The 44,761-nt window shown below is 59.7% G+C and carries 50 protein-coding genes and 1 other RNA gene (1 of these 51 cut by a window edge); 24 read left to right on the top strand and 27 right to left on the bottom strand.

Annotated elements, in window-relative coordinates:
- Positions 1-557 precede the first annotated feature (557 nt).
- From NW826_RS12440 to NW826_RS12415, 6 genes are all read left to right on the top strand, one after another.
- On the top strand, positions 558-665 hold the full coding sequence (locus NW826_RS12440) for a PetM family cytochrome b6-f complex subunit 7 (protein WP_414334413.1): 108 nt from the start codon (positions 558-560) through the stop codon (positions 663-665).
- A gap of 22 nt (positions 666-687) precedes the next feature.
- Complete coding sequence (locus NW826_RS12435; protein ID WP_414510273.1) at positions 688-1,701, top strand: ketopantoate reductase family protein; 1,014 nt, start codon at positions 688-690, stop codon at positions 1,699-1,701.
- A gap of 23 nt (positions 1,702-1,724) precedes the next feature.
- A complete protein-coding gene (locus NW826_RS12430; protein WP_414415165.1) occupies positions 1,725-2,489 on the top strand; it encodes an SDR family oxidoreductase in 765 nt (254 codons plus the stop codon).
- A gap of 84 nt (positions 2,490-2,573) precedes the next feature.
- Positions 2,574-3,833: a sensor histidine kinase gene (locus NW826_RS12425; protein WP_414510272.1), complete on the top strand. Its 1,260-nt coding sequence runs from the start codon at positions 2,574-2,576 to the stop codon at positions 3,831-3,833.
- Between the two features lie 150 nt (positions 3,834-3,983).
- Positions 3,984-4,247, top strand: a complete 264-nt coding sequence (locus NW826_RS12420; protein ID WP_414334421.1) for a helix-turn-helix domain-containing protein — start codon at positions 3,984-3,986, stop codon at positions 4,245-4,247.
- Positions 4,248-4,440: 193 nt separating this feature from the next.
- Positions 4,441-4,701 (top strand): hypothetical protein, encoded by a 261-nt coding sequence (locus NW826_RS12415; RefSeq protein ID WP_414334448.1) that lies wholly within the window; start codon positions 4,441-4,443, stop codon positions 4,699-4,701.
- 85 nt (positions 4,702-4,786) lie between these two features.
- On the opposite strand, the gene NW826_RS12410 is transcribed toward NW826_RS12415, so the two are convergent.
- Entirely contained in the window at positions 4,787-5,680 is an 894-nt protein-coding gene (locus NW826_RS12410; RefSeq protein ID WP_414334423.1) for an acyl-CoA desaturase, read from the bottom strand.
- Between the two features lie 320 nt (positions 5,681-6,000).
- Here NW826_RS12410 and NW826_RS12405 point away from each other — a divergent pair, with 320 nt between their 5' ends.
- Positions 6,001-6,666: a TetR/AcrR family transcriptional regulator gene (locus tag NW826_RS12405; RefSeq protein WP_414510271.1), complete on the top strand. Its 666-nt coding sequence runs from the start codon at positions 6,001-6,003 to the stop codon at positions 6,664-6,666.
- A gap of 83 nt (positions 6,667-6,749) precedes the next feature.
- On the opposite strand, the gene rnpB is transcribed toward NW826_RS12405, so the two are convergent.
- Positions 6,750-7,211, bottom strand: an RNA gene (gene rnpB, locus NW826_RS12400) — RNase P RNA component class A.
- Between the two features lie 216 nt (positions 7,212-7,427).
- Positions 7,428-8,780, bottom strand: a complete 1,353-nt coding sequence (locus NW826_RS12395) for an FAD/NAD(P)-binding oxidoreductase (protein ID WP_414510270.1) — start codon at positions 8,778-8,780, stop codon at positions 7,428-7,430.
- 360 nt (positions 8,781-9,140) lie between these two features.
- Here NW826_RS12395 and NW826_RS12390 point away from each other — a divergent pair, with 360 nt between their 5' ends.
- From NW826_RS12390 to NW826_RS12375, 4 genes are all read left to right on the top strand, one after another.
- Positions 9,141-11,906, top strand: a complete 2,766-nt coding sequence (locus tag NW826_RS12390; protein WP_414510269.1) for an HAD-IC family P-type ATPase — start codon at positions 9,141-9,143, stop codon at positions 11,904-11,906.
- Positions 11,907-12,283: 377 nt separating this feature from the next.
- Positions 12,284-12,736 (top strand): AbrB family transcriptional regulator, encoded by a 453-nt coding sequence (locus tag NW826_RS12385; protein ID WP_414510268.1) that lies wholly within the window; start codon positions 12,284-12,286, stop codon positions 12,734-12,736.
- A 137-nt stretch (positions 12,737-12,873) separates the two neighbouring features.
- Positions 12,874-14,274, top strand: a complete 1,401-nt coding sequence (locus NW826_RS12380; RefSeq protein ID WP_414510267.1) for a 1-acyl-sn-glycerol-3-phosphate acyltransferase — start codon at positions 12,874-12,876, stop codon at positions 14,272-14,274.
- Between the two features lie 230 nt (positions 14,275-14,504).
- Complete coding sequence (locus NW826_RS12375; RefSeq protein WP_414334434.1) at positions 14,505-14,711, top strand: hypothetical protein; 207 nt, start codon at positions 14,505-14,507, stop codon at positions 14,709-14,711.
- A gap of 23 nt (positions 14,712-14,734) precedes the next feature.
- Here the strand turns inward: NW826_RS12375 and NW826_RS12370 are convergent, their stop codons facing one another.
- The gene (locus NW826_RS12370) at positions 14,735-14,980 is read right to left on the bottom strand and encodes a hypothetical protein (RefSeq protein ID WP_414334435.1); all 246 of its coding nucleotides are present in this window, start codon (positions 14,978-14,980) and stop codon (positions 14,735-14,737) included.
- Positions 14,981-15,068: 88 nt separating this feature from the next.
- Positions 15,069-15,752 carry a hypothetical protein gene (locus NW826_RS12365; RefSeq protein WP_414337052.1) on the bottom strand — a complete coding sequence of 228 codons (684 nt, stop codon included), beginning with the start codon at positions 15,750-15,752 and terminating at the stop codon, positions 15,069-15,071.
- A gap of 176 nt (positions 15,753-15,928) precedes the next feature.
- On the opposite strand from NW826_RS12365, the gene NW826_RS12360 reads away from it, so the two are divergent.
- Positions 15,929-16,993 carry an OmpA family protein gene (locus tag NW826_RS12360; RefSeq protein ID WP_414337053.1) on the top strand — a complete coding sequence of 355 codons (1,065 nt, stop codon included), beginning with the start codon at positions 15,929-15,931 and terminating at the stop codon, positions 16,991-16,993.
- 118 nt (positions 16,994-17,111) lie between these two features.
- The gene (locus tag NW826_RS12355) at positions 17,112-18,005 is read left to right on the top strand and encodes a hypothetical protein (RefSeq protein WP_414368457.1); all 894 of its coding nucleotides are present in this window, start codon (positions 17,112-17,114) and stop codon (positions 18,003-18,005) included.
- Positions 18,006-18,065: 60 nt separating this feature from the next.
- On the opposite strand, the gene NW826_RS12350 is transcribed toward NW826_RS12355, so the two are convergent.
- Together NW826_RS12350 and rnc are read right to left on the bottom strand one after the other, a co-directional pair.
- On the bottom strand, positions 18,066-18,293 hold the full coding sequence (locus NW826_RS12350) for a hypothetical protein (protein WP_414510266.1): 228 nt from the start codon (positions 18,291-18,293) through the stop codon (positions 18,066-18,068).
- Positions 18,290-19,012 (bottom strand): ribonuclease III, encoded by a 723-nt coding sequence (gene rnc / locus NW826_RS12345; RefSeq protein WP_414334440.1) that lies wholly within the window; start codon positions 19,010-19,012, stop codon positions 18,290-18,292. Before rnc ends, NW826_RS12350 begins: the two co-directional genes overlap by 4 nt.
- Before the next feature lie 94 nt (positions 19,013-19,106).
- Here rnc and NW826_RS12340 point away from each other — a divergent pair, with 94 nt between their 5' ends.
- Positions 19,107-19,439: a hypothetical protein gene (locus tag NW826_RS12340; protein WP_414334441.1), complete on the top strand. Its 333-nt coding sequence runs from the start codon at positions 19,107-19,109 to the stop codon at positions 19,437-19,439.
- A gap of 46 nt (positions 19,440-19,485) precedes the next feature.
- Here NW826_RS12340 and NW826_RS12335 read toward each other — a convergent pair whose 3' ends face one another.
- The 6 genes from NW826_RS12335 to NW826_RS12310 all read right to left on the bottom strand — a co-directional run bounded on the left by NW826_RS12335 (position 19,486) and on the right by NW826_RS12310 (position 23,799).
- Positions 19,486-19,761, bottom strand: a complete 276-nt coding sequence (locus tag NW826_RS12335; RefSeq protein WP_414334442.1) for a hypothetical protein — start codon at positions 19,759-19,761, stop codon at positions 19,486-19,488.
- Positions 19,762-19,848: 87 nt separating this feature from the next.
- Positions 19,849-20,934, bottom strand: coding sequence for an A/G-specific adenine glycosylase (gene mutY / locus NW826_RS12330; protein WP_414334444.1), 1,086 nt, complete (start codon positions 20,932-20,934; stop codon positions 19,849-19,851).
- 86 nt (positions 20,935-21,020) lie between these two features.
- Positions 21,021-21,158, bottom strand: coding sequence for a hypothetical protein (locus NW826_RS12325; RefSeq protein ID WP_414334446.1), 138 nt, complete (start codon positions 21,156-21,158; stop codon positions 21,021-21,023).
- A 243-nt stretch (positions 21,159-21,401) separates the two neighbouring features.
- Positions 21,402-21,659, bottom strand: coding sequence for a hypothetical protein (locus NW826_RS12320; protein WP_414348278.1), 258 nt, complete (start codon positions 21,657-21,659; stop codon positions 21,402-21,404).
- Positions 21,660-21,775: 116 nt separating this feature from the next.
- Entirely contained in the window at positions 21,776-22,786 is a 1,011-nt protein-coding gene (locus NW826_RS12315; protein ID WP_414369173.1) for a heme o synthase, read from the bottom strand.
- 5 nt (positions 22,787-22,791) lie between these two features.
- The gene (locus NW826_RS12310) at positions 22,792-23,799 is read right to left on the bottom strand and encodes a COX15/CtaA family protein (RefSeq protein WP_414336147.1); all 1,008 of its coding nucleotides are present in this window, start codon (positions 23,797-23,799) and stop codon (positions 22,792-22,794) included.
- Positions 23,800-24,160: 361 nt separating this feature from the next.
- Here NW826_RS12310 and NW826_RS12305 point away from each other — a divergent pair, with 361 nt between their 5' ends.
- From NW826_RS12305 to gatB, 3 genes are read left to right on the top strand one after another with little or no spacing between them, the layout of a single operon-like run.
- The gene (locus NW826_RS12305) at positions 24,161-24,352 is read left to right on the top strand and encodes a hypothetical protein (protein WP_414336008.1); all 192 of its coding nucleotides are present in this window, start codon (positions 24,161-24,163) and stop codon (positions 24,350-24,352) included.
- Positions 24,349-24,633, top strand: coding sequence for an acylphosphatase (locus NW826_RS12300; protein ID WP_414336007.1), 285 nt, complete (start codon positions 24,349-24,351; stop codon positions 24,631-24,633). The genes NW826_RS12305 and NW826_RS12300 overlap by 4 nt, the downstream gene beginning before the upstream one ends.
- Before the next feature lie 57 nt (positions 24,634-24,690).
- Entirely contained in the window at positions 24,691-26,163 is a 1,473-nt protein-coding gene (gene gatB, locus NW826_RS12295) for an Asp-tRNA(Asn)/Glu-tRNA(Gln) amidotransferase subunit GatB (RefSeq protein ID WP_414510265.1), read from the top strand.
- Here gatB and NW826_RS12290 read toward each other — a convergent pair.
- The gene (locus tag NW826_RS12290) at positions 26,160-26,753 is read right to left on the bottom strand and encodes a Maf family protein (RefSeq protein ID WP_414336004.1); all 594 of its coding nucleotides are present in this window, start codon (positions 26,751-26,753) and stop codon (positions 26,160-26,162) included. The two genes, gatB and NW826_RS12290, sit on opposite strands and share 4 nt — an antisense overlap.
- Before the next feature lie 140 nt (positions 26,754-26,893).
- Here NW826_RS12290 and NW826_RS12285 point away from each other — a divergent pair, with 140 nt between their 5' ends.
- Complete coding sequence (locus tag NW826_RS12285) at positions 26,894-27,715, top strand: ion transporter (protein ID WP_414510264.1); 822 nt, start codon at positions 26,894-26,896, stop codon at positions 27,713-27,715.
- 63 nt (positions 27,716-27,778) lie between these two features.
- Entirely contained in the window at positions 27,779-28,285 is a 507-nt protein-coding gene (locus NW826_RS12280; RefSeq protein ID WP_414336002.1) for a hypothetical protein, read from the top strand.
- Between the two features lie 56 nt (positions 28,286-28,341).
- Here the strand turns inward: NW826_RS12280 and NW826_RS12275 are convergent, their stop codons facing one another.
- Both NW826_RS12275 and NW826_RS12270 read right to left on the bottom strand, forming a co-directional pair.
- Entirely contained in the window at positions 28,342-28,824 is a 483-nt protein-coding gene (locus tag NW826_RS12275; RefSeq protein ID WP_414332457.1) for an ABA4-like family protein, read from the bottom strand.
- Positions 28,825-29,007: 183 nt separating this feature from the next.
- Positions 29,008-29,397: a hypothetical protein gene (locus tag NW826_RS12270; protein ID WP_414369070.1), complete on the bottom strand. Its 390-nt coding sequence runs from the start codon at positions 29,395-29,397 to the stop codon at positions 29,008-29,010.
- 148 nt (positions 29,398-29,545) lie between these two features.
- Between NW826_RS12270 and NW826_RS12265 the strand changes: the two genes are divergently transcribed.
- Positions 29,546-29,809: a ParB N-terminal domain-containing protein gene (locus tag NW826_RS12265; protein ID WP_414332461.1), complete on the top strand. Its 264-nt coding sequence runs from the start codon at positions 29,546-29,548 to the stop codon at positions 29,807-29,809.
- Here the strand turns inward: NW826_RS12265 and NW826_RS12260 are convergent.
- From NW826_RS12260 to NW826_RS12245, 4 genes are all read right to left on the bottom strand, one after another.
- Entirely contained in the window at positions 29,795-30,475 is a 681-nt protein-coding gene (locus NW826_RS12260) for a response regulator transcription factor (protein ID WP_414332463.1), read from the bottom strand. The genes NW826_RS12265 and NW826_RS12260 overlap by 15 nt on opposite strands.
- Positions 30,476-30,655: 180 nt before the next feature.
- Positions 30,656-31,444, bottom strand: coding sequence for an ABC transporter permease (locus NW826_RS12255; RefSeq protein ID WP_414337067.1), 789 nt, complete (start codon positions 31,442-31,444; stop codon positions 30,656-30,658).
- Complete coding sequence (gene cobA / locus NW826_RS12250; protein WP_414332467.1) at positions 31,441-32,199, bottom strand: uroporphyrinogen-III C-methyltransferase; 759 nt, start codon at positions 32,197-32,199, stop codon at positions 31,441-31,443. Before cobA ends, NW826_RS12255 begins: the two co-directional genes overlap by 4 nt.
- A gap of 67 nt (positions 32,200-32,266) precedes the next feature.
- Complete coding sequence (locus NW826_RS12245) at positions 32,267-33,031, bottom strand: sirohydrochlorin chelatase (protein ID WP_414426636.1); 765 nt, start codon at positions 33,029-33,031, stop codon at positions 32,267-32,269.
- A gap of 143 nt (positions 33,032-33,174) precedes the next feature.
- Here NW826_RS12245 and NW826_RS12240 point away from each other — a divergent pair, with 143 nt between their 5' ends.
- On the top strand, positions 33,175-34,128 hold the full coding sequence (locus NW826_RS12240; protein WP_414510263.1) for an asparaginase: 954 nt from the start codon (positions 33,175-33,177) through the stop codon (positions 34,126-34,128).
- Positions 34,129-34,132: 4 nt separating this feature from the next.
- Here NW826_RS12240 and NW826_RS12235 read toward each other — a convergent pair whose 3' ends face one another.
- From NW826_RS12235 to NW826_RS12215, 5 genes are all read right to left on the bottom strand, one after another.
- On the bottom strand, positions 34,133-34,807 hold the full coding sequence (locus NW826_RS12235; RefSeq protein WP_414510262.1) for a DUF3318 domain-containing protein: 675 nt from the start codon (positions 34,805-34,807) through the stop codon (positions 34,133-34,135).
- Between the two features lie 127 nt (positions 34,808-34,934).
- Positions 34,935-35,693, bottom strand: a complete 759-nt coding sequence (locus tag NW826_RS12230; RefSeq protein ID WP_414510261.1) for a hypothetical protein — start codon at positions 35,691-35,693, stop codon at positions 34,935-34,937.
- Between the two features lie 90 nt (positions 35,694-35,783).
- Positions 35,784-36,323, bottom strand: a complete 540-nt coding sequence (purE, locus tag NW826_RS12225; protein ID WP_414332477.1) for a 5-(carboxyamino)imidazole ribonucleotide mutase — start codon at positions 36,321-36,323, stop codon at positions 35,784-35,786.
- Positions 36,293-37,390, bottom strand: coding sequence for an L-threonylcarbamoyladenylate synthase (locus NW826_RS12220; RefSeq protein ID WP_414332479.1), 1,098 nt, complete (start codon positions 37,388-37,390; stop codon positions 36,293-36,295). Before NW826_RS12220 ends, purE begins: the two co-directional genes overlap by 31 nt.
- A gap of 203 nt (positions 37,391-37,593) precedes the next feature.
- Positions 37,594-38,226 carry a chromophore lyase CpcT/CpeT gene (locus tag NW826_RS12215; RefSeq protein WP_414332481.1) on the bottom strand — a complete coding sequence of 211 codons (633 nt, stop codon included), beginning with the start codon at positions 38,224-38,226 and terminating at the stop codon, positions 37,594-37,596.
- A gap of 241 nt (positions 38,227-38,467) precedes the next feature.
- On the opposite strand from NW826_RS12215, the gene rlmN reads away from it, so the two are divergent.
- Positions 38,468-39,574 carry a 23S rRNA (adenine(2503)-C(2))-methyltransferase RlmN gene (rlmN, locus tag NW826_RS12210; protein WP_414332483.1) on the top strand — a complete coding sequence of 369 codons (1,107 nt, stop codon included), beginning with the start codon at positions 38,468-38,470 and terminating at the stop codon, positions 39,572-39,574.
- Here rlmN and NW826_RS12205 read toward each other — a convergent pair.
- Entirely contained in the window at positions 39,548-41,347 is a 1,800-nt protein-coding gene (locus NW826_RS12205) for an aminopeptidase P family protein (RefSeq protein WP_414510260.1), read from the bottom strand. The genes rlmN and NW826_RS12205 overlap by 27 nt on opposite strands.
- A 323-nt stretch (positions 41,348-41,670) precedes the next feature.
- A complete protein-coding gene (locus tag NW826_RS12200; RefSeq protein ID WP_414510259.1) occupies positions 41,671-42,114 on the bottom strand; it encodes a rhodanese-like domain-containing protein in 444 nt (147 codons plus the stop codon).
- A gap of 200 nt (positions 42,115-42,314) precedes the next feature.
- On the opposite strand from NW826_RS12200, the gene NW826_RS12195 reads away from it, so the two are divergent.
- Together NW826_RS12195 and ileS are read left to right on the top strand one after the other, a co-directional pair.
- A complete protein-coding gene (locus tag NW826_RS12195; protein WP_414332489.1) occupies positions 42,315-43,055 on the top strand; it encodes a hypothetical protein in 741 nt (246 codons plus the stop codon).
- Positions 43,056-43,581: 526 nt separating this feature from the next.
- Positions 43,582-44,761 carry the beginning of an isoleucine--tRNA ligase gene (ileS, locus tag NW826_RS12190; protein ID WP_414510276.1) on the top strand. The gene runs 1,586 nt beyond the window's last position, so only the first 1,180 of its 2,766 coding nucleotides appear in the window; its start codon is at positions 43,582-43,584; the stop codon falls past the right edge of the window.

Here is a 44,761-nt window from a genome sequence, read left to right as displayed (position 1 = left end):
CGACGATGTCGAACCATCCTCGCTCCTGGCGTACGCGCCCTACCGCGATGGTCATCTCAACTTCTCCCAAAAAAGATCTAAATGAATGAGAACGCTAATGAAACTACAAAGTTTGCTTCCTTGAAGCAAGAGAAGAGCCTAGGTATAAAGACTCAACTCGCGGGTCTTTTGCCTCACCTTCTTTTAACGGCTCTTTGGCCAGAGCTACTCAGGAGCTCTTACAGGTAGGACTCCCAGTGCTCCAAGACCCTGTCCAGAACCGTTTCCAGTACTCAACAACGGCCCAATGAGCCATCTGAGAGCTACCGGACAAGCTTTACGGCTGTAGGCATTACAATCTAGCCTATGCCGGTAAAGACTTGTAAATTGCTTTCATTATAGAGGCGGGTGACGCGCCTCCATCAAGTCCGAGGTGGCCGGGATCTTCACAGACTGTAATCTTTGCGGTTTTTCTCTCCTGAGATATTGAGCGTGAGGGGCCGCCTCACCTCAGGGAAGGCCGAAGGCCCAAGATCCGATATCCTTGAAGGGCGAGGCAATCCACCTGAGAGGAATCTATGGCTAGTGAGATCTTCACCATTGCTGGGCTCTCCATTGTCCTGACCCTAGTGGGCGTGGCGCTCGGATACGGGATCCTGCGCGTCACCCAGGGCGGGGCCGAGTAGGGATTTCCTCGCTTGGTGAAACATGAAAATCGGCATCGTTGGCGCCGGGGCAGTCGGGGGGCATTTGGCCGTCCGCCTGGCCCGAGCCGGTTTTCCAGTGAGTGTGGTGGCACGGGGATCCCACTTGCAGGCCATCCGCAGCCGAGGGTTGAAGCTGATCCGGCAGGGGGATCCTTCCCAGGCTTGGGTGGAGCGGCTGACAGCCAGCGACGACTTGGCTGAGCTGGGGCGGCAAGATGTGGTGATCGTTGCTGTCAAGGCCTACAGCTTGCCCCTGCTTGCCCCACAGTTGGGATCCCTGTGTGGCCCGGACACCCCCGTTGTGGTTGTTCAGAATGGCGTTCCCTGGTGGTACTTTTACCGGCATGGCGGCGAGTTTGAGGGGCGCTCCTTGACTTCGGTGGATCCGGGCGGGGTGATCGCCGCCCATCTGCCGATCGAGCGGGTGATCGGCTGTGTGGTGTACATCGCTGTGCAGTTGGCAGAGCCGGGGGTAGTTTTGCACACCGGCGGCGGGCGCTATATTCTGGGGGAGCCAGATGGATCGTTGTCGGAGCGGCTGCGCTCTCTGGCGGCCATCTTTGAGCAGGCGCAGCTTGCTGTAACCCTCACCTCCCAAATTCGGGTCGAGATCTGGCAAAAACTGTGGGGCAACGCCGCTTTCAACCCCATCAGCGCCCTCACCCGCGCGGCCCAAGACGAAATTGCCCAGTACCCGCCCACCCATGCTTTGGTTGAGTCGGTGATGCAGGAAACCGAGGCTGTGGCCCAAGCGCTGGGGATCCGGCTGCCGGTCTCTCTGGAAGAGCGGCTCAAGGATGCAGCCCGCGTGGGATCCCATCGCACCTCGATGCTGCAGGATATTGAGCGGGGGCGACCGACGGAGATCGAGAGCATTGTCGGCGCCATCGCGGAGCTGGGGCGTTGGGCAGGGATCCCGACTCCCCATTTGGATACACTCTATGCTTGCGTTAAGCTGCTGGAGCGCTCGCTTCAAGCAGGGAAAGCGGCCCGTTCCCAGCCGCAGATCCCCTAGTAGCCCCTCAACTCTTGCGGACTATGCTGGAAAACGCCATTGTGCTCATCACCGGTGCCAGCAGCGGCATCGGGGCAGCCTGTGCCACGCTTTTTGCCCGTTCTGGGGCCAAGCTGATCCTGGTGGCCCGCCGTCAGGAGCGTCTGCAGGAGCTGGCTATGGAGTTGCAGCAGGCTTACGGCGCTTCCTCATACTTGCTGACTTTGGATGTGCGGGACAGGGCAGCCGTACAACAGGCGCTCCAGTCTTTGCCGCCGGTCTGGGCTGAGATCGACATCTTGATCAACAACGCCGGCCTCAGTCGCGGCTTGGACAAGCTCCACACCGGTGCTCTGCAAGATTGGGAGGAGATGATCGATACCAACATCAAGGGCTTGCTGTATGTTACTCGCGCAGTCTTGCCCGGCATGGTGGAGCGGGGCCGCGGCCATGTGGTCAACATCGGCTCCATTGCCGGTCGGCAGACCTATCCCGGCGGCGCCGTCTATTGTGCTTCCAAAGCCGCCGTGCGGGCCATCTCCGAGGGCCTGAAGCTGGATCTGCTGGGCACCCCCATTCGCGTCACCGAGATCCAGCCCGGCTTGGTGGAAACCGAGTTCAGCCAGGTGCGCTTCCACGGCGATCGCGAGCGGGCGGCAGCGGTCTATTGGGGCCTCACCCCCCTGACGGCGATGGATGTGGCCGAGGTGGTGCTGTTTGCCGTCACCCGTCCCCCCCACGTCAACCTCAGTGAGGTCTTGCTGGTGCCCACCGACCAGGCCAGCACGACAATGGTGCATCGCCGATAAGGATGCGAAGATCCCGATCCCTTCGCTTGTTCGGTATTCACCCCCCCATCCCTGGGCGACAATGGCGGCAAAGGGGATGGGCCCATGGGAGTGGAAAGCGGGATCCTCATTGGGTTGGGCATCGGCCTACTCGGCACGCTGATTTTGCTCTGGCAGAGTCGGCGCCGCTTCGTCCGCCAATTGCAACAGTTGGGATCCCTGCTGCACGTGCCCCTGCCTCTGAGTTCGCCAGAACAGATGCTCAGCCGGCTCAGCCGCCACCTGCGCCAACAAGAACTGGAGTGGGCCAGCCAAAAACGACACCTGCAAGACTGGCAGTATCTCAGCCACCACCTGCCCTGGGGATATCTGCGGGTGGACGAGAACAACGTGGTCCTGGAGTGTAACCCTGCCGCTCAACGCCTGCTGCACATTGGCCAGTGGCAGCCGGGCGTCAAGCTCCTGCTGGAGTGGGTGCGCTCCTATGAGTTGGATCAGCTCATCGAAGCCACCCGCCGCCAGGGGGCCAACACGCCCATCCAGAGCCGCGAATGGATCTTCTACCCTTCCGGCGGCGAGAATAAACCGGTTCCGCTGCGGGCTTGGGGGCTTCCACTGCCGCAGGGGCAGGTTGCCATCTTTTTGGAAGACCGGCTGGAAGCTACCCTGCTAGCCCAACAACGGGATCGCTGGGCCTCGGATGTGGCCCACGAGCTGAAAACCCCCCTCACCTCGATTCGCCTGCTGGCCGAAACTTTACAAAGCCGGGTCGACACCGCACAAGCGGTTTGGGTGGAACGATTGCTCAACGAGACGCTGCGCCTCAGCCAGTTGGTACAAGACTTGTTGGAACTGAGCGCCCTTAACTTGGGGGCCGGATCCCGCTCCCAATGGCGCTGGGTGGATCTGGCAGCCTTAGTGCGCGAAGCCTGGCAGAGCTTAGAACCGCTGGCCAAGCCCCGTCACCAGGAACTGCACCTGAGCAGCCCCTCCCAGCTCTATCTCTGGGGAGATGAACAGCGCCTCTACCGCCTCATCCTCAACCTCTTGGACAACGCCGTCAAATATGGCGCGCCCGACTCCCCTGTCCACGTGCTGCTCTTGGAACAGGGATCCCAGGTGCGGCTGGAGGTGTACGACCACGGCCCTGGCCTGCCGGAGGATCAATTTGAGCTGGTCTTTCAACCCTTTTACCGCACCGATGCGGCGCGGGCCCGCAGCAAAGGCGGCACCGGCCTGGGGCTGGCGATCGTGCGGCAAATTGTGGAACTTCACGGGGGCACGATCCGTCTGCGCAATCACCCACAAGCAGGTGGACTGTGGGTTCAGTTGGAACTGCCCCGGAAACGCGCCGATGCCCTGTGAAAGCTGCCCAGAAGCGCTCCCGTCAACATCGCCAAACCCTTCGGCCTGAGAATTGCCGCAGATTTTCCTGCGGCGGGACTATCCATCTTGGAGGGGATCCCCTACAATTGGGGTAGGTAATCTTTACAGTTCATCCTACAGGCATTCGGAATGGGCGCCGACTATCATTCCGCTGATTTGTTGTCGGAGCGGGAACTGCAGGTCATCGAGTTGATTGCTGCAGGGCTGACCAATCAGGACATTGCGGAGCGCTTAGAGATTAGCAAACGTACCGTTGACAATCACATCAGCAACATTTTGAGTAAAACCCGAACTGCAAATCGGGTGGCTTTGGTACGCTGGGCTCTGCAATGGGGAAAGATTTGCCTGGATCAGGTCAATTGCTGCACCCTAGTGGATGACAAAATTGCCTAGCCCCATCTTGCTTTACCAGTAGCCAAACGCCCAACGTAGAGTCTTAATCAGGGGATTTTTTTGCGTTTTGCACCGCGATTGCTTCTGGGAGCGGGGGTGAGGGGAAGAAAGAGGCTGCCGAGAGCCCTTGGGAAGTCTTCCAGTTTGGCTAGAGGTAGCTACATTTTGAGTTGTGTAGGTTGAGTTGTCATCCGTGAGCATCCCTGAGCTGAAACGTTACGCTGTTCGCTACGATTCCATGCCCCTGATGGTTTATCGGGAAGTGGCTGCCCATTTGGCCTGTGTTTCAGGGGTAGAAACGGAGCTGGAGTGGAAAAAAGACTCCAGCTTTCGCTACCAAGACAGCCAAGTAGAGGCGTTGCATATTTGTCAAAAACCCGGTGCCGACCCAGAGCAAATTAAGCGCATTCTCGACCACTACGGAACGTGGCAGTATAGCCCCTTAGAAGAATAGCCCTTTCTGCAATTAAATAAAAAAGAGATCCCCAGGGGTGGGGATCCCTTGACGATTCCTCTGCAAGTTCTGGGACAGAAGCCGTTCAGCCAGTAGCCTGGCTTTGGTCAGACAGATGCAATCTACGGGCCAAACCCAGTCTTGCCAGCACCCAAATGGCCCAGTAGGTCATGTCGATCTCCCACCAACGCAAGCCTGCTTTCACGCGCTTCGGGTCGGCGTGATGGTTGTTGTGCCAGCCTTCACCGTAGGTTAAGATGGCCGCCCACCAAAGGTTACGGGCATTGTCGTCGCTCTCGAAAGTTCGGTAACCCCAGAGGTGGCTGGCAGAGTTGATCAACCAGGTGCAGTGCAGCAGCAACACCGTCCGCACAAAGATGCCATAGATGACGAACGACCAACCCCCCAGCAAGTAGAGCACGGCAGCCAGCGGCAATTGCAGCAGCAGCCCATACTTGTCCAGCCAACGATAAAAAGGATCCCGAGCCAAATCCGGCGCAAAAGCAGAATACTTCTCACGGTTAAAAAACTCTTCCCGTTGGTAAATGAGCCAGAGCATGTGGCTCCACCAAAAGCCTTTGCGAGCAGAGTAGGGATCCCGCTCTTCGTCTTCAGTAAAAGCGTGATGCTGACGATGGCCGCCCACCCAGAAAATCGGCCCCCCTTGGATGGCGAGAGCGCCGAAGGTAGCAAAGACATATTCCAGCCACTTGGGCACTTGGAAACTGCGATGGCTAAGAAGACGATGATACCCTAGGCAGATGCCCAAGCTGCCGAAGCACCAGTGAAGCAATAGAGCCACTCCCAGGGCCGGCCAGGAAAAGTAAAAAATGCCGCCCACCAAAGCGAGGGCGTGAAAAACAATGAAAAAGAGAACAAATTCCCAGGCAAACCGGAAAGACTTTTGGGGCTCAGGCTGAGTGAGCGAAGCAGAACGGTCAGGATTATCCAGCGATTGGGAAGGAAGGGAAACGGCCATGAACCAGCAAAACCTCAGAAAAAGAGAAAGGGCAGCGCAGAATCAAATACCTCCTCACAAAGTTGCTTCTCATGCAAAGGCCACTGAATCCCTGACTCAGCTCACAAGGAGCTCACAACCCTGAAAGGCAAACCGGGATCCCTGAAGGCCCGCCCAAGCAAGCCCCAGCAGTGAAAGCGGCTACAAGAGAGCAGAAAAGCAGCAGGTTTGATCTCGCCTGAGGCTAAGCTTAACGATATTTCACCTCGAATGCAAGCGCTACTTGCAGGCTGCTGCCGTTCTCTAGGGTTTTCTCCTAACTCCTTACCCCATCACCCACCATGGCACGTTCTTCCTCTCGGCAAAGGCTGCTAGACGCGGCTCGGGAGCTGTTTGTTCGTCAGGGCATTACCCAGACCACCACCCGTCAAATCGCAGACCTAGCCGGCGTTAATGAAGTCACCCTATTTCGGCACTTTGGCAGCAAGCAGGGGCTGCTCTTGGCCGTGTTTGGTGAGCTGGGGGTCTTTTCCGGCATTGCCGATCTTCCTCTCCAGGGGGATCCCGCCTCATTCCAAGGCTCTGGGCTGCAGGCCATTCTGCTGCGCTATGTCCACACCTGTTTTCGGGCGCTGGCCGATAATCCTGAGCTGGTGCGCTCTTTGGTTGGAGAAGCAGGCTTTTATTCCGAGGAGCATCGCCGCGCTCTGAGGCTCGGCTTTTCTCAGGCGCAGGAACAGCTAACACAATACTTGCAACAGTTCCCCAGCTCTGAGTTCCAATCGGTCGAGCCCGAGCGCCTTCACCGAGCCGCTGGGGTTTTACACCTGATGATTTTGGGGGCAGCCGTGTTGGCCGTCACCGCCGGCCTGCCCTCGAGCGGCGAGGAGAAGTTGTCCCATGGCCGCTCATCAAACGCTGAAAGCGAACCAATCCCAGACCTACTCCAAGCCTGCGTAGAGCTGTGGATGGCAGGCTTGACCGACGTGAAAAAGGCAGAGAGCTAGCCTCCTCTCATGCGGCTTTAGGACTCCGTCCCGCTATCGCGAGTGGCGGGACGAAAACAGGCGATGGGCACCAAAAAGAGGGGAAAAGAGAGGAGGTTGTAAGCCGGGTTCTGTAGTGGGGCGTTCTTTCAAAACTTTCAAGAACTAACCCGCACTGGCGATCATCCATCTGGGAGTGATGTTGCCATCACCCTCTAGCGGCTCACCACCATCGAGAGCACCCTTCCCCAGCGTCTACTGGGTACCGTGATCTCGATGCAGCCGACAGGGGCGAAGAACAGCCATGATCCTGCGGCTGCGGCCTTGCTTTCCACCGGGGTTTACCGAGCCAACGCCTCTCGACGTTGCTGGTGGGCTCTTACCCCACCTTTGCACCCTTACCTGTGCTGGGATCCCAGCCATCGGCGGTATGTTTCTGTGGCACTGTCCTCGCGGTTACCCGCACTGGGAGTTTCCCCAGCGGTGTGTTCTTCTGAAAGCCCGGACTTTCCTCATCCCGCTGTCTGGTGGCGACAGCAAAGACGCGATCGCCTGCCCCTCCTCTCTCTTCACCTCGATCCTACTGCATTTCCCAAACCCGGAGATCACCTCCATCACCACAGCCGCCGCGCTTTCGGTGCCATGCCAAACAAGCAGATTGAGGATCTGGATGGCAGCAGCTCTCATACCTGAGGTAACACAGCGGCAGAGCGAGCAAGCTCTGTAAAAGAACTCCCCTCTCCCTTGGGGAGAGGGGCTGGGGGTGAGGGGGGTGGAGAGCCTTAGTAGCGATGCACCAGCCTGTTGAGGGGCTTGAAGATATCTGCCTCAAATTTCTTGCCCTTGAGCATGCGGTTCCAGTACAGCCAGGGCAACAGGTGCACCTTGGCCAGGTACATGGAGTAGCGCTCTCGTGTTGGATCCAGGGGGAAAGAGGGAGCTAGCTTTGCGTCATAGGCAAACTCCGCCATGATCAGGGAGTTGTAGCCGGTGATCAGGGGGCAGCAGGTGTAGCCGTCGTAGCGGGCCAGCAGCGGCTTGGACTGCATGGCCGCCAAGAGGTTTTCCGCCAGCACCGGCGCCTGCTTGCGGGCTGCGGCTGCCGTCTTGGAAGTCGGCAGGGAAGAGGCATCCCCCAGAGCAAACACGTTGGGGTAGCGGGGGTGTTGCAGCGTCCACTTGTCCACCTCCACCCAGCCACCAGGTCCCGCGAGGGGGCTGCGCTTGACAAAGTCCGGGGCGCTCATGGGCGGAGCCACGTGGATCATGTCGTAGTGCAGGCTTACCTCTTCCTTGCCCTTGTCGGTGGTTACCTCAAAGATGGCCTCTTGCGCCTCGGGCCGGATGGCCTTGAGGTTGTGCCTGAACTTTACCTGGATCCCGCGGCGCTCCACCACTTTCTCCAGGGCGGCGCTGTATTCTGGCACCGCGAAGAGGGTGGGAGTGGCAGTACAAAAGATAACTTTGGTGTTGACCCCAACGCCGCTTTTGCTCTTGAAAACGTCGTCGGCCATGTACATGATTTTCTGGGGCGCGCCGCCGCACTTGATGGGAGTGGCGGGGTAGGTGAAGATGGCCGTGCCCCCCTGGAAGTTGCGGATGGTCTCCCAGGTGTAGGGGGCATAGTCTTTGGAGTAGTTGCTGGTCACGCCGCCCTTGCCCAACGCTTCCGGCAGGCCTTCGATCAGGTGCCAGTCAATTTGGATCCCGGGGGCCATGATGAGGTAGTCGTATTCGATAACTTGGCCGGCCTCGGTGATGACGCGGTTGTGATCCGGATCCAGCTCGGCCACCCGCGCTTGAATCCACTTGGCTCCCCTGGGGATGACGGTTTTTTCATCGCGAACAAACTTGGCCAGCGGCGCAATGCCCCCGCCCACCAGCGTCCAGCCGGGCTGGTAGTAGTGCTTGTCGGAGGGCTCGATGATGGCAATGTCGAGGTTGCGCTGGCGCTCCAGCAACTGGGCTGCTGCACTGATGCCGGCTGCCCCTCCCCCGACGACGACAATCTGATGGTGAATAACTGTAGGAGAACTCCCAGAAGCAGCCCCCTGCACCTCGGAGCGCGCGCCGTTTTGCGGCACTGCTGCTGACTGGGCTTGCAACTCCCTTGGCTTTGTAGTCGGTACTACCATAACTCCCTCAAAACAGAAACAAAAAAAGCTACCGCTAGACTCAATTGGCCATATTAAAAAACAGCAAAAGAGCCAGCTCACCTGTCCAGGAGCCCGGACAGTTCAGCCGAAGCCCTTTGGCTCCCTACAAGCTCTAGCTAATCATTCTACCTAATAAGAATATGTTCATCCTTTCTATCTATTGAGAATTTTAAGCAAATCTTAGCCGGCTGCCTAAACGTTGTTGACGCTTGTCTTGGTAAGGAGCCGCTCGAAGGACACCTTGCCGGGAAGGGCCCATGGCATTGGTTAGGCTATCAGAGATAAGGAGGGCAGGCAGCCCATCCAACCCTCGCGGTGTTGTAACTCAAGATTCCGAACATGGCCGAATCTTCATCCCCTGAGCTGCTCCCGGCCCTTGCCTGGCATGCCCTGCCGGAGGAGCAAGCCATCCAGGAACTCCTCGGAGAGGAGATGTCTTTGGCGGGGCTGTTGGAAAAGGGCCTCTCTCAAGCTGAAGTGGAGAAGAGGCAGCAGCAATACGGCCCCAATGAGCTGAAAGCCAAAGCTGCAACGCCGGCCTGGGTCAAATTTCTGCAGCAGTTTAACCAGTCGCTGCTCTATATCCTGATGGTGGCTGGGGCGGTCAAGGCGTTCCTGGGATCCTGGCGCAACGCCATCGTGATCTGGGCGGTGGTGGTGATCAACGCCCTCATCAGCTACATCCAAGAGGCCAAGGCGGAGGAGGCAATTGCCGCCCTGGCCAAGTCGGTGGTGACTGAAGTCACGGTGCTGCGGGAGGGGCAGAAAGTGCGGCTGCCCTCGCGGGAGCTGGTGCCGGGGGATGTGGTGCTCTTGAGCTCGGGAGACAGGGTGCCCGCCGACCTGCGCCTGCTGAGTGCGCGCAACTTGCAGGTGGACGAATCGGCCCTCACGGGAGAGTCGGTGCCGGTGGAAAAACGGCTGGGATCCCTGCCGGAAGACACTCCTCTGGCCGACCGACAGAACATGGCTTACGCCGGCAGCTTCGTCACCTTTGGCCAAGGGGCGGGGGTGGTGGTGGCCATCGGCAACCAGACCCAAACAGGTCGCATCTCCCAGCTCATTGAAGAAGGGGGATCCCTGCAAACTCCCCTGACGCGCAAGTTTGAGGCGTTCAGCCTGACCTTGCTGAAAATTATCCTCACCTTGGCTGCGTTCACTTTTTTGGTGGGGCTGGTGCAGGGCCAAGCGGCAGCAAGCGTCTTTGAAGCGGCAGTGGCGCTGGCGGTGAGTGCTATTCCCGAAGGCTTGCCGGCGGTAGTTACCGTAACCCTGGCCATTGGGGTTTCCCGCATGGCCCGCCGCCATGCCATCATCCGCAAGTTGCCGGCGGTAGAAACCCTGGGCAGCGCCACGGTGATTTGCTCGGACAAAACCGGCACCCTCACAGAAAACCAGATGACGGTGCAGGCCATCTACGCCGGATCCCGGCTCTACCGGGTCGCCGGCAGTGGCTACAGCCCCCAGGGCCAGATCTTATCCCAGGAAGCCAATTCCCCCGTCGAAGTGCGCCAATGGCCCTCGCTGGAGGCCTGTCTACTGGCCGGCTGCCTCTGCAACGACACCCGCCTCCAACCCAAGGACAACGGCCAGTGGGAGGTGGTAGGGGATCCCACCGAGGCGGCTCTGCTCGTGGCGGCGCAGAAGGGGGGTCTGGATCGAGAAGATCTGCAGTGCCGCCGCCCTCGCCTGGACAGCATCCCCTTTGAATCCGAGTTTCAGTACATGGCCACCCTGCACCGGTTGGGGCCGGAGGAGCACTGTATCTACGTCAAGGGATCCGTAGAAGCTCTCTTGCCCCGCTGCGGCAGCCAGATGGGATCCCAGGGGGAGATCCAGCCCTTGGAAGCAGAGCGGATTCGCCAGCAGGTGGAGGCCTTGGCGCGGCAGGGGCTGCGGGTTCTGGCCTTTGCCCAAAAAGCCGTACCCCCTAGCCAAACGCAGGTGGATCACTCAGATCTGCAGGAAGGGCTGATTTTCTTGGGCTTGCAGGGGATGATTGACCCGCCACGGCCGGAGGCCATTGCCGCCGTACGCTCCTGCCAGACTGCCGGGATCCAAGTCAAGATGATCACCGGCGACCATGTGCTCACGGCCCAAGCCATTGCTGAGCAGATGGGCCTGGGCGGCGGCAAACCGGTAAAAGCCTACAGCGGTCGGGATCTGGAGCAGCTTGGCCCAGAGGAGTTTGTAACCGCCGCCAACCAGGGATCCGTCTTTGCGCGGGTGGTGCCGGAGCAAAAGCTGCGCCTGGTGGAAGCTCTGCAGTCGCGGGGTCAGATCGTAGCCATGACCGGCGATGGGGTCAACGACGCCCCGGCCTTGAAGCAGGCAGATGTGGGCATTGCCATGGGGAGGGGCGGCACGGAAGTGGCCAAAGCCGCCGCCGACATGATCTTGACCGACGACAATTTCGCCTCCATCGAGGCCGCCGTCGAAGAGGGGCGCACCGTTTACAACAACCTGCTCAAGGCCATTGCCTTCATCCTGCCGGTGAACGGGGGGGAGTCGATGACCATTCTCCTCAGCGTCCTCCTCAACCGGGAGCTGCCCATTTTGGCCGTTCAAGTGCTGTGGCTGAACATGATCAACTCCATCACCATGACGGTGCCCCTCTCCTTCGAGCCCAGCACGGGGCGGGAGATGACCCAGCCGCCGCGGGATCCCAACGCCAATTTGCTTTCTCCTCGGCTGCTGCAGCGCATCCTGCTGGTGTCGGTCTTCAACTGGATCTTGATCTTCGGGGTTTTTGAGTACATTGAACAAACCACCGGCAATATCGACCTGGCCCGCAGCATGGCCATTCAGGCGCTGGTGATCGGGCGTATTTTCTACTTGCTCAGCCTCAGCCAAGCCATTCCCACCCTGTTGGGCCGCGGACGGGCCAGCCAGTTGGACCACCACGAACGCCTGATGGATACGGCGGCTGTTGCCATCGGCATTGGGGCGGCCATCCTGCTGCAGATCCTCTTCAGCCAGTGGGGCGTGATGAACATCATTTTCGACACGGCACCTTTGTCTTGGGATCAGTGGGGCTTCTGTCTGCTGGTCAGCCTGCCGATGATCGTGGTCTCAGCGGTAGCCAATCGAGTGGATCCCGAGTGAGCCGCATTGGCAACTCGCACCCCCATCTGAAAGGGCGCGTCGGCGGCGTGGAGCGCCTGAGGAGCCTCTGAGTTGGGTTTGAAATAACCCTTTGCCTGGATGTTGCCGACCTCCCCCAGGAGCTGAAAAGGCCCACCAAGCTAGGTCTGATGGCATGCTGCTCTTGGCCATCTTTCCAACCCATTTTTGCAAGACAATAAGAGCCGCCGCGCCGATCTCTGCAGTGGGAAATCGTGCTCATTTTCTACCGGAAGTCACAGAAGCTGTGCTCAGAGATTGGGGCGCTCGACGAATGAGAAAGAAAAGCCTCAAACTTTTGGTTGCAGGAGTACATCATAAGGCTATGATCTTAGGGGAAGGATGTAGGACATTAAAAAATGTCAGATATACCACCACAACCTTTAACCGGGAAGGCTCTCCTTCAGAAGGTCGAAGCGCTGGGGCATCTTCCGCGCCGGGAAACGGCAAAGCGCTGCGGCTACGTGACCGTGACCAAGAACAACAAGCTCCGCGTCAACTTAAATGAGTTTTATGACGCGGTGCTGGAGGCAAAAGGTCTGAGCCTCAGCCCAGGTTCCAGCCGCGACAAGCGCGGTCGCGAGCCCACCTTTCGCGTCAGCGTTCACAAAAATGGGCAGCTCATCATCGGGTCCGCCTACACCGAAAAGATGAATCTCAAGCCCGGCGATGAGTTTGAGATTCAGTTGGGCTACAAGCACATTCACCTCAAGCAAGTGTTAAACGGCCAGGTGATGGAGGACTCAACCTCAAAAGAAGAAGCTGCCCCCAAAAAGACACGGGGCCGCAGGAAAAAAACGGCAGGAGCCTGAACTTCTTCTGGAGTTGGGCGGAGGGAGTCCAGTTGAGAAACTGTCACTGCGGGGCTTTCTTCCCTCTTCACCCTCCTTAAGATGGGATCCAAAGCCTGGGTTTACCGATGGCGACAACCCTAGATTTGAGGATCCCTATGCAGCAGACCGTTCAACCTCCTCTCAAATTTCTGCCGCCGCGATTGACACCGTGGGTGGTTCGTTTTGCCCAAACGGGTTTGCCCTTGTGGTTGCGATGGGCCAAAGGGATCCCGCGCATTGAGGTAGAAGGGGGCGAGCGTTTGGCTCAGCTTTATCAGCAATTTGAGGCAGGCAAGATTCGCCTGTTGGTTGCCTTTCGCCACCCCACCCTCGACGATCCTCCCTGCTTGATGTACCTGTTTTCCCACCTTTTGCCTCGGGTGGCCCGGCAAGAGGGGATCCGCCTGCGGCAGCGGCCCCACGTCTTGTTTGTCTACGACCGTGGCCTGCCGCTGTGGCTGGGCTCGATTGCCCGTTGGGGATTGCCCCGGCTGGGCGGGATCCCGATTTTACGGGGCCGTCTGGATCGGGCAGGACTGAAGAGCTCTCGCGAGCAGTTTGTGTCGGGCCAGTACCCCCTGGCAGTCGCTCCCGAAGGAACGATCAACGGCATGAGTGGGCTGCTCAACCCGCTGGAGCCGGGAGTGGCCCAGATGGGTTTTTGGGCGGTAGAGGATCTGCACAAGGCGGGACGGCCAGAGGAGGTGCTGATCTTGCCGGTGGGCCTTCGTTACTCCTACTTGAGGGATCCCAGCCCGGTGCTGGACAGGTTGCTCCACCGCATGGAGGCCGATTGCAAGCTCCCGGCCACCCGCTCGGCCCATGTCGGCAAGGGGTTTCTGATGGCCCGCCTGCTCCGCTTGGCCGAACATCTGATTCAGGTGATGGAGCGTTTTTACGAGCGCTTCTACGCCCCAGCTTTGCCCGACGCGGCGCGGGTTAAGCTGAGAGGGGGAGGGGATCTGTTGGCACGTCTGCAAAGCCTATCGGATCTGGCCCTGCGCGTGGCCGAGCAGCACTTTGGCCTGCAGCCCCAGGGAGACTTGATCGAGCGGCGGCATCGCATCGAACAGGCAGGCTGGGCTTGGATCTACCGGGAAGATATTGCCGACATTGCTGCCCTTTCGGCTTTGGAGAAGGGGTTGGCCAATCGCGTCGCCTCGGAGGCCGGCTTCCACCTCTGGCACATGCGCCTGGTGGAGACCCTGATGGTGTTTGCTGTGCGTCCCCTGCCGGAGCAACCCAGTTTGGAGGAACTGGCCGAAACCGCCCTGCGGCTGTGGAACCTCTTGGCCTGGATCAAGGGGAAAAACCCCGTCGGTGCTGACCCCCCCAGGTTGGGGCCGCGGCTGGCCCGTTTCAGCATCGGGGATCCCCTCTCGGTTTCGGAGCGCTGGCCCGCCTACCAGGCCAACCGCCGGCAAGCCGTACAAGCCCTGACCCAGGATTTGCAAGCAGAGATGGAGCGGCTGCTGCACGGGATCCCGCGCTCCCCAGCGGCCATGGCTGCCCGCTGATCTCTCGGCTGGTTGACTTGAGGTGGGTTGAGCGGACTGGGAAGCCTTGGGCCAAAACGGATCCCAGCTCCCTCTTGAGAAGTGCACAGCTTCCTTCTCCAACAATTTCTCCGATGTTCTTTAAGAAGTTTTAGGGAAGCCAGACGAATTTTTGCGTTATCTGACAAGAAGGTGAGGAAGAAGGGGAAATTTTGGCTCCTGCGGTAGAAAGGTAGTGAGGCGAGTTGGCCTTGTCTATGTCCGATGAGCTGCTCCGCGCAATTCGTAGGCGCGACCTAGAGGCCGCCACCTCAGCCGTGCAGCACTTGCGCTCCCGACATCTCAGTGAGGCAGTGATTACCTCGATGGTGATGGTGGCCGTGGAGCGATTGGCCTGGGACGAGGGCGATCGGGCCGCCGCCAGTTGGCTGCTGCGCCGCTGCTCCAGAAGGCGCTGAAGGAATCCAGGCCGAGCGAACGCCTAGAGCACCTGCTGCTCGCGGAGAGCCTCGACCAGCAACGCCGCCAGGGAATCGAAGGAGGAGAAGCGCTCGTTGGGGGATCCCAGATTCGCAATGTGAAAACGGCGATCCCGACCATCGAACACCAGCTCCTCTGCCTTTTTGAAGAGGACGTTGTTGATCTGAAGGCCGTTGGTGAGCCGCAGCAGCGCAACGTATTCTTTGGGAACCAGTTGGCCAAGCTCCCGTTGCGCCTCTGTTTGCACTGCTCCCTGCGCGGATAAACCCAGTGAGCGGGCATTGGCTCAGCTCTGCTGGCGTGGCTAGGGTCTCGGCCAGTTCCACCAGATTTTTTTATTCTTGTTTATTCTTGATCGGCTCGTCAGGGTTCTTGTTCGGATCGTCAGGATGCTGACGATCTTCCTCAAAGAACATCAACCTCTGAAGACGAGCTGAGCGGTAGTCGGAGATGCGCAGCGCAAGGGAGCGCCACGCTCCTTGGCTGCCCAGGCTGGACTTCTCGTAAAGCAGAGCCGCGCTGGGAGCGAAGCCGAAGTCATGGGCATCTTTGATGGCAGCCAGATCGGCGCTCAAGAAGACAAACTGCCAGCCGTTTTTCTCTTTTTCTTTGATCATCTTTTCAATTTGCTCTTTGCGGAACTCGCGACTGGCGTTCTCTTGGCCATCGGTTACCACCACCATAAGCACCCTGGCAGGGCGATCTGCTTCGCCGAGTTTGCTGAGGCTGCTTTCCAGATCGTTGATGCCGCGACCTATGGCATCCAGCAAGGGAGTAGAGGCCCGGGGCACATAGGTCTCGCGGGTTAGCTCGGGAACTTCGGCGATGGGCTTGAAATAGTGGATGACCTCATAGGGATCCTGCGAGTCAAACTGAACCAAAGTGAGGGTGGCAAACCCCGGCTCTGACTTCTGCTGCTGAAGAAAAGCGTTGAATCCGCCAATCGTATCGTCGCGGATCGCCTCCATCGAGCCGGTGCGATCCAGGATAACGGCAATGTGGGTGTAGTCTTGTCTCATGGTCGCTTCCCTCCTGTAGAAAATCTAACTCCGGCTCAGGTGCAACAACCCGTTTGTAAAGGCTTATTCGCAACTAGCACATAAACATTAAAGTTCGTATTTAATCTCTTTGCATTTTCAAGCTAAACTTCTAGGCAATGGCCCCGTAACGACTTTGGAAAAACCAGGGAGTGGCTATGTCTTTTCGCGTAGGTTTACAACCTTTTGCCTTCGCTCTGCTAACAGCGCTGCTTGTCAATGCGGGGCCAGCCCGGGCCGATCTGCCAGGAACGGCGGATCCGCCGGGGCTCAAGCGCTTTGCCGGCTCCAGCATTGTGTTTCAATCGCGGGCCGACTACGACCGCCTCAAGTTTGCCCTTGAGAAAATCGTCTTCAGTGGCGCGATGGGAGCTGTGCAGCCGTATCGGTCTCAAACTGTTGAGGGGCGCCGCATCACAACCTATTACCGATTGCCGGAGCGGGTTGCCCCCCTAGAGGCGCTGCGCAACTACGAAACCGAACTGAAAGAGTCTGGTTTTGAGATCCTCTTCTCCGGCTTAGGGGAGGAGATCGAGACCCTCGGCTACAACAACCAGATTGCCCACGAGATCCTCGATATGAAGGGCACCTACGGCACGCCGGAAGAACGGGCGCAGTGGCCGTTCCAGAACGCGAGAGAAAACACTGCTGCCTATTTAGCCGCACGTGGCAAGTCGCCCGAAGGCGATGAGCGATTCGTAAGCGCCTACTTTGTGGTCAATACCGATGACTGGGAGGTCACGCGCGGCAGTGGACGGATCCCGACCGGGATTACCCTGGGGCGGGTGGATGTCATCGATGTCAAGACTCGCCAGCAGCGCCTGGAACTGGTGACCAGCAGCGAGCTGGATCAAGCCATCAGCCGCGATGGCCGGATCGCTCTCTACGGCATTCTCTTTGCCTATGACTCGGATCAAATCGAAGCGGCTGCCGAGCCCACCCTTGCCGAGATCGCCAAGCTGATGCGCGAGCGCGCCGACCTCAGCATCCTCGTGGTCGGCCATACCGATGCAACCGGCAGCTTCGACTACAATCTTGGCCTCTCGCGGCGTCGGGCCGAAGCTGTGGTCAACCGCTTGGTTCAGCTTGGCATTGAGCAGCGCCGACTCTATCCGGTTGGTGTGGGATTCTCCGCTCCTGTTGCCAGCAACGCCACTGACGAGGGCCGGGCAAAGAATCGTCGCGTGGAGTTGGTGGATCTGGCCGGCGGCAGGCTCCCCTAGGGGGGAGTTGCCGAGGGTTGGGGCAGGACAGGCATTGTTGAAAGTCTGGACACTGCGGCTGTGGCGAACTAGCTTAGAGGCAACTCTTTACTTCAAGCTAGTTCGTGGGGTGGGATCCATGCTGAGGCCCAGTCTTTTGTTCTCCGGATCGGCGCTTCTGGGTTTGCTGTCTTGGCTGTGTTTGGGCGGCGAATGTGGCTGGTTGGTCTCGTCTCGTCAAGAGTGGGGTTCTGCCACTGAAGTGTCTCTGGAAGCTGGGGAGCTCTCTCTGCCGTCATCTCTCTCTCTATTCTCTGCCCAGGTGGATGTTCGCCATGAGCTGGCGTGGCTAACCCAATCGATTGAACAGGAGCCGGGGAACGCGCAGCTCTATCTGCAGCGGGCTCGGTACTTCTGGGATCGGTTGCAGGGCGCTCCCTTGGCCTTGGCCGAGCCAGACCAGGCGACTGCTGTTGACCACCTGCTGAGCTTGGCGCTGCGGGATCTGGACATTGCCATTGCTTTGGATCCCTATTTGTCTGAAGCTTACTTGCTCAAGGCCAGGATTCAACACGAGTATTTTGGGGAGCTGGAGCAGGCTTTGGCAACGTTGTCCCCCCTGGATCGCATTGCCTATCGCAACCCCCAACTCCACTTGTTGCGCTCTCGCATCTGGGCGGAACAAGGACATCTGGAATCGGCGTTTGATGTGTCGCACCTGGCTATTGAACTGGCCGAGCAAAACCAAAGCCCTGCCGATCTTTTCGATGCCTATGTCCATCGCGGCCTGATGTGGGCCAGCATTTGCGACTTCAACTTGGCCGTTCAGGATTTCAGCCGAGCTATCGAGGTGCAGCCGCAGCAAGCCGAGGGCTACTACCACCGCGGCATGGCGCGCGCCTATCAGGGAGAGGATAGGGCCGGTGCCGCTGCCGATCTGGGCCGTGCTTTGACACTGTGGCAGGCTGCAGGCACGGGATCCCCAGAGTTGCTGGAATATGTAGAAGCAGTGCGGATGGAACTGTTGCGGTAGCTCCTGTAGCTGGCCGAAGTCCTCACTAGCAAGCCAAGCCTCTTGTTTGATTGCTCACTTTCAACGGCGACGAGCATCGAGGACAAACAGAGCACTGCCTACGACGAACAGGAGACTGGCGCCTATCCCAAGCAGGGCTTGGACACCCTTTGGGTTGAGAAGGGTTGGAGCTGCTGGATCCCACAGAGATGGGTCACTGCCCAGGTTTATCACCTCGCCCAGCGCAAACAGGCTGCTCCCCAGCAAAAACAACCAACTGGCCAGCTCGTAGGGGTGATTGCCTCTCATGTCTCCTCCGACTGCAAGCGCCCGTAGGCCTGGGCAGCGGCAGCCATTTCTGCAGCTTTTTTTGAGCGACCTTCACCGCGGCCCCAGCACCGTCCTTGCCCCCAGACTTCCATGGTGAACTGAGGCGGATGCTCCTGGGCGACCACCAGGCGATACTCCGGCAGACTGCCCCAAAGGCGTTGGGTGAGTTCTTGTAAGGCTGCTTTGGGGTTGCGTCGAGTGGGGTCTTGAAACCATTGCTCCACTCGCCGGCGCAAATAGGGATCCAGCCAGGGATGCAGCCTGGGCAGTGTGTAAATACCCCAACTGAGATAAAAAGCCCCCAGCAAAGCCTCGAAGGCATCCGCCAGCCGCCGACCCCGTCCGACCAGGTCGTTTTGGGAGCTGGATCCCACCTCCAGGTAACGATCTAGGCCGTGCAGGTCTGCCAGTTCCGCCAGGTGAGCATCGCTGATCAAGTCGGAGCGAATTGCGGTTAGCTCTCCCACCGACAAGTGGGGATAGGACTGAAACAAGAATTCTGTGGCCAGAATCCGCAGGACAGAATCCCCCAATAACTCCAGCCGATCGTTGTTCCGCCGGCTGTCCAGAGAAGGGTGGATCAGAGCCTGATCCAGCAGATCCCAGCGCAGTTGTGCCAACACAGCAGGATCCCTAAATCCAAGACGAGCCAGTAGGTGCTCCAAGGCACGGCGACGGGACGGGATCAACTCAACCATGGCCCACAACCCTTTTGACCGGGGTCATTCTGCTCAGGCAGAAAGCTGGCTATACTACAAAAGTAGTATAGACCTTGCGAGGGAGGATCCCTACATGCCCATCCGTGCCAATTCTCCCACTGCCACGACCCAGATGGAGGTAACCAGCATTCGGCTAGAGCGTGAGCTGAAGCAGCGACTGAAGGCGCTGGCCGGAAATCAGGGCTACCAGGCTCTAATACGGGAAATTCTTTGGAGTTATGTCCTGCGTCATTCTCAGGGAGCTGCCACCCTTAGCCCTGAGGATATTCGGGCCAGCTTCCCGGCCACAGCCCATCAAGCCCAATGCTGTGCTCTCACTGGCCAGGCTATTCAACCGCAGGAACCGATGCTGCTGGGGTGGACCAGCGATGGAAAGTTGGTTGCCCTCAGCTCTTCCTGCTTCTAACCTTCTTTGGGGAGTACCTCTCAAGCTGGCAGAGGGATCTGCCCCTTCAAGTGCCACGAATTTCTCGATATTTTCTGGCCCGTTCTTCGAAGGGATCAGGGGCTTTGGCTTTGGAGACTGCCTCCTCCAGTTGGGCCATCACCGTCTCTGCGGGCTCAGCAGAGCGGACGACATAAAACATGAGGTTGATGGCTTCGTTGGCCGTTAGTTTGAGGTTTTCTTTTCCCTTGGGCACCAGCGCGATCTTGCCATCTGTGGTCGGGATAGCGGTATGGGATCCCTTGGCCAGAATTTCCCCAGCTTTTTCCAGAGTAACCAGCATATCCGTAGCTCACCGCAGCGGGACACCTACTATCCTATCGAATGTCTTGGGGCAGGGGTTCCAGAAGGGTCTAAGCCATTTGGCGGATTAGGTGTGTTCCCATGAGTTGCCCCGCTCGGCCAACCAAGCGTACAAGTGAGGAAACAACTTTTGATTGGCCCCCGGGAAGGGAAATGCCGACAGATCCGCCGGGCTGACCCAGCGCACCTCGCTGCATTGCAGAGCTTGGGCTTCTCCGCCTAAGTAGCGACAGATAAAAGCGATCAAAGTAATGGTGAAATGGGTGTAGGCATGTTCGATGGTGGCTAAGGGCGCCACCACCTCGATATCGATACCGATTTCTTCTTTCACTTCTCGGACTACACACTCGGCAGCCGTTTCTCCCGGCTCAATTTTTCCTCCGGGAAACTCCCACAGCCCGCTGAGCATGGAGCTTTCCAGCCGTCGATCGATGAGGATTTCTGTTCCCCGCAGAACAATGGCAACGGCAATTTGCTTGTGAGGACGAGGGGTACGGGGTGCAGACATAGGCAATTGCTGGTGTTGACCTCGATTGTAGGCGGCGCAATCTCCTTGCCAAGGGCATTGGCCGCAGCGAGGCTTTCGGGGACGACAGACAGTCGCTCCCAAATCCATCAGGGCCTGGTTAAAAGTCCGCGGCTGCACGGGATCCAACAATTGCTCAGAAAGCTGCCACAACAGAGGCAGACACCGGGCCGGAGGCTGCTGCAAAGCCAGCAAGCGAGCCAACACCCGCTTGACGTTGCCATCCAAAATCGGCAAAGGCTGATCGAAGGCAGCGCTGAGAATGCCGCCAGCCGTGGTGCGCCCGATCCCCGGCAGCGCCAGCACCTGCTCCAGATCCCTGGGAAACTCGCCGTTGCCTTCCTGCACCAACATTTGGGCGGCTTTGTGCAAGTTCAGCGCCCGGCGGTAATAGCCCAGGCCCTCCCATAGCTTCAACACCTGCTGCTGGGGGGCTGCCGCCAAGTCCGGGATCTTGGGCAAGGCCTGCATCCAGCGCTGAAAGTAGGGGATGACCGTCGCCACCTGGGTCTGCTGCAACATCACCTCCGCAACCCAAATGGCATAGGGATCCCGACTGCGACGCCAAGGCAGATCCCGCCCGTGGTCGCGGTACCAGTGCTGCAGAGACTGCCGCAAGCGCTGCACGACAGCCTCATCCCAACCTTCTACCTCGTCTGGAAGGCTGACAGTGCAGGAAAGACTGCCCTTGGCTTGCGGAATAAGCTGAGATCTCAAGCCACGTAAGCAAAGTGCAGAGCCCACCAGATCAAGGCCGAGACCACCCCGGCCACAATTCCTGCCGAGATCAAAACAACAATTGGGCTGTCTGCCCCCTTGAACTTCATGATGCCGCGATTGTAGTCAGCCATCTGCGCCTCCCACCAGCTTTGGCGTTCGGGTTGTTATGGATGTCGATCGGGATCCTGGTCTGCCAGCTCTATCTCCAGAATAGCCAATCTGTCTGGGATCCGATCGGCTCGCAAAATCAGGGTTATTTCAAATCGGGAGCAAACTTCAAGAATCCCCCGCCTTTTTCCCCTTCCCGACCCACCTCACACAGCCTTGAGCGGGCGATCCCTGCCTCGGAAGAAAGCCTCAGTGGGGAAGCTGGCCTACGGTCGCTCCCCTCCCTGGTTGCGGATCAAGAAGCGGATTTCTTCAAGGAGAACCTCAAAACGTTGATCCGATTCAGCCTGACGCTGCCTCAGTTCTCTCAGCTCCTGCCTCAGTTCCAAGACAACTTCGGCAAGACGCCCTGAGAGGGTTTGCAAGGCAAGCTGGGCATCGGTAACCTTGGCAACTGTGTCGGCCACTCTGGTTACAGCTTCGGCCAACTGGACAAACCGCGTCTCGATCTCTTCATTCGTCATAGCCGGATCCGTCTAGCGGTGGCTAACCGATCGTAACTTTGGATCAGAGCGGGCTGTAATCCGGAAGAACTGGCTGGCCAACGTGAGTTGTCAACCCAGGGATCCAGCCTTACAAGCTAGCCAGTCAGCGCCAGCAACGTGGTGTAGATCCCCTGCAGCGAGGCGAGGGCTTGATGCCAGAGGGTGTGGGTCGGCGCCCACCTGTCCAGACCCATAGCCCCACACAGCAGCAGCAAATAGAGGTTGGCGAAGGTGAAAAGGGAGGCCGCCCGCTCCCGATTGTGGGGATCCTGCAGCAACTGCACCGCCTTCCAAACCAAGAGGGATCCCAGCAGCGCCGCCACACTCAAGTAAAAGGATCCCAGCACCCGCAAGGGGTAAACCAGCAACAAGCTGACCGGAAGTATCAGCAGCGCGTAGAGGAGAATCTGGGCGGCAGTCAACCTTTCTCCGGCCACCACCGGCAGCATCGGCACGCCGGCGCGGGCGTAGTCTTCCCGCTTCAGAATGGCCAAAGCCCAAAAGTGGGGCGGGGTCCACAAAAAGATGATGGCAAACATCACCCAAGCAGCCCAGCTCAGCTCGCCCGTGGCCGCCGCCCAGCCCACCAAGGGCGGGATCGCTCCTGCCGCTCCCCCGATGACGATGTTCTGGGTGCTGGAACGCTTTAGCCAGTGGGTGTAGACTCCCACGTACACCAGGATCCCCAACATGGCCAAACCGGCGGCCAGCAGGTTGGTGAAATAGGCCAGCAAACCAAAGGAAGTCACGGCTAGGATCCCGGCAAACAGGAGAGCATGTCGCGCCTGAATGCGACCGGAAGGCAAAGGGCGATGGCGAGTTCGCTCCATCATGCGATCGATATCGGCGTCATACACCATGTTGATGACGTTGGCCGCTGCCGCTGCCATCCCGCCCCCCACGAGGGTGACGCCAAACTTCAGGGGATCGCTGTTGCCCGCCATCCACATCGCGCCGGCCGTGGTCATCAGCAAGAGGGCGATGATCTTCGGCTTCACCAACTGGCTATAGCTGCGCAAAACCTGGGATACCGTTCGGTGATGGCAGACTTGGGAAGGGATCCGTGTCGGTGCGGCTCGGTAACGGTCTTGGAAAACATCCTGCATGGAAATCACTCACCGGTCATTTCTGCGGTCATGGCCATCCACCGGGCTTCTTCCCGCTGAGTTCGCATTTGCCAGGCCAGAACCGTAAAGCTCAGCAAACAGGCCAGCAAAGCTGCACCGATCATCTGATGGGCCACCGTCAGCGGCTCCACCTGCAGCCGGTAGCGATAGGTCAAGATGCCGATCCCCACCTGGGCCAACAGCAGGCCGACAGACCCGTGACCCAAGAACTTGAGGAGCCGCGGGATCCGCTTGCGCCTTAGCCCGGTGGCCACCGCCACTGCCAACACCCCAAGGGTAGCCGGAGCCACGCCCAGCAAGTGGCTGTTCATCACCCCGCACAGCTCGCCAGCAGCAAAGCACTGGTGCAAAGCCCATTGAGAAGCCACCAGGGCGCCAAGAAGGCTCTGAACATAGATCAGCAGCACCGCCCCCAAGCCCAGCCAAGGCAGGTAGCCGATAGAAAATGGCCCTTCACCTGGCTGCCCCCGCAGGACAGAGCCCTCAGAACCGGATCTTGTCAAGGCCAGCAATCCCAGGGTGAGCAGCGTGGCAAAGAACAGCAGGCCCGTGCCCAAGTGGGCCGTTACAATGTCAAAGCGCAGCAGCTCCGTCACCGTCAGCCCACCCAGGATCCCTTGCACCAAGACCAGAACAAAAGCCCAGCTCAAGCCCCAGGGCAGCCAAGTAGGCAATGCCCGGCGCTTCAGCCAGGCAAACCCCATCAGAACCAGGGTAGCCAAGCCTATCGCAGAAGCCACCATGCGGTGAAACCATTCCAAAAAGACTTGTAGGTTCATCTGCTGAACAGGCACAAGCTCCCCATAGCAAAGGGGCCAATCCGGACAAGACAGCCCAGCGTTCATGACTCGGGTGGCACTGCCCAGCCCCATCAACAGCCAAGTGGCCACTGCCAGCCCCAGCAGAGCTTGCCCCATGCGCAGGGAAAGCCTGTCAGAAGGCACGGGATCCCGCCGGGAAGAAGGCTGGAATTGAGAGATCGAAGAATCCATCGCAGTTGAAGGCAGAAGATCAAGCCAACAGTTCAAGCAGGCTGTACGGCAGGGATGGGTCGAGCCGACAAAGCCTGGCCGGTTCGGTCTCAACAAGAATGCAAGTTACCCGGCATCCAACCCTAGTCACGAATCTTAAATGCGGTTTTGCGGCTGGCGAAGGCTTTTTAAGAATTTCTTTCTGGGCGCGCACGTATTTCAGGCCAACCCAGTCTTTTGCCCCTGCCGTCAAATCTCTGTGCCGGAACGGTTTTCCAGAGGGTTTGTCAAACGTGCCCATAGGTCGCCTGGTCGGCCAAGACCTCTGCTAAGGTGCAGAAAGGTTGGGTTCCTCCGCACCGGCATTCGTGAGGTTAAGCTCATGTCCTCTGTGCTGTGGCAAGCCATTGGGTACGCCGGCGGGATCTCGTTGGGGATCCTGACGCTGGTTGCCCTCATTAACTTTCTTTGGCAGCGCCTGGAGCAGCAGGCGGAGAAGGCTGCCGCCCAGCCAGCCGAGCCGACCTCGGCCCCAGAACCTGGCAGTACCTCAGAGGGATCGGCATCAACATGAGCGACAGGGTTCGCGTTCACGTTTGGGTACGCGGGCGAGTGCAGGGGGTGGGGTTTCGCGCCTACACCGAAGCGATGGCCCGCAACGCCGGTGTTGGCGGCTGGGTGCGCAACTTGCGGGATGGGCGCGTGGAGGCCGTTTTTGAGGGATCCCCGGCGGCGGTGGAGGCAATGCTGCGCTGGTGCCAGCAAGGCAGCCCCGGCTCGCAGGTGGAGGCCGTTGAACAGCGTTGCGAGCTGCCCAAGGGCCTCTCCACCTTCGAGATCCGTCCCACCGTTTGAGAGGGAAACCGGCGACATCCCACTAGAATGGGGAAACAGCATTCTCTTTCCGAAGCTATGACGGTTGCTGCCCCTGCCAAAGTGGAATACGAAGCTGTGATTGGGTTGGAGGTGCACTGCCAGCTCAGCACCCGCTCCAAGATCTTCTCCAGCAGCGCGACCGCCTTTGGCGCTCCCCCCAACACCCAAATTGATCCCATCTGCATGGGCCTGCCCGGCACGCTGCCGGTACTCAACGAGAAGGTGCTGGAATACGCGGTCAAGGCCGGCTTGGCCCTCAATTGCACCATCGCCCCCTACAGCAAGTTCGACCGCAAGCAGTACTTCTACCCCGACCTGCCCAAAAACTACCAAATTTCCCAGTACGACCTGCCCATTGCCACCCAGGGCTGGGTCGAGATCCAGCTCAGCGATGGCCGCAGCAAGCGCATCGGCATCACCCGTCTGCACATGGAAGAAGACGCGGGCAAATTGGTGCACGCTGGCAGCGATCGGCTCTCAGGATCCAGCTATTCCCTGGTGGATTTCAACCGGGCGGGAGTTCCCCTCATCGAGATCGTCAGCGAGCCGGATATCCGCACCGGGGAAGAAGCAGCCGAGTATGTGCAGGAGCTGCGCCGCATCCTGCGCTACGCCGGGCTGTGCGACGGCAACCTGCAGGAGGGATCCCTGCGCTGCGACGTCAACATCTCGGTGCGCCCGCTGGGGAGCCAGACCTTCGGCACGAAGGTGGAAATCAAAAACATGAACTCCTTCAACGCCATCCAGCGGGCCATCGAGTACGAGTTCAACCGCCAAGTCAAAGCCGTGGAAGCAGGCGAGCCCATCGTGCAGGAAACCCGCCTCTGGGAAGAAAACAGCCAGCGCACCATCAGCATGCGCAAGAAAGAAGGATCCAGCGACTACCGCTATTTCCCCGAGCCGGATCTGCCGCCCATCCGCGTCACCGAAGCGCAAAAAGCCCGCTGGCAGGCGGAGCTGCCGGAATTGCCCGGCGTGAAGCGGCGGCGCTACCAAGAGGTGTACGGACTTTCGGTGTACGACTCCCGCTACCTCAGCGACGAACGCAACACCGCCGAGTACTTTGAGGCCGTGGTTGCCGCTGGCGCCGACCCGAAGGCAGCCGCCAACTGGATGATGAGCGACATCGCCAGCTACCTCAACACCCACAAGCTGGACTACCCGGACATCGCCCTGAAGCCGGAAACCCTGGCCGAGCTAATCGGCCTCATCGAGCAGGGCGTCATTTCCAGCAAAATTGCCAAGGAGATCCTGCCGGAGCTGCTGGAAAAAGGCGGTTCGGCCCGCGCCCTGGTGGAGGCCAAGGGCCTGACCCAAATCTCCGATGGCAGCCTCTTGGAGCAGATGATCGCCGAGGTGCTGGCGGAAAACCCCGAGCAACTTGAGCAGTATCGGGGGGGCAAAACCAAGCTCTTCGGCTACTTTGTCGGGCAATTGATGAAAAAAACCGAGGGGCGGGCGGATCCCAAGTTGGCCAACGAGCTGCTCCGGCAGCACCTGGACAGCTAACTCCAGGCCTCGGTGAGGGAATAGCCCAGCTCCTGGATCATGCGCCGCAGCAGGGGCAAACTCAGCCCAATGACGTTGCCAGGACACCCCTCGATCCGCTCCACGAACAGGCTGCCCCGACCGTCGATGGCAAAGCAGCCAGCACAATTGAGCGGCTCGCCAGTGGCCACGTAGGCGCGGATCTCCTCGTCGCTGGGCTTGGCAAAAAACACCCGTGTGACCGCATAGTGGACGAGGCGGCGGCTCTGCCTCGTATCAATCAAGGCATGGCCCGTGTAGAGCTCTCCCACTTCGCCCCGCATTTGCCGCAGGCGCCGTTCCGCTTCCAGAGCATTGGCCGGCTTGCCCAGGATCTCGCCACCTAGGTAGAGCACCGAGTCGGCCCCGATAACCAAGACGGGCTGCCGTTGTTGGGCCGCCACCACTTCGGCTTTGGCCGAGGCCAGCTTCTGCACCAGCTCCACCGGATCCGAGCTTTGGATTTGGCTTTCGTCAAAATAGCTGGGTTGAACGCGAAAAGGGATCCGGGCAGCTTCTAACAATTGGCGGCGGGCAGGAGATTGCGAAGCCAGGACAATGGGAGGCAACATCGATTCAATACTCAACTCAAGCCTAGACGTTTGCAGGAGCGAAGTTCGCTCCACTTACCAGTTTCCATTACCCTAGTCAAGGTACGCCCAATAGGCGCTCAAAGGAAACTCTCTCGATCTCTCCCAACTGGATCCCGTTTGTGACCACCCTACCCTCCCAGGCCCCCCCTCAAGCCGAGCTTGTCCCTGCTGGCCTCCTCCAGCGGTATTGGGGGGATCAAGACACTCCTGAAAGCCGCTGGGTGAACTGGCTGGTGGCGGGGTTGGTTCTTTGTTCGTCTGCCTTTTTTGTGGTACAGACCTACCCCATTTCTCCCCAGGTGCGCCTTGGGCTGGAGCGGTTGGATCGCCTCATCCTCGGCCTGTTTGTGGTGGAGTATCTGCTGCGCTGGGCAGCGGCTCCGCAAAAGCTGCGCTACCTCTTTAGTCTCTATTCGCTGATTGACTTGCTGGCGATTTTGCCTTTTTTTGCCGGGCTGACGGATATTCGCTTTATCCGCCTCTTGCGCTGGTTCCGCATCTTGCGGCTGCTGCGCCTGGTGGAGGGCAAGACCCTATTTGGTCAGGTAATCTCCGCTGACACCCGCATCTTGTTGCGCATCCTTTTTACTCTCTTTGCGATTGTCTTTGTCTACTCTGGCCTCATCTACCAGGTGGAACATCCGGTCAATCCCGGCGCTTTTGCCACCTTTTTGGATGCTTTCTACTTTTCTGTTGTCACCATGACCACGGTCGGGTTTGGGGATCTCACCCCCACCTCTGAGCTGGGCCGGCTGTTGACGGTGCTGATGATCTTGACCGGTGTTGCCCTGATCCCTTGGCAGGTGGGAGAGCTGATCAAGCAACTGGTGAAAAGCAGCACCTCGGTGCAGTGGGCCTGCCCAGGCTGTGGCCTCTCCCAGCACGATGAGGATGCCCAGTTTTGTAAGCACTGTGGCACGCCGCTCTATCCCACGGATTGAGGCCGTTGGCCAATGGGGGGCAAAGACAGGATAGGCTAGGACAGATTGGGCGGAGGATCGGCGATGTGGGCCCACCCTGAGCTAACCATCCCCGGCAAGTTAAATGTGAAGGCGGGAGTGGCGATGCTGGTCGCCGCCATTGCTCTCGGCTGGATCCTCGGCCAGGTTCAGCCGCTGCTGCCCGCTCCGCAAGATTTGCCAGGGATCCCTGCCGAGCCCCTTTCCTGGCAAGAGGTGCCCAAACAAAAGTACGCCTGGCACATCTGCTACGCCTTTTTGGGCAATATGGGGCTGATCAACATCGGCGGCGGGCTGGCCCTGGTGACGCTGGGATCCCGCTTCACAGCCGGGCACCTGTTTTCCCAGATTCTTCTTTTGGGGGGAATGCTGCACCCTGCCTCTTGGGCCTTGGTGGCCCTGACGGGGCTAGAGGAGTGGGGCTGGCTGGGCAACGTTGGGGCGGCGGCAGTGGCGATGGTGGTGCTGGCCCTGTTCGTTCACCTGATCTGGGCCACCTATCGCGCGGCGAAAGCCATCCGAAGGCTGACTCGATCCCGCACCCGCCGTTAGTCCAATTGGGGAAGGCTGCCGATAGGATCCAGGTGCTCAGAGGCATTAGGCAAGAGTTAAGAGGATTCTTGCGGCACTTCTGCGCTTTGATCCGAGCCAACAACCCCAGGCCGGCCCTTTCGGATCCCTTGCACCACGGTCACTGTGAGCAGATGGGAGAGCAAACCCACCGGCCCAGCAAACAAGCACAAAAGCAGAGAGTGAGTTGTCCAAACTCGCTTTTCCCAGCCTTCCAAGAAGATCCAGCGGCCCACAAATAGATCCATCACAATGTAGTGAACCCATCCCGTCGCCATGACCGAGGGCTGGCTGAATAGAGAAGTCAGGCTGTTCAGAGATAGCTGAGGATTGGAAAACTCCTGGAGAGCATTGGCGTTAAATCCGGTAACCAGAAGATAGAGATAAACTGTTGCCAAAAGGGCAATGGGCAAAAGCGACTCCATCACCCTACGGGTCACTTTCCAGCCCGGCAGCAGGATCATCAAAGCCCAAAAAGGCAAAGCAAACCAATTGGCCGCGTTGAAGAGGGTCTCCAGCATATCCAGCAACTCCTGACGCTTGGAAAATGTCTTCACATGTTTGCAACGATGGTGTTGTTGAGCTCCATTTTGGAAACCCAGGCTCTGGAGCAGACAAAAAGGCGGGGCACTCTTGAACCTTGCCTTGAGCCCAGACGGGTCACAGCCAGGCAGACGCTGCTTTCCCCAAAGGGATCCCAGCTTCTATTCCGGCTGGCGCAGTCTGGCAGTTGCAATGGCACTGATCGCACGGCCACTGTCGGTGGCGGAAGCAATGCGGGAAATCCGGGATCCCGTATCGGCCATGGCCCAGAAGCTGCCGATGCTTTTGGCCGTAGAGGTGCCCAGGGGAAATTCCACTGCATTAGAGTCCGGGGATTGCTCCTGAGAAGAGATCAACACTGCTGCTTCCCCACCTTGCCCAGCTACTGCTGGAGTGGAAGGTTCCGGCGTGGGCTGAGAGGCTTCTGCTGGGCGGGGAGAAGGTGGCTGCAGCGGCATCTCGCCAGGGGGGGTTTGGGGGGCCTTGCCAGGGGGTACGGGGGGAGCTTGGCCAGCGATCTTTCCCCAGAAAGCTTGGAGGAGTTGCCACATGGCTAAGTTGGCTCCTGAGCGAAAGGGCAGTGAGGAATGGTGCTATCCTGCCATGCTCTGACCTGAGAATCCACTCCCTCTGCAAGCCTTGCTAGAGCAAAGTCATAATGAGTATGATTAAGGAGCTTACCTAGGGAGAAAATTCACCATGGCGCACATTCGCGAGATTCCCCTGGCCCAAATTCGTCGCCCCTTGCCGCGGCAGACGGATCCGGAGAAAGTGCGGGCGCTGATGGCTTCCATCGAAGCAATCGGGCTGCAGGAGCCGATCGAAGTTTTGGAAGTGGAGGGAGAATACTATGGGTTCTCCGGCTGCCACCGCTACGAGGCATTTGTCCGCTTGGGCAAGGAGCGGATCCCCTGTCGGGTGCGCAAGGCGCCGCGTTCTGTTTTGCAGCTACACCTGGCCTGAAAGAGAGTCCGGCTCCTCTTGGGCGCTGTAGCCTCGCTCATAGGCAAAGCGCACCAGTTGCGAGCGATTTTCCAGAGAAAGCTTGCTGAGGATGTTGGTCAGGTGAGTTTGCACAGTGCGCGGGCTGATGAACAGCTTCTCGCCGATTTGCTTGTTGGTGAGGCCGCGGATCACTTCCCGGAACACCCGCTCCTCAGCAGGGGTAAGGGGAAGATCTGCCAAGGTGGGACGGGGGGCAGTTTCGGCTTTGGCCTGGGTTTGCTGCTGGATCAGGCGCAGAATCTCCAACTGGGTGCGGCGGGATCGTTCGATTTGCGCCTCGATCTTGGCCACCAGCTCCAGCGGCTCGAAGGGCTTGATGATGTAGTCGTCGGCTCCCCACTCGTAGCCCTGAACGCGGTCGTCCAACTCGCTGCGAGAGGAGAGAAAGATAAAGGGGACGAGTTCGCCGCCCCGCTGTTGCCGCAGTTGCCGGCAAAACTCGAAGCCATCCATTTCCGGCATCACCACATCCGACACCACCACATCCGGCTGCTCTTGGGCAAACAGGCGCAGCCCTTCTACACCCGAAGTGCCCGTACAAACCCGATAGCCGTGCTGAGTCAAGTGGCGGCTCAGCACCTTTAAAGAGAGGGGATCGTCATCTACGACCAATACGCGCTTCATGATGACTAGGGGGAGAGGCTGTTGAGGAATAACTAAAGAGATGATCTGAGGGCGCTATTCACCTCTTGCCGCAAGTTTAAGTCCAGATAGGATGCTGGCGATCAACTAACCCCTGCCCCATAATAGTCGTTCCAGAAGCAGTCTTGCTGCCGGCTCAGGCGGACTGGGAAATAGGTTTGTTTAGGCTCCCATCCCGGAGTAGCGTTGCAAACCCTTGCGCCACAGCCAGCGATTGACCAGCCAAAACAGCCCCAGCCAGGCCAGGCCCATGGCAAAACCGCGCGGGATATCTTGCGGGATCCCCACCCAGAGGCCGGCGGGAAAATGTACCAAGTAGGGAAAGGGCGTCCAGGCCAAGACCTGGCGCACCGCCGGTGGAAACACCTCCAGAGGGGCGATCACCCCCGACAAAAACAGGTACACCAAGAAATGAAGCTGCTCCAGAGCCGATATTCGCTCCACCCAAAAGGCCAGCAGCGCCAGGGTGTACTGCATAAGAAAGCGCAGGGCAAAAGCCAACAGAATGGCCAGGGATCCCAGTGCCACCTGTTGCCAAGACGGGATCCAAAAAGCACGGGGGTAGAGCAGAAAAAAGAGGGCAATCAAAGCCACGGTAAAGGGGAGGCGGGCCAGGCGCTCCATCAGGTGGCTGGCGACGTGGTGCCAAGCGGGATCCAGAGGCTGCAACAGACGCGGCGATAACTTGCCTTCGACGACCTCCCGCTCAAAGTCCCAGATTACCCAGGTGATGCTGAACTGGCGCACCAGGAACACGGCCAGAAAATAGCGGCTGAACTCCAGGGAAGAGAGCGAGAAATCTCCTGAACGGGCGGCTTCGCTCCAGAGCCCCATCATGATCAAGGGCAGGGATCCGGCCAACACCCACAGGATCAGCTCCGCCCGGTACTCCAGCATGTAGGCGTAGTAGGCGGCAAAGAGCGCCCTCAGCTTGCGAAAAAAGGCGTTCATTGAGGCTCTGAAGGGGCAAGCGGACATAGAGTGGGCAACAGGCCGGCCAGATTGACCACCGCTCCCACCACGACAATGGCGGGCGGTGCTACAGGCGAGGGCTGACCGGCTAGAGTCTCCAAGCGGAGCAGATGAATCTCTTGTTCCGGGGTGGTGCCCCAGCGGATCAGGGCAACGGGGGTGTCGGGAGCTTTGCCGCCGGCCAACAATTCGGCGGCGATGTGGCCGAGGTTGTGCATACCCATGTAGATCACCAAGGTTTCTACGGCCTCGGCTAGGGCACGCCAATTGACCTGGGGGCGGTATTTCCCTACTGCCTCATGGCCGGTTACGAAGGCAACCGAGGAGCTGAGGTCGCGATGGGTGAGTGGGATCCCAGCATAGGCGCTGGCGGCCATGCCCGCCGTAATTCCCGGCACCACTTCCACCGGGATCCCGGCCTGGACCAGGGCCAGCATCTCCTCGCCCCCCCGCCCGAAGATGAAGGGATCCCCGCCCTTGAGGCGCACCACCACGGCTGCCGTCTGGGCTTTCTCGATCAGCAAGGCGGTGATTTGCTCCTGCGGGAGGGTATGGGCGCCGCAGTGTTTGCCGGCGTAGATTCGTTCTGCTGTGGGTGGGATCAGATCCAAAATGGGGGATCCCACCAGGGCATCGTAGATGACCACGTCCGCATGGGCGAGCAGCGCTTTGCCCTTGACCGTCAGCAGTCCCGGATCCCCAGGCCCTGCCCCCACCAGATACACTTTGCCCATCTCAAATCCCAATAGCTTGTCGGAAATATCTATTCTGCTGGAACAGGACAGTTTTGACCAACCAACCCTACTTCCCGGTCAGACAGGCCGTCTGCAGGGTCTCCTGGATGGCCTGTACCACCTGGGGATCCCGCCAGAGGGGCGGCTCCACCGTAATCTGCAGCAAGGGCCATTCTCGCTGTAGCCGCTGAGCTTGTTCTTGTAAAGCGCGCAGCAGACCGCCCGGAAAAAGAAAAAACGGCAGCACCCGCAGGCGATACTGGCTCAGACGCAGGCAATGGATTACAGCCGCTTCCAGGGTGGGGGGCTGGGCGGCAAAAGCCAGGTGGATGGGGATTCCGGGCAGGCGCTGTTCCAGAGCTTGGATCCCGGCCTGGAGCTGGGCGGCAAATCCCGGCAGGCGGCTGCCATGGCCAAATAGGATCCAGCCGTGGGTCAGTTCCCCCAACCGCTGCGCCGCAACCACGCGAGCCGCCACCAAATCGAGCAGGGCCGGGTGCTGGCCGATGGGGGGCGTCAGCAGCAACTGCAGGCGCGGCCAGCGAGCTTGAACCTGCTCCACCGCAGCCGGCAGATCCTCCTCCACATGGGATCCCCCGCCCATAAACAGCGACAGCAGCACCACCGGCCCATCGACTCTATCCAGACAGGAGGCCAATTGTCTGTGAATCTGCTCTGCCAAGGTCAGGGGCTGACCTTCCAACTGGGCCAGCTCCACCGGCTGAGGAGCCAGCCGCTGCCGCACCCGGGCCAGCAAATCCGCCGCCGCCTGTTGGTATTCCGGATCCCGGCTGCCGTGACAAACCAAAAACACCAGTGGAGCTGAGGACATGGCAGAAGTCAGGGATCCAGAGGCAACTGTTCTATTTTGCTACTTAGAAAGGTTCCGGCAACGTCTCGCGCCGGATCTGCGCGTATGATTTGATTAAAGTACACATCCTTTTTTCAGACTCGTCGGCCCTTTCCCAGGATTTCATGTCATTTGAGAATCGTTCCACCACCCCCGAACTGTTGATCCATGTTTTGCGGGAAGGGTTGACCGAATCTATCCATCATTGCCAAGCGGTCGTGGCCGATAGCCGCGGGCGCTCCCTGGCCATGGCTGGCAACAGCACCACCCCTGTTTTTGCCCGTTCTGCGCTCAAACCTTTCCAAGCGCTGGCCATGCTCTCCACCGGCATCCGCGAGCGCTACCGCCTCAGCGAGAAGGATATCGCCATTATGTGCGGATCCCATCAGGGCACCACGGCCCATGCGCGGCAGGTGTTCAGCATGCTCTGGCGCGCCGATCTGTCTCCCGAGCTGCTGGTCTGCCCCACCCCACCCGGCAAGCCCAGCCCCCTGTGCCACAACTGCTCCGGCAAGCATGCTGGCATGCTGCTAGCAAGCCGCGCCCAGAACTGGATCCTGCCGGACTACGCCCAGCGGCAACACCCCGTTCAGGCCCTGGTGCGGGCTAAGTTGGCGGATCTATTGCAGATGCCCTCGGAAGAGTTTTTGTTTGCCCGCGATGACTGCGGCGTGCCCACCTACCAACTGCAACTGAACCATTTGGCCTCTCTATTTGCCCAACTGACTGCCGGCGAGCGGCCCGACTTGGAGGCCATCGCCCGCGCCATGACCCACCACCCGGAAATGGTGGCCGGACAGGGATGTTTCGACACAGAATTGATGCGGGCTACCCAGGGAGAGCTGGTCAGCAAGTCCGGCGCCGAAGGGATCCAGTGCATTGGGCGCGTCGGAGAGGGGATGGGCCTGGCCATCAAGGTACAGGATGGGGCCGCGCGGGCCAAATATGCCTTGGCTTTGCATCTGCTGCAGCGCATGGGCTGGATCCAACCTGCCGCTGCCGAAATGCTAGGGGAGCGCTTCCTCGCCGTCGGCCCTTACACCCGCCTGGAGGTGGAAGGGGAGCTGCGCATGCCCTGAGCCCTCAGCGCTGAAAGGGATTTTGGTAGGGGTTGGGGCCTTGGCCCTTGTTGCGGTACTTGGGATTGATGGTCAGGGTGCCGGAGCCCAGGCCCCGCTGCGCCAAAAACTCCAGGTTGCGGCGGCGCATGATGGTGTCGTAGTCATCCTTAACGCGCTCTTCCAGGATAGCCACCTGCTGCAGCGCGCTCAGCAAAATGGCAGCCGCCTGTTCGGGGCTGTAGCCATTTTGGGAGGCATAGCGCACGGCAAACTCGTCGGCTGCCACCTGGGCCTTCTGGCCTTTCTCTGCTTTACGCAGCAGAAACACCGCCGATGCCGCCAAGCCGGCTGCCAGGCCCACGCCGAGGTTATCCCCCATTTGTAGCTCCACCAAAATGCCCATGCTGCCGGCCCCGATCAAGGCGGGATACAGCAACAGGGCCGACCAGTTATCCCCCAAGGCCAGCTCGGTGGCCATCACCGCCTCCCGTAGAAAATAAATCTTTTGTTGGTCAGGGTTCAGCTTTTGCCAGCGGCTGAGGTCGATGGCGAAGCGGGTGTACTTTTGCCAGGGAAAGCGCCAGAGCGGCTGCACAACCCGAGATTGGTCAGGGGTGCCGATCTCGATCTGCACCTCGGGTCGGATCTCCACCGGGAGAAACTGGATCAGGCGGTCAAAGTCGGAAATGGTGTACATGCTGGCAGGGTGCGGTTATGAGGAGCGGTTGGAGATCATTACTCATACATAGTAAGGGATCCTAGCCTTCCTTGCAGGCTAGCTCCAAGGGAAGCCTTTTGGCGGGAGGGCCGGGGCAGCTGTCGTCCTAGTTTGAGGAGGGATCCCGGCTGGGGTGTTTGAGATCCGTCAAATCGTTGAGGCGGCGCAGGATCCCCCATCCTTGCAGGGCTTCCAGCAGGGCTTCCCGCACAACGGCTACCGTCTCTTGGTCGAGGGCCAGCCGCAGATAATCCACTGCCAGACGGGTTTGCTCGGGCTCCAGGTGACCCATTAAACTCTGCAAGCGGCGAACCCCTGCCAGCCGTTTGAAGGCGTCGGGAGAGGCAATGTCGCTGAGATGGCGCTCCAGTTGAGAACGCTGCCGCTCTTGTCGGCGGCTGAGCCACTCCCCAAACAGCAACGATAACAACGCCAGCGTGGCCAATCCCTGCAAAATAGCGCCGGTGGTCAGCCAACGCTGGTTGGATTCCGCCCAGATGGAAACGAGGGTGTAGGTGCCGAAGGTGGCGGCTGCCCCCGCGCCAATCGCCAGCAAAAGCGAGCGATCCGCCTGTCGCAACCAGGCTTGCCACTCCTGCCAGCGGCGGCTGAACTCGGGGCTGCGCACCCCGTAGAGCCCCAACATGACCGAGGTGCCCACTCCCAGAGAGAGGGCCAGCCGCCCATTCCAAAAGGCCAGCCCCGCCAAGGCCAAGCTCGACAGGGCCAAAACCCGCCATTGCGGCCCCGCTAGGATCCACAGCGCCACTTGGGATCCCGTCTCCATTGCCCCACGCCCCACCCGCTGCAGATACTCTGGCCAGGATCCCTGGCCGGTAGAGGGGCGACCCGATTGATGTTTCACCGCTGGCTACTCCCAAAACTTTTTCCCATCCGGCCTTCTGTAAGGTGGCAAGATGTAGACGCTTTTTTCTAACTACTAATAACTAATAAATTATGCTGGTTGCGTTTCGCCGAGACGACCGAGATAGATTTTCCACCCTTGGGTTTGCAACTGGGCATTTTTCTGCTGTACCGTCTGTTTGAGGCTTTCCCGGTAAGCGATCACCCGCCGCAGCAGGTCGGCATCCCCACTGGCCAAGATCTGCACCGCCAACAGACCCGCATTGTGGCCGTTGCCAATGGCCACCGTGGCCACCGGGATCCCTTTGGGCATTTGCACAATTGAGTACAGCGAGTCTATCCCCTGCAGAGGTTGGCTGAGCACCGGCACCCCGATCACCGGCAGGGGGGTGAGGGAGGCCACCATTCCCGGCAGATGGGCTGCCCCACCTGCCCCGGCGATGATGACGCGGATCCCTTGGGTATGGGCGCGGCGGGCAAACTCCACCATCGCCTCCGGGGTACGGTGGGCACTGAGGATCTGCATCTGGTAAGGGATCCCAAACTCCTCGCACACCTGGGCGGCGGGTGCAAGGGTGGGCAGATCGGAGTCGCTGCCCATTAGGATGGCCACGAGAGGGGAGGGTTCCATAGGCTGCTGGCCCGGTGTAGCCGATCCATCATCGCATAGCCCAACCCCGTCGAGAGGGGTGGGGGTTCTGCCAACAGGAGCGTGGCATCCCCTTCATCCAGACGGCGCAAACTGGCAAAGAGGGCGCGGGCGGCTGTGTTGGGATCCGAGCCCAAGCATTCCACACTGAAAAGAACTCCTGGCCAGTGGCGGGAGAGGTGGTTTAGCAAAGCCTGGGGATCCGCGGCAAAACTGAGGATGCCCAGGTGGGAATGACCGGTCGCCAGGTGCTGTATCTGTTGCCAATCGCCGGGCTGAAGCTGGGCAAAGGCGGTGGGCAAAAGCCAGAGGGGCTTGCCAGGGGCATAGTGGCTGCTCAGCCGTCCCGGCGCCTCCGGCACTCCAGGGGCCTGTTCCGGGGCCAAGTGGATGGGTAGGCCCAGGTGGGCCTCCAGGGCTTCCAGCGGGATCCCCCCTGGGCGCAGCAGCGTCGGGATCCCTTCCGGGCTGAGCTTAAGCACGGTGGATTCCAGGCCCACGGCACACGCTCCCCCATCCAAGATGTAGGGGATCCGCCCGCCCAGCTCTGCAGCAACCGCTTGGGCTGAGGTGGGGCTGATGCGACCAAAGCGGTTGGCACTGGGAGCGGCCAGAGGGGTTTGTACTGCCTGCAGCAAGGCTTGAGCCACCGGGTGAGCGGGCACCCGCAGGGCAACGGTGGGCAACCCACTGCTCACCAGATCCGGCACAGTGGGGCACTTGGGCAGCACCAGGGTCAGAGGCCCCGGCCAAAAGGTGTCGATCAGGGATCCCAGCCAGGCGCGGGCGGTGGGAGTAAAAGCCGATACATCCACCAGCCATCCCTGCAATTCTTCTAGGGTCACCCCAGCCGGTAGATGTAGGATCAGGGGATCGAAGCGGGGACGCTCCTTGGCGGCAAAAATACTCGCCACCGCCTGCTCATCCAAGCCATTGCCTGCCAAGCCATAGACCGTCTCCGTGGGCATGGCCACCAACTGGCCCTGTCGCAAGGCGGCAGCCGCTACGGCAATGTGTTCAGAGGTGGGAGAGAGAATTTCCGTTTCCATCCATGAGTTGGATTGGGGGCAAGGGCTAGGACAGATCCATTTTGTTGCTACTTTCAACGCTCACACGAGCCCGATCCAAAGCTGCCATCACTGCCCCCATGGCTCCAGAGCCCAAGAAGCCGGCAGTAGCCGCAGGGTTAGCCAGACCAGCTCTTGCCGAGAGCTCCGGCGGGGGGAACGGGATCCTCAGCGCCTGCAGCCGCTCAACCAGTCGCTCCAACAGCTTTATGGTTCAGCTCCTCAGCCCACTGCGGCAGGTACCCGGAAAAATCCTGTTTTTTGACAAACCGAAAAGGCCCCGACAGGGATCCCCAGATCACTTGATCGGTCTGGGGATCCCGCCCTTGGTCTAAGCTGTGAAAGTAGTCGGCCCCGATCTCAAATTCGCTGTACAGGTAGGTGGTTCTGCCTTTGCGTTCGACAATACAGCCTTTGCCGGGCACGCTGCGGCCCCGATAGCAGGATCCCGTCCATTCCACCTGAGTAATGCAGCCGGGCAAGAGTTCCAACTCGGCTGCTGTCAGGCTGGCCAATTTCTGCAACTCTCGACCGGCACACTTGTAGGAGTCAGGAGCCGTCAGCGCATAATTTTGAATCCGGATCCCTTCTGAGGTCTCGAAGAGGTGGATCACCCGCTGCCGGTAGGGCTGTTCAGGGTAAATATCGTACAGTTGCTCCACATAAAACCCCACCCCCTGCAACACCGACCAAGGCAAGGGGCATTGGTACACATGAATATTGGCGAACCAGACGGGCTCGGCGATCGCCTGTTGTAGGTTATTGAAGTGGCCTGCCATCCAGGTGGCCAGTCGAGCCAGTTGCGGGGAGACAGACATAGGTTTAGATGGGTTTAATGGGTTCAAAAGATGCAGATCGAGGGCTCTCTTTCGCGTCAGCGGGACGTAGTCCTTACTGTTTCGGATCCTCTACAACACGCTCTACAGAAATCCACTCTAGTACTTTTGGGCAAGAGGGAACCACCTCATCGACGCGCTGGTGGGAAGGGGGTCGGGTCACGGGAACAGGCTAGAGTGGAGGAGCCAGACCACCTTTTGAGAGCTCGTTTGAGATGGACTGATGTCGGCCCTACCCACTCCTCTGCTGGGGCAATCCTTATCTGCCCTGAAAGACTGGGCAGTTGCCCAAGGACAGCCGGCCTATCGCGGGCAACAACTGCACACTTGGATCTACCAAAAAGGGATCCGCTCCCTCGAACAGGTGACGGTGTTTCCCAAAGCTTGGCGGGAGGCGGTGCAAAACTACCCGGTGGGGCGCTCGCGCATTGTGCAACGGACAGAGGCCCGCGATGGCACTGTGAAGTTTCTGCTGGGGCTGGCGGATGGGCAGTTGATCGAAACGGTCGGGATCCCAACGGCCAAGCGTCTGACGGTCTGTGTCTCTTCTCAGGTGGGCTGCCCCATGGCTTGCGATTTCTGTGCCACCGGCAAGATGGGCTACCGGCGCAACCTGGAGCTGCACGAGATTTTGGATCAGGTGCTGACGGTGCAGGAAGATTTTGGCCGTCGTGTCAGCCACGTGGTTTTTATGGGCATGGGGGAACCGCTGCTCAACCGCGATACGGTGGTGCAAGCCATCCGCAGCCTAAACCAAGATATCGGCATCGGCCAACGGCACATCACCCTCTCGACGGTGGGTGTACCTCGGCAAATTGCCTGGCTGGCGCAGCAGGATCTGCAAATTACTCTGGCGGTCAGCCTGCATGCCCCCAATCAAGAGCTGCGGCAGCGGTTGATCCCTGCGGCAACCCACTACCCTTTGGAGGCTCTGATCCAGGATTGCCGCGACTACATGCGGCGCACCGGGCGGCGAGTCAGCTTTGAATATACCCTGCTGTCTGGGGTGAACGATCTGCCCATTCATGCCCGCCAACTGGCGCACTTGTTGCAGCAGGCCAGCCGGTCAGGGGTGCAACTGCACGTGAACTTGATCCCCTACAACCCCATCTCGGAAGCCGACTATCAACGCCCCCATCCCGCACGAGTCGAGGCGTTTGTCCGCCAGCTTGAAGAGCACCAGGTGCAGGCCAGTGTGCGCCAAACCCGTGGCTTGGATGGCAATGCCGCCTGCGGCCAACTGCGGGGATCCTTTCTGCGCTCTTTGCCACGGGATTTGCCGGGCAACGCTTGCGCGAGTACATCAACTGAGTCCACAGGCGCGCTTTAACCAGGCGGCATCCTGTTCTGACAAGGTGGCGTGGTGGATGGCATAGACCTGCCGGTGATACTCATCAAGCCAAGCCCGTTGCGCCTCGTCTAAGAGATCCCAGTCGATCAGGCGCCCATCAAAAGGGATCCAAGTCAGGGAACGAAAGCCCATCCAGCCCTCCGGCTCCGGGATGGGGATCACCTCGTAGAGATTCTCCAGGCGGATCCCACCCCACCCCGGCTGGTAGTAGCCCGGCTCGATGCTGGTGATCATACCCACCTTGAAGGGGGTGCTGGCGCGGCGGTGGATCCCGTTGGGCCCCTCGTGGACGTTCAAGAAGGCGCCGACGCCGTGGCCGGTGCCGTGGCCGTAGTCCAGCCCTGCCTGCCAGAGGCTGGAGCGGGCAATGCCGTCCAAGGAGACGCCGTAGGTATCGGGGGGAAAGATCTGGCGGGCGCACTGGATGTGGGCTTTCAGCACCTCGGTATAGCGCCGCTGGCACAGGGGATCCGCCGGTTGCGAGCCAATCCAGATGGTGCGGGTAGCGTCGGTGGTGCCCCCCAGGTAGTGGGATCCCGAATCCAACAAAAACAACTCGCCTGGCTGCAAGAACTTCTGGGGATCGGGGGTGCCGTAGTGGACAATGGAGCTGTTGGCGCCGGCCCCGGCGATGGTGTTAAAGCTCAGGCCCACCCAATCCCCTTCCTCGCGGTAGTGGGCCTCCATGGTGGCCGCCACATCGGCTTCGCTGATGGGGATCCCCGCTTGAATTTGCCGGTCAATCCAGGCCAGGGTGCGGATCTTGGCCCGGCTGGCCTTGCGGTTGGCCAGCCGCATCTGCTCCAGCTCGGTGGGGTTTTTTACCGCCTTGAGGAGATCCACGGGGTGTTCCAGCTCGCGACAGGGGATCCCTTGCAGCAGCTCTTGCGTGCCCTGAGTGGTTTGCTTGGGATCCAATCCCACCGGCCCGTAGCCCTTGGCCCACTGGGGCAGCTGTTCTGGGTAAGCCTCGTAAGGCCAGAGCTCGACCTCGGCTTCCACCAGCATTTGCCGAGCCGAGGGCGTGAGGCGCTCCAGGTCAGTAAACAGGGCAGCCCTCTCCAGGCCGACCAGCGCGTAGGCGCAGAATACCGGGTTGTAGGGGATGTCAGAGCCGCGCAGGTTAAACAGCCAAGCTACCTGATCCAACTTGGTTAGGGGCAACAATCCCACCCGCTTGCGGCGCATCTCCTGGCGCACCTGGGCCAGCTTGTCGCTGGCAGTAGCACCGCAGAGCTGGGCAGGGACAGGATAGATGGGTTGCTGCAAAAGGGCTTGGCTAGCTTCCTTGGCCAGCTTGTCCAGCGGGTTTTCGCTAACCGGCAGCAGCAGCACTCCTCCGGCTTGGGCGTGGGTCTGCAACTGCCGGTAGCTGGCCACTGACACCGTGAAGGGATCCACTCCTAGGCGAAAGCCGGATCCCAGCTCTTCTACGATCTCCATCAGGCTGGGCTGATCCGGCAGGCCGCCTTTGATGACGGTAAACAGGTTGGGATCCACCTCCCGCTCCGCCTGCTCGTGGTAGCGGGGATCCACCCACAGCCAGGCCCTGTCTTGGCTGATCAGAGCATCGCCCACCGAGCCGGTAAAGCCTGTAATCCACTGCCGCCGCTTGCGATGTTCCAGCAAATACTCATTGAGGTGCTCATCAGCCGAGGGCACCCAAAAACCATCTAGATTTTGTTCCTGCAAAAGCTGGCGCAGCTGCTGCAAACGGGTGACAATCTCCGAACGGGGCAGGGTTTGGAGCATGGCAAGGACAAGAGGGAGATCTGGGCCGATGGCCCTAGAGACCAATATAGTTCTCTTTACCCTGGGAAAGCAGACGGAACATAGAGGAAGCGGCTACTGGGGCCGCTGCTCAACTCCAAAGTAGGAGCCAAGGGCTTCCGCGCCGCGTTTTTCAGCGATCGGGTGCAACCCTTGCCGCACTGCTTCTCCCAACCAGCACCGAAACGGCTGGCTACCTCGTTATTGAACGCCGTCGCGAACGCACCGCTCTAACTCCCCTCTCCCGGAGGGAGAGGGGTCGGGGGTGAGGGTCATCCCTGAGGGAGAGGGGTTGGGGGTGAGGGTTAGGATTCGGGAAAGCCGGCCTCTCGCCAAGCGCGGATGCCGCCGTCCATGGAGATCACGCGGCGGTAGCCCATCTTTTGCAGGTTGTCAGCTGCCAGCGCCGAACGAAAGCCGCCACCACAATAGAGGACAATTTCTGCTTCTTTGTCTGGGATCACCTTCTCGATATCCCGCTCGATGATGCCTTTGCTTAAGTGAATGGCGCCGACAATGTGGCCGGCCTGCCACTCCGACTCTTCCCGCACGTCAACCAAGTAGAAGGGATCCCCTTGCAGTTGTTTTTGCCTCACCTGTTCAACGGTGAGCTCTTGGATGCGGCTTTTGGCCTCGTTAACCAAAGCCAGGAAAGCAGGGGAGTGGTGGGACGCCATGCACACCTCGCAGAGAACCCAGCTCCCAGGATAAACCCAGGCCCAATCCAGTGAGGCAACGCCAAACCTCAAAATCGCTCCCCCCATGGCCAACCTGGACTCGGAAACCTCAAAACCTCGATCCTCAGCAAGCTAAACTAAGGGCAGATTTGCCGCCGGAGGCCCCCAGTTTGAGCTCTCGATTCACCCTTTCCCAACTGCTTGGGTTCCTTGCTCTGACTTTGAGCTGGGGGATCCCTTTCCCAAGCAAGGCACCGGCCCAGGCTGCCCCCATGCCTCTGGAAAGCGGGCTCCAAAAACAGGTCTCCGCCCCGGCACCGGCTCCCCTGGTGGAGTGGCTGAAGGAGCAAATGGACGCTGCCAACCGCCGCGACTTGCCGGGGGTGATGGCCGGCTACAGCCCCGACTTCCGCCACCGCGACGGCCTGGATCGGCAGGGGGTGGAAGAGGCCATTGGCAAGCTATGGGAGGCCCATCCCCAGTTGACCTACTCGGCGGAAATTGTCTCTTGGCGGCAGGTGGGCCCTGAGATCGTGGCCGAGATCGCCAGCCAAGTGCAGGGATCCCAAGCTTCAGCGCGGGGGGAGTTTCAGGTAAAGGCTTCCGCCCTGGTGCGCAACCGCTACCGCCCGGATGCGGCCAATCCAGGACAACTGCTGCTCGTAGACCAAGAAGTACTGCGGGAGGCCAGCACCCTCACCTCCGGCTCAGCACCTCCCACCGTCACCTTCGAGTTGCCGGAGGTGGTCAAGCCGGGATCCACCTACTCGCTGCAGGCCATTGTGGCAGAACCCCTCACCCAGTCCTTGCTGCTGGGCGCTGTCGATGAGCGGCCCGTGGCCGCGGCCAGCTACCTGGATCTGACCTCGTTTGCCCTCGAACCTCTGCAGGCGGGCGGGCTCTTCCTGCAGGCGGATGCCCCTCCAGAAGCAGGGGCTGAGTGGATCTCAGTGATGCTGGTCAACCAAAGTGGCCTTGTCGTCGAGAGCCGGCGTCTTACCATTCAACCCTGAGGGAGCCGACGTCTCTCAAGGGAGCCTTGTAGGACATATCGACTCCAAGCCCCTGCGGTCGTCGAAAACCTACAAAAAACTATCCGCTCTCTCCCACCGCCTAGGAGATAACAGGCGATCCGGGAGAGAGCGGCCTAGCGGGCCTTCAACTGGAACCTGACTGCCGGGAGGAACTCCAAGCGAGCCAGAACGCGAAGACTCCTCAGCAAGCTAAGGATCTGAGTTCAGGCCGTTAGAGAACAGCCCCGGCGCACAGCCGGCTGAACCCAACTTGACGACCCTTACAACTACTACTGTCTGGCATCCGCAGGAACCTCCCTTACTCAACAACATCCTGAGGCTAGCACAAATCTTTACCAAGGTGGCGGGCCGGATCCCTTCTCCCCAAAAGGGCTTCAATGAAGGGGATCTCAGGAGACACCGCTGAGGAGAGAGCAACAGCGTAGGATAGAAGGACGCCCTTTAGCCTGCTCAAATTGCCGTGGACTACAAAAGTACCCTCAACCTGCCGCAAACTCAGTTTCCCATGCGGGCGGAGGCCGCCAAGAGGGAGCCCGCCATCCAAGCCTTTTGGCAGGAAGAACAGATCTATCAGCGTCTGTCGGAAACCAATCCCGGGGATCCCTTTGTGTTGCACGATGGGCCGCCCTATGCCAATGGCGACATCCACATGGGCACCACCCTCAACAAGATTCTCAAAGACATTGTGAACAAGTACCACATTCTGCGGGGGCGCAAGGTGCGCTATGTGCCCGGCTGGGATTGCCACGGCCTGCCCATTGAGCTAAAGGTGTTGCAAAGCCTCTCCCCCCAGGAGCGGGAAAGCCTCACCCCCCTGCAACTGCGGCAAAAGGCCAGAGAGTACGCCCTGCACTACGTCAACGTGCAGCGGGCCAGCTTTCAGCGGCTGGGGGTATGGGGATCCTGGGATCGGCCCTACCTGACCCTCTCGCCGGAGTACGAGGCAGCCCAGATCGAGGTGTTTGGCCAGATGGCCCTCAAAGGCTACATCTACCGCGGCCTCAAGCCCGTCCACTGGAGCCCCAGCTCGCAGACGGCCCTGGCGGAAGCAGAGCTGGAATATCCCGACAACCACGTCTCCCCCAGCATCTACGTGGCTTTTCCTCTGCAGAGCCTCAGCCCGGCGGCGCAGCCGGTTTTGGAGCCTTTTCTGCCGGGCTTGCGGGTGGCCATCTGGACCACTACCCCGTGGACGATCCCGGCCAACCTGGCCCTCTGTTTCAACCCCAAGCTCACCTATGCGGTGGTGGAGTCTCCCCGCTTCGGCCTGCTGTTGATTGCTGCCGATCTGCGAGAGCGGCTGGGAAAAGTCCTGGAGACCCCCTTAGAGGTCAAGGCCACGCTGCCAGGATCCGCCTTAGAATACTGCCAGGGACGCCACCCCCTCTTTGACCGTGCCAGCCTCTGTGTTTTGGGGGACTACGTCACCACCGAGTCCGGCACCGGCATTGTCCACACGGCACCAGGCCACGGGGAAGACGACTTCAAGACCGGCCAAAAGTACGGCCTGCCCATCCTCAGCCCTGTGGACGAGCAGGGGAGATTCACCGCCGAGGCCGGATCCCAGTTTGTCGGGCTGGATGTGCTCTCCAAAAAGCCGGAGGCCAGCGGCAACCTTGCCGTGATCAAAGCCTTGCAGGCTGCCGGCGCCCTGCTCAAGGAAGAACCCTACAACCACAAATATC

The organism is Synechococcus sp. OH20 (assembly GCF_047502685.1).
GTDB lineage: Bacteria > Cyanobacteriota > Cyanobacteriia > Thermostichales > Thermostichaceae > Thermostichus.
This window is presented reverse-complemented; position numbering and strand designations above follow the sequence as displayed.

What these genes read in the sequence shown, in the direction of transcription:
- NW826_RS12405 (WP_414510271.1), top strand. Translation starts at nt 6,001, where the DNA reads ATGGCACGTTCTTCCTCTCGGCAAAGGCTGCTAGACGCGGCTCGGGAG.
- NW826_RS12360 (WP_414337053.1), top strand. Translation starts at nt 15,929, where the DNA reads ATGTCTTTTCGCGTAGGTTTACAACCTTTTGCCTTCGCTCTGCTAACA.
- rlmN (WP_414332483.1), top strand. Translation starts at nt 38,468, where the DNA reads ATGTCGGCCCTACCCACTCCTCTGCTGGGGCAATCCTTATCTGCCCTG.
- NW826_RS12420 (WP_414334421.1), top strand. Translation starts at nt 3,984, where the DNA reads ATGGGCGCCGACTATCATTCCGCTGATTTGTTGTCGGAGCGGGAACTG.
- NW826_RS12220 (WP_414332479.1), bottom strand. Translation starts at nt 37,390, where the DNA reads ATGGAAACGGAAATTCTCTCTCCCACCTCTGAACACATTGCCGTAGCG.
- NW826_RS12240 (WP_414510263.1), top strand. Translation starts at nt 33,175, where the DNA reads ATGTCATTTGAGAATCGTTCCACCACCCCCGAACTGTTGATCCATGTT.
- NW826_RS12315 (WP_414369173.1), bottom strand. Translation starts at nt 22,786, where the DNA reads ATGCAGGATGTTTTCCAAGACCGTTACCGAGCCGCACCGACACGGATC.
- NW826_RS12320 (WP_414348278.1), bottom strand. Translation starts at nt 21,659, where the DNA reads ATGACGAATGAAGAGATCGAGACGCGGTTTGTCCAGTTGGCCGAAGCT.
- NW826_RS12350 (WP_414510266.1), bottom strand. Translation starts at nt 18,293, where the DNA reads ATGAGAGGCAATCACCCCTACGAGCTGGCCAGTTGGTTGTTTTTGCTG.
- NW826_RS12305 (WP_414336008.1), top strand. Translation starts at nt 24,161, where the DNA reads ATGTCCTCTGTGCTGTGGCAAGCCATTGGGTACGCCGGCGGGATCTCG.
- NW826_RS12410 (WP_414334423.1), bottom strand. Translation starts at nt 5,680, where the DNA reads ATGGCCGTTTCCCTTCCTTCCCAATCGCTGGATAATCCTGACCGTTCT.
- NW826_RS12355 (WP_414368457.1), top strand. Translation starts at nt 17,112, where the DNA reads ATGCTGAGGCCCAGTCTTTTGTTCTCCGGATCGGCGCTTCTGGGTTTG.
- NW826_RS12300 (WP_414336007.1), top strand. Translation starts at nt 24,349, where the DNA reads ATGAGCGACAGGGTTCGCGTTCACGTTTGGGTACGCGGGCGAGTGCAG.
- NW826_RS12255 (WP_414337067.1), bottom strand. Translation starts at nt 31,444, where the DNA reads ATGAACGCCTTTTTTCGCAAGCTGAGGGCGCTCTTTGCCGCCTACTAC.
- purE (WP_414332477.1), bottom strand. Translation starts at nt 36,323, where the DNA reads ATGGAACCCTCCCCTCTCGTGGCCATCCTAATGGGCAGCGACTCCGAT.
- NW826_RS12335 (WP_414334442.1), bottom strand. Translation starts at nt 19,761, where the DNA reads ATGCTGGTTACTCTGGAAAAAGCTGGGGAAATTCTGGCCAAGGGATCC.
- NW826_RS12275 (WP_414332457.1), bottom strand. Translation starts at nt 28,824, where the DNA reads ATGCTGGAGACCCTCTTCAACGCGGCCAATTGGTTTGCTTTGCCTTTT.
- NW826_RS12235 (WP_414510262.1), bottom strand. Translation starts at nt 34,807, where the DNA reads ATGTACACCATTTCCGACTTTGACCGCCTGATCCAGTTTCTCCCGGTG.
- NW826_RS12390 (WP_414510269.1), top strand. Translation starts at nt 9,141, where the DNA reads ATGGCCGAATCTTCATCCCCTGAGCTGCTCCCGGCCCTTGCCTGGCAT.
- NW826_RS12430 (WP_414415165.1), top strand. Translation starts at nt 1,725, where the DNA reads ATGCTGGAAAACGCCATTGTGCTCATCACCGGTGCCAGCAGCGGCATC.
- NW826_RS12440 (WP_414334413.1), top strand. Translation starts at nt 558, where the DNA reads ATGGCTAGTGAGATCTTCACCATTGCTGGGCTCTCCATTGTCCTGACC.
- NW826_RS12290 (WP_414336004.1), bottom strand. Translation starts at nt 26,753, where the DNA reads ATGTTGCCTCCCATTGTCCTGGCTTCGCAATCTCCTGCCCGCCGCCAA.
- NW826_RS12280 (WP_414336002.1), top strand. Translation starts at nt 27,779, where the DNA reads ATGTGGGCCCACCCTGAGCTAACCATCCCCGGCAAGTTAAATGTGAAG.
- NW826_RS12215 (WP_414332481.1), bottom strand. Translation starts at nt 38,226, where the DNA reads ATGTCTGTCTCCCCGCAACTGGCTCGACTGGCCACCTGGATGGCAGGC.
- NW826_RS12245 (WP_414426636.1), bottom strand. Translation starts at nt 33,031, where the DNA reads ATGTCCTCAGCTCCACTGGTGTTTTTGGTTTGTCACGGCAGCCGGGAT.
- NW826_RS12265 (WP_414332461.1), top strand. Translation starts at nt 29,546, where the DNA reads ATGGCGCACATTCGCGAGATTCCCCTGGCCCAAATTCGTCGCCCCTTG.
- NW826_RS12435 (WP_414510273.1), top strand. Translation starts at nt 688, where the DNA reads ATGAAAATCGGCATCGTTGGCGCCGGGGCAGTCGGGGGGCATTTGGCC.
- NW826_RS12195 (WP_414332489.1), top strand. Translation starts at nt 42,315, where the DNA reads ATGCCTCTGGAAAGCGGGCTCCAAAAACAGGTCTCCGCCCCGGCACCG.
- gatB (WP_414510265.1), top strand. Translation starts at nt 24,691, where the DNA reads ATGACGGTTGCTGCCCCTGCCAAAGTGGAATACGAAGCTGTGATTGGG.
- NW826_RS12325 (WP_414334446.1), bottom strand. Translation starts at nt 21,158, where the DNA reads ATGGCTGACTACAATCGCGGCATCATGAAGTTCAAGGGGGCAGACAGC.
- NW826_RS12205 (WP_414510260.1), bottom strand. Translation starts at nt 41,347, where the DNA reads ATGCTCCAAACCCTGCCCCGTTCGGAGATTGTCACCCGTTTGCAGCAG.
- NW826_RS12380 (WP_414510267.1), top strand. Translation starts at nt 12,874, where the DNA reads ATGCAGCAGACCGTTCAACCTCCTCTCAAATTTCTGCCGCCGCGATTG.
- NW826_RS12395 (WP_414510270.1), bottom strand. Translation starts at nt 8,780, where the DNA reads ATGGTAGTACCGACTACAAAGCCAAGGGAGTTGCAAGCCCAGTCAGCA.
- NW826_RS12385 (WP_414510268.1), top strand. Translation starts at nt 12,284, where the DNA reads ATGTCAGATATACCACCACAACCTTTAACCGGGAAGGCTCTCCTTCAG.
- cobA (WP_414332467.1), bottom strand. Translation starts at nt 32,199, where the DNA reads ATGGGCAAAGTGTATCTGGTGGGGGCAGGGCCTGGGGATCCGGGACTG.
- NW826_RS12310 (WP_414336147.1), bottom strand. Translation starts at nt 23,799, where the DNA reads ATGGATTCTTCGATCTCTCAATTCCAGCCTTCTTCCCGGCGGGATCCC.
- rnc (WP_414334440.1), bottom strand. Translation starts at nt 19,012, where the DNA reads ATGGTTGAGTTGATCCCGTCCCGTCGCCGTGCCTTGGAGCACCTACTG.
- NW826_RS12340 (WP_414334441.1), top strand. Translation starts at nt 19,107, where the DNA reads ATGCCCATCCGTGCCAATTCTCCCACTGCCACGACCCAGATGGAGGTA.
- NW826_RS12270 (WP_414369070.1), bottom strand. Translation starts at nt 29,397, where the DNA reads ATGTGGCAACTCCTCCAAGCTTTCTGGGGAAAGATCGCTGGCCAAGCT.
- NW826_RS12365 (WP_414337052.1), bottom strand. Translation starts at nt 15,752, where the DNA reads ATGAGACAAGACTACACCCACATTGCCGTTATCCTGGATCGCACCGGC.
- NW826_RS12260 (WP_414332463.1), bottom strand. Translation starts at nt 30,475, where the DNA reads ATGAAGCGCGTATTGGTCGTAGATGACGATCCCCTCTCTTTAAAGGTG.
- NW826_RS12425 (WP_414510272.1), top strand. Translation starts at nt 2,574, where the DNA reads ATGGGAGTGGAAAGCGGGATCCTCATTGGGTTGGGCATCGGCCTACTC.